This is a genomic window from Streptomyces sp. NPDC057854 (assembly GCF_042797055.1).
In the GTDB taxonomy this organism is placed as follows: domain Bacteria; phylum Actinomycetota; class Actinomycetes; order Streptomycetales; family Streptomycetaceae; genus Streptomyces.
Genome location: NZ_JBHVMF010000037.1, coordinates 1 through 56314 on the forward strand (window position 1 = coordinate 1; position 56314 = coordinate 56314).

Here is a 56314-nt window from a genome sequence, read left to right on the forward strand (position 1 = left end):
CCCGCCGCCCCGCCCCGGCCGGCCGCCGCGCCCGCCGTGCTCGGGCCCGCGCCATGGGAGGCGCCCGTCAGCGGGCCCCGTACCTTCCCGTCACCGCCCGCGCCGCCCGCGCCGCCCGCGCCCCCCGCGTCCGCGCCCGGGCCCGCGCCCGAGCCGGAGCCGCGCGGCGGGGACGTCACCGTGCTGGTGGAGGCGCCCGGGGGTAACGAGCCGACCGTGCAGGTGTCCATGCCCCGGCCCCGCGCCGGGTTCGTCGGCAGCCGGCCGCCCACGTACGAGGCCGAGCCCACCGCCCTGCCCGCCGCGCGCCCCGGCGAGCTCGGCGACCTGGTCGCCGACACCGTCCTGGACGGCGCCCGCTACGGCACCGCCACCCTCCGCGCCGCGTCCGTGCGCGGCGACTCCGCCCGCTACCGGGGCGAACCCCGCCGGGACGCCCTGCTGACCGCCCGCTTCGGACACGAGGAGACCGCCCTCGTGCTGGTCGCCGTCGCCGCCGGCTCCCGCGCCGCCGACGACGCCCACCTCGCCGCCGCCGACGCCTGCCGCTGGATCGGCGAGGCCGTCGGCCGCAGCCACGCCCGGCTCTCCGAGGACATCCGCACCGGCCGCCGCGGCGACCTCAAGTCGGGGCTGCACCGGCTCACCGACCGCACCTACGGCCGGCTCCGGGCCCGCGCCGCCGACCGGGGCCTGGCACCCGACGCGTACACCGCGACCCTCCGCTGCCTGCTGATCCCCGCCGACCCCGACTGCCGCACCCGGGTCTTCTTCGGGATCGGCGGCGGCGGTCTCTTCCGGCTCCGCGACGGCGCCTGGCAGGACATCGAGCCGCTGCTGCCCGACCCCGCCTCCGTCACCGGAGCGCCCGTCGTCGGCTTCGGCTCGACCCCGCCGCACGGCACCCCCGAGGCCACCGAGGAGGGCGACAGGCTCACCATGGACCTCGGCATCACCACCGCGCCCGGGCCGCTCGTCGAGGAACCCGTCCCGCCGCCCGCCGAACCCTTCCGGTTCCGCGCCTCCGTGGCCCGTCCCGGCGACACCCTGCTGCTCGCCTCGCCCGGGCTCGCCGAGCCGATGCGCGGCGAACCCGAGCTGGCCCGCGAGCTGGCGGCCCGCTGGGGCGGCACCGAACCGCCCGGCCTCGCCGCCTTCCTGGCCGACACCCAGCTGAGGGTGACGGGGTACGCCGATGACCGTACGGCGGCGGCCGTCTGGGAGGCGTGAGACGCCGCGCCGTGTGTTGATGGACCCATGGCCAAACAGAACGTAGCGGAGCAGTTCGTCGACGTCCTCGTCCGCGCCGGGGTCCAGCGGCTCTACGGCGTGGTCGGCGACAGCCTGAACCCGGTCGTCGACGCCATCCGGCGCAACCCCGCCATCGACTGGATCCAGGTGCGGCACGAGGAGACCGCCGCCTTCGCCGCGGGCGCCGAGGCGCAGATCACCGGCCGCCTCGCCGCCTGCGCCGGCTCCTGCGGGCCCGGCAACCTCCACCTCATCAACGGCCTGTACGACGCCCACCGCTCGATGGCCCCCGTCCTCGCGCTCGCCTCCCACATCCCGTCGAGCGAGATCGGCCTCGGCTACTTCCAGGAGACCCACCCCGACCAGCTGTTCCGCGAGTGCAGCCACTACAGCGAGCTGATCTCCAGCCCGCAGCAGATGCCCCGGCTGCTGCACACCGCCGTCCAGCACGCCGTCGGCCGCGGCGGCGTCTCGGTCGTCGCCCTCCCCGGCGACATCGCCGACCAGCCCGCGCCGGAGAAGGTGTCGAGCAGCGCCCTCGTCACCTCCCGCCCCACCGTCCGCCCCGGCGACACGGAGATCGACGCCCTGGTCCGGATGATCGACGCGGCCGAACGGGTGACGCTCTTCTGCGGCAGCGGCACCGCCGGCGCGCACGCCGAGGTGATGCAGTTCGCCGAGCGGCTCAAGGCCCCCGTCGGCCACGCCCTGCGCGGCAAGGAGTGGATCCAGTACGACAATCCCTTCGACGTCGGCATGAGTGGCCTGCTCGGCTATGGCGCCGCCTACGAGGCCACCCACGAGTGCGACCTGCTGATCCTGCTCGGCACCGACTTCCCGTACAACGCCTTCCTCCCCGACGACGTCCGGATCGTGCAGGTCGACGTGCGCCCCGAACACCTCGGCCGCCGCTCCCGGCTCGACCTCGCCGTGTGGGGCGACGTCCGGGAGACCCTGCGCTGCGTCACGCCCCGGATCCGGCCCCGCACCGACCGGCGCTTCCTGGACAAGATGCTGAAGAAGCACGCCGACGCCCTGGAGGGCGTGGTGAAGGCGTACACCCGCAAGGTGGAGAAGCACGTCCCGATCCACCCCGAGTACGTCGCCTCCGTCCTGGACGAACTCGCCGACGACGACGCCGTCTTCACCGTCGACACCGGCATGTGCAACGTCTGGGCGGCCCGCTACCTCACCCCCAACGGACGCCGCAGGATCATCGGTTCCTTCAGTCACGGCTCGATGGCCAACGCGCTGCCGCAGGCGATCGGCGCCCAGTTCACCGACCGGGGCCGGCAGGTCGTCACGCTCTCCGGCGACGGCGGCTTCAGCATGCTCATGGGCGACTTCCTCACCCTCGTTCAGTACGAACTGCCGGTGAAGATCGTGCTGTTCAACAACTCCTCGCTCGGCATGGTCGAACTGGAGATGCTGGTCGCCGGACTGCCGTCGTACGGCACGGGCAACCGCAACCCGGACTTCGCGGCCGTCGCCCGCGCGGCCGGCGCCTACGGCGTCCGCGTGGAGAAGCCCAAGCACCTGGCGGGCGCCCTCAAGGACGCCTTCAAGCACAAGGGCCCCGCCCTCGTCGACGTCGTCACCGACCCCAACGCCCTCTCCATCCCGCCGAAGATCAGCGCCGAGATGGTCACCGGCTTCGCCCTCTCCGCCAGCAAGATCGTCCTGGACGGGGGAGTGGGCCGGATGCTCCAGATGGCCCGTTCCAACCTGCGGAACGTGCCCCGCCCCTGAGCCGCCGGAGCCCGGCGCATGCCGGCGGGCTCGCGGGGCAGCATTCCCCGTGAGTCCGTTCGACCGCGACCGTGGGTGGGGGCTATGGCCGGGAACGCACGACAGCCGACTCGACTGCTCAGAAAGGTGGGGGGAGCCGACCTGACCGCGGTGCCGGAGGTCCGCCACGCCTTACGCGAACTCCTCGGCGGCTGGGGCGGACCCGGCGCCGGGGACGTGGCCGAACTGCTCACCAGCGAACTCGTCACCAACGCGCTGGTGCACACCGCCCACGGGGCGATCGTCTCCGCAGAGGTCGACCCGGACCGGCTCCGGGTCGAGGTCCGCGACTACGAGCCCGGGCTCGCGGCGCCGCCCGTACCGCCCGCCGACGACGGTACGCACGGCCGGGGGCTCCTCCTCGTCAGGGAACTCGCCGACTCCTGGGGCGTCGCCGCGCGTGACTCCGGCAAGGTCGTCTGGTTCGAACTGCACGGCGGGGCCGCCTGAGAGGCGGCCCCGCCGTGCGGTGACGCGGTCCGTCAGCCGAGCTTCCGCTCCATCTCGGAGATCTTCGCCTCCAGATCGTCGAGCAGCAGCCCCTGGGTGTCGTCCTCGGCGGTGAGGTCCACCCGCCGGGGCTCATCGTGGCGGACGGCTTGCAGGGAGGGCCGGGGGCGCAGCGGCAGTTGTCCCGGGTCCGCTATGGCGGGTTCCGCGACGGCGGCGGACACCGCGGCCGTCGCGGAACCCGGCCCGGACCCCGGGGCCTGACCCCCGGAGGTCCCGGCGGTGGCGGACAGCGCCGCCACCTCCACCTGCCGCCCGCCGCGCCCGAAGGCCCGGTGCTGGCGGTTGAGCGCCTTGATCCGCGCCCGGTCGAGCTTGGCCTGCTCCCGCCGGCGGATCCGGTTCTGCTCCTTCTCCCGCCGGTCCTCCCGGACCTCGTCCACGGCCTCGTCCAGGGTCCGTACGCCCTCCAGCAGCATCAGCGACCAGGCGGCGAAGGTCTCCCGGGGGGCCCGGAGCCAGCGCACGATCCGGATCTGCGGCAGCGGGCGGGGCACCAGGCCCTGCTCGCGCAGCGCCGCCCGGCGGGTCTGCTTCAGCGCCCGGTCGAAGAGGACCGCCGCCGACAGGGACATCCCCGCGAAGAACTGCGGGGCCCCGTCGTGGCCGAGGCCGCGCGGCGCGTGCACCCAGTTGAACCAGGCCGCCGCGCCCGCGAAGAGCCACACCAGGAGGCGCGAGCCGAGGGCCGCGTCACCGTGGCTGGCCTCGCGGACGGCGAGCACCGAGCAGAACATCGCGGCCCCGTCGAGGCCGAACGGCACCAGGTACTCCCAGCCGCCGGTCAGGTTGAGGTTCTGCCGGCCGAAGCCGACCAGGCCGTGGAAGGAGAGCGCCGCCGCGACGGCGGCACAGCAGAACAGCAGCCCGTACGAGGCGAATCCGTAGATGGCCTCCTTGCGTCTGCGCCGCTCCTCGCTGCGCTCCCAGGAGTCCTCGGCCGCGGCCTGGTCACCGGCGCGCCTGCCGCGCGCGAGCACCGCCACCGCCGTCAGGATGCCGGCCACCATCACGCCGCCCGGAAGCAGCCAGTCCAGCGATATGTCGGTCAGTCTCATGCGGTGTCCCTCGCATCGCAGTGGGGCGTTTGGCCGCCCATACTGTCCGACCGACCGGCGGGCTCACGGGGTTTCGGGGCAAGAGCACGCCAACGGGGGCTCAGGGCATACGAATAGGTACCTTCTGCTCGAACGGACCTCGGTGGAACAGGAGTTGCGTTCGATTCGCGTCACTCGTACGGGTGGTGTGAGGCGGGTGGGATGGCGGACGGCTCAGGCGGTCGCCGCGAGCCGCCGGACCCGCTCGGCGTCACAGGTGCGCGGACAGGTGAGACAGGTGTCCTCGGGACGCAGCGTGTAGAAGAAGCAGCAGGCGACCCGGTCCCGGGTGGGGCGCGGCGCGCCGTCCGGCCCCTCGGCGCCCGGCAGCGGACGGAACCCGGCGCCGCCCGCGTACGGCTTCTCCGGCCTGCCGCCCGACCCCGGCAGCAGCGCCTCCAGCTCGGCCATCGCCCGCTCCTCCTCGCCGAGCAGGGCGCCGATGTACCAGAGGCTCTCCACGATCTCGTCCGTCACCATGCCCCACAGGGCGCGCCGGCCGCGCCGCATCCGCGGGCCGAAGCCGGCGAGCAGGGCCTCGAAGTGCTCGGCGAGCGAGGCGCGCACCTCGGCGCGCAGGGCGTCCTCGTCCGCGACCACCCGGGCGCCGGGCAGTGCGGCGGCGGGGTCGCCGGGGAGGCAGGCGAACTCGTCGACGCGGACCGCCATCCGGCCCCGGGTCCGCTGGAAGGAGACGGCGCCGGCGGGCAGCCGGGGGACCCGGCGGTGCAGGAACCAGGGGACGGTCACCAGGAGGCAGGCGGGCCAGGCGTACCGGTGCAGTCCGAAGCTCGCGACGACGTCGGGGCGGGCCTGCTGGCCGTAGTCCCGCAGCACCTGCGCGTTGTCCCAGGCGAGGAAGGCGTCCAGGGCGGCCCCGCCGGCGGCGAGGTCTCCGGCCCGGACCCAGCCGGCGCCGCTCGGCAGCGGCGCGTCCCCGGTGGTCTCGTCCACGCACAGGCCGGGGAACGCCTCGGTGAGCCGGGCGTACGCCGCCGCGACGGGCGAGACGGGCGGGGAAGGCAGCAGGGCGGGGACGGTCATGCGGACCACCGAATCGCGATCGTTAGCAGGTAAGCCTTACCTTACCCGAAACGGCATCGCGTCTCACCACCTGGCGACCCCTTCCCACCTGCGCCTCCGGGCGCGGCGCCGCGGAACGGTCCGTTCGCCTATGGTGCACAGGGGACCCCGGTATCGCGAGCCGGGCCCGGCACGAGGCCGCAGGAGGACCCGGGTGGAGCAGGGCGCAGCGCGCGAGCGGGCGACGGACGGGTCGTCCGTGCCATTCGGCGACCCCGGGGACCCCGGCGACGGGCGGCGGGACGACGCGTACGGGACCGCCGGCACCGCCCGCGTCCCCGGCCAGGCCCGCGGCGAGCAGCCCCGCCCCGCCCGCGGCCCCGGGGCCGAGCAGGCCCGCGGCGAGCACACCCACGGCGAGGCCCCGTACCCCTTCCCCGGCGACGGCCCGCGCACCGTGCGGCGCCACTCCGTCCGGGGCCAGATCCTCGACGCCCTGCGGACCGCCCTGGTCGCCGGCGAGCTGCGCCCCGGCGAGGTGTACTCCGCGCCCGTCCTCGGCGAGCGGTTCGGCGTGTCCGCGACCCCGGTCCGGGAGGCCATGCAGCGGCTCGCCGTCGAGGGCGCCGTCGAGGTCGTCCCCAACCGCGGCTTCCGGGTTATCGTCCGCACCGCCCGCGAGCTGGCCGAGCTGGCCGAGGTGCGGGCGCTGATCGAGGTCCCCGTCATGCTCCGGCTGGCCCGCACCGTCCCGGCCGGCCGCTGGGCGGAGCTCCGCCCGCTCGCCGAGGCCACCGGCGCCGCCGCGGCCCGCGGCGACCGCGCCCACTACGCCGAGACCGACCGCGCCTTCCACCGCGCGGTCCTCGCCCTCGCCGGCAACGGCCAGCTCCTGGCCATCGCCGACGACCTGCACCGGCGCTCCCAGTGGCCGCTCCTGAGCGCCCCGGTCCCGCGCCACGCGGACCTCGTCGCGGACGCCGCCGAGCACTCCGCGCTCCTCGACGCCCTCACGTCCCAGGACCTGCCGGTCGTCGAGCGACTGGTACGTGAACACTTCACCGGCTCCGACGGCTGAGGCGCCGCCCCCGGTTAGGGTGGATCGATCATGTCAATCCCACGGGACCCAGGGGGAATTCGGATGACTCCGATGACGCGGACGACGAGGACAGGTTTACGGGGCGCGGCCGTCGCGGCGGCGCTGCTGACCGGCCTGACGGGCTGCGGAGCGGGCGACGCGCTCGACGCGCTCGACGAGGCCACGGGAGAGGGCGCGAACATCTCCCTCGACGCCACCGGACTGCTCCGCGCGCTGCCGCGGAACTCCGACATCGGTGACGTCTACGTGGGCGGCGAACCGGTCACCGCCCAGGGCGCCGACGCCGCCGAGCTGTGCGCCAAGCGGACGGACGCGACCTGCGACGGCGTGACCGTCGCCGGACTGAAGGAGAGCGTGGTCCGCGGCTCCTCGTCCGAGGACCGGATCGACTTCACGCTCCTCGTCTTCGGCACCCAGGAGCAGGCCACCGCCCACGTCGAGAAGATGACCGCCGGCTGGAAGAAGCCCGACGTCGAGAAGCGCCGCTCCGTGAAGCCGGTCTCCTTCGACAGCGGCGCCGACACCACCGACGCCTTCACCTACGCCGACCCGGCCGGTACGAACGTCTACATGCGCGTCGGCTCCGTCGTCTCCGCCGTCACCGGCAGCGGCGTCACCGCCGAGAACGTCCAGACCGCCGCCCGGATGCAGGCCGACCGGATCAGGACCATCGCGGCCGGCCACGACCCGAAGAAGTGACACCCCCCGGGGAGACCGGTCCCGCGACGGGCGGTCTCCCCGGGCCCCGCGCCCACTAAGGTCAGGGGCGTCAGCCCGCTCGCCCGCGCCGCCCGTGAGGTCGCCCCATGCCGTCCGCGATCCCGTCCCCGCCGGACGGACGCCGACCCTCCGGTACGCGCCCCGAGGCCGCCGCCCTGCTCGGCTGGCTCACCGACCCCGACGCGCCCCGCCTGTGCCTGGTCACCGGCGCCCCCGGCAGCGGCAAGACCGCCCTGCTCGGCTGGCTCGCGGCGCACGAGACCCGGGCCCGGCGCGGCCGGGCCAGGACCGACCGGATCCTGGTGCCGCTCGCCGGACAGAGCGCCCTCGGCGTCGCCTGGACCCTCGCCGACCGGCTCGGCGTGGTCGCCCGGACCCCCGCCGACCTCGCCCCCACCCTCGCCACCAGCGAGGCCCGCCGCACCGGCCGGACCGTGCTCCTCCTCACCGACCTGCACGCCGCCGCCGAACCGGACGCCGTCGCCGACCTGCTCGCCGGGCTCGCCGAACTCGGCCGGCTGCGGCTCGTGGTGGAGGCCCGCACCGGCACCCGGCAGCCCCGGGCCGCCCGCACCACCGTCGTCGACCTCGACCTCGACGGCGACGCCGCCGCCCCGTCCGCCCCGCCCGCGCCGCCGCTCCCGGACCTCTCCGACCCGGCCGCCGTCTGCGCCGCCGACCCGCTCCTCGTCACCACCGGATACGCGACCGCCTCCGCCGACGACCACGGCGGACTGCGGGACGCCTGGCTGCGGGCCGGACAGGCGCTGTGCGCGGCGGACGGACCGGCCGGCCGGGCGCTGGTGCTGCTCACCGCGCTCGGCGACGGCGCCGACCCCCGGCTGCGGCCGGCCCTCGCGGAGCGGGCGGCCCCGGCGCCGTGGCGGGTCCGGTGGGCCCGGCACCGGGGCGACGTCACCCCGCCGTGGCCGGGCCCGGTCGCCGTCCTCGGCGCCACCGCCGGCGGGCCCTCCGCCGAGCTGGTGCTGGTCGGCGACCGCACCGGCACCGTCCGGCTGCTGCGGGAGGCCGACGCCTCCGCCGCCGGACGGCTCGCGCACCGGGCCGGCGGCGGGATCACCGCGCTCGCGCCCACCGCCGACGGCACGGTCCTGCTGCTCGACGAGCGCGGCCGGCTGCACACCGTACGCGGCACGGCGCCCCGCCCGCCCTATCTGGAACGGCTCACCGAGGCCGTCTCCACCACCCTGTCCCGGCACCCCGGCACCGCGCTCGCGGCCATCGCCGGCTCGGTCGTGGTGGGGGACCGGCTCGGCTCGGTGCACGCGTTCGGCGTCAACGGCCTCCACCAGGCCGCCTCGCACAGCGGCCGGGTCACCGCCGTGACCGCCGTCGACTCCGAGACGCCGTTCGTCTGCTCGGGCGGTGCCGACGGCACCGTACGGCTCTGGACGCCCGGGCGCCCGCCGGTCCCCGAACCGCTCGCCGAGCGCCGGTCACCGGTCGTCGCCCTGCACGCCGCCCCCGCCCCCGGCGGCCCGCTCGTCGCGGCGGCCTGGGCGGACGGCCGGGTCGAGCTGATCCCCGCCGAGGGCGGCCGGCGGCGCGCCTTCCGGCCGGGCCCGGCGGTCCGCGCCGTCGCCGTCACGGCCACCGGCGCCCTGCTCGTCGGCACCGACGAAAGCCTCATCTGCCTGGAGCCGCAAGGAAAGTGAGGCCCCCTCAGGTGGCTCTCACAGGGCGGTACGGGGCGTGAGCTGGGACGCCAGCCAGGTGGGGACGCCGCCCAGCAGCCGGAAGAGCCGGCGGGCCTCGGCGCGCAGCCGGCCCGCCTCCGGTTCCGTCTCCGTCTCGGCCAGCGCCGTCAGCGCCGGAGCCGTCCCCACGAGGTAGCCCAACTCCTCGCGGATCCGCAGCGATTCGGCGAAGCCGTGCCGCGCCTCGGCCAGCTCGCCCTCGCGCAGCGCGAGGCCCGCGAGATGGCGCCAGGTCGAGGAGAGCAGCAGCGAGTCGCCCTGCGCGGCGGCCCCCGCGTGCGCGCGCCGGTACGCCGCCCGGGCCGCCTGCGGGGAGTCGCCCAGGTTCTGCGCCATCAGCCCGCGCCGGTAGTCGAGCAGCGGCCGGCCCGGCTCCGAGGGGGCGATCAGCGCCGCCGCCCGGCCCAGCGCCATCCGGGCCTCGTCGGCCCGGTCCCGGACCCCCAACAGCGTGGAGGCGTAGGCGAGATGGCCACGCTCGCAGGCCGCCGCCCCGCGTTCCTCGTCGCTGCTCGCGACCGCCTCGGCGGCGCGCAGCGCCTCCTCGGCCTCGGCCCAGCCCTGTTCGGTGTAGAGGCAGCGCTCGATCAGCAGCGCGGCCCGTTCGAGCGCGGCGGCCGGTTCGTGGGCGCGGGGGGCGAGCAGCGCCGCCGCGTCGGCCCAGCAGCCGCGGGAGCGGAGCCGCCACACGGCGGTCTCCACCGGAGTCTCCTTGCCGTGGGCGGGGGACGGAACTGCGCCGCCCCCTGATTCGGAACCAGACATGGCGGTGTCCGCCACATTGCCCTCCCCGAGCGCGCCATCGAGCTGTTGAGTAGGACGGCATCTCAGCACGAACGGACGTACCCGGCCAAGGGGTCGGGTGAAAGATTTCACAAAGCCGTGGGAGCGCCGTGACGCCCCGCCGGAACCGGGTCCGACGGGGCGTCAGGGGCCGCCGATGCCCGTGATCACGGCGGTGATCAGGGAGGGCGGTGGTGCGGCGGACCGCACGGCGGAGGCCGCCGCGGGGCCCGTCCGCCACTCCTCCGGACTCAACCGAAGGAGTGAATTCCGGATCGCCCGCGGGCGGGCGGTCAGCTCATCCGCAGGGCCAGGAAGAAGTCCAGCTTGTCCTCCAGGCGGGACAGGTCGCGCCCGGTCAGCTGCTCGATCCGGCCCACCCGGTAGCGCAGCGTGTTCACGTGCAGGTGCAGCCGGGTCGCGCACCGCGTCCAGGAGCCGTCGCAGTCCAGGAACGCCTCCAGGGTCGGGATCAGCTCCGCCCGGTGGCGCCGGTCGTAGTCCCGCAGCGGGTCCAGCAGCCGGGCCGTGAAGGCGCGCCGCACGTCGTCCGGGACGAACGGCAGCAGCAGCACGTGCGAGGCCAGCTCGTGGTGGCCGGCGGCGGCCACCCGGCCGGGGCGGGCGGCGGCCACCCGGCGGGCGTGCCGGGCCTCCTCCAGGGCGCCGCGCAGCCCCTCCGCCGAGTGCACGGCGGCCGAGACGCCCAGCGTCAGCCGCCCGTCGTCGGCGAGGCCGGCCGACAGCGGAGCCCGTACCGCCGCCAGCAGGGCGTCGGCGTGCAGGCCCAGGGCGGGCGCCGGGCCGTCGTCCTCGCTCTCCGGGATCGGCCCGGCGGCCAGCGGCACCAGCGCGATCGCCTCGTCGCCGGTGTGGGCGACCGCGATCCGGTCGGCGGAGTCGGCGCCCACCGTCGCCGGGTCGACCAGGATCTCCTCCAGCAGCGCCTGGGTGACCGGGCCGGGCTCCACCGGCGGCTGGCCGCCCTCCTGGTCCCACTCGACGCGGGCCACGACGACCTGCCAGTGCGGGGCCGCGCCGAGGCCCGGCAGCAGCACCGGGGCGGCGACCCGCAGCCGGGCGGCGATCTCGGCGGGCGCGGCGCCCGTCTGCACCAGCTCCAGCACCTCCTGGGCGAGCCGGCGGCGCACCGTCCGGGCCGCGTCGCGCCGGTCCCGCTCCACCGAGATCAGCTGGGTGACGCCCTGGAGCAGGTCGAGCCGGGCGGCCGGCCAGTCCCCGGCGTCCGCCTCGACGGCGAGCAGCCAGTCCGACAGCACCGTCTCGCGGACGTCCCGGGAGGCGGGCGCGGCGGCCCGGGAGGTGTTCCGGATCGGGAAGAGCGAGTACGCCGTCCCCTGCACGCTCAGCCGGTGCGGGCCGCGCCGGCCGGTCCGGGTGGCCGCCAGGTGCTCGCCCGCCAGGGACGCCGCGAGCGCCGGGTCCAGCGGCTCGCCGGCGCCGGCGATCTGCCGCCCGGTGGGGGAGAGGACCCACGCGCGCAGGTCCAGGTCCGAGCCGAGCAGGTCCAGGACGGCCTCCGGGCCGCCGCCCGTCGGGCCCGAGGTCATCAGGCGCCGGTGCCGGTCCACCACGGCCGCCAGGTCGCCGGCCCGCTCGCCGGAGACCTGTCGAACAACGTGTTCGGTGATCGTCGCGAACGCAACGGATTCGTTGACCGCGAACAGCGGCAGCCGGTGGCGCGAACACGCCTGTACGAGATCGTCGGGGATGTCGCCCAGCTCGGCCTCGCCGGCCGCGAGCGCGGCCACCCCGGCCTGCCCGAGGATCCGGACGAAGGGCTCGGCGTCGGCCGGCTCCCGCAGCCAGGCCAGGCCGGTGAGGACCAGCTCGCCGCCGGACAGGTACCTGCTGGGATCCTTGAGGTCCGTGGTCATCACGCCGCGGACGGAGCGGTCCAGCTCGTCCTCGCCGCCCAGCAGGCGCAGCCCGAGCGCGTCGTTCTCCAGCAGTGCGCGCAGCCGCATCGTGTCGCCGCCGTTCCTTCGAGTGGGGAGTGGGTGGTGGGTGTCGAGTATTCGACGGGTGGGACGGGGACGGTGGTGCCGCCGTTTCCGGGGGGAAACAGCGAGGTGACCGATCCCCGTCTTTCGTTCGAATCTACAAGACGTGCCGGGGCACCGGCCAACTCCTTCATGGTTTCGGTGGCTGCACACGGGCCCGGACGGGCTTGTGTACTAGGCCACACACCGCGTGAACAGGACATGAACACCGAAGTCGAGGGCCGAACGCCCCCCGGGAACCAGTCGTCCGTCCCCCGATCACCAGAATCACTAGAAGAGAGCCACCATGGACTTCCTTCGCCCCGCCAGCTGGGAGGAGGCGCTCGCCGCCAAGGCCGAGCACCCCACGGCCGTGCCCATCTCCGGCGGCACCGACGTCATGGTCGAGATCAACTTCGACCACCGGCGGCCCGCGTACCTCCTGGACCTGAACCGCATCGAGCTGCTGCGCGAGTGGGAGGTCGGCGAGGAGAACGTCCGGCTCGGCGCTTCCGTTCCGTACACGCAGATCATGGAGAACCTGCGGGCCGAACTGCCCGGCCTGGCGCTCGCCTCGCACACGGTCGCCTCCCCGCAGATCCGCAACCGAGGCGGCGTCGGCGGCAACCTCGGCACCGCCTCCCCGGCCGGTGACGCCCACCCCGCCCTCCTCGCCGCCGGCGCCGAGGTCGAGGTCGAGTCGCAGGCCCGCGGCAGCCGGTTCATCCCCATCGACGAGTTCTACACCGGCGTGAAGCGCAACGCGCTCCAGCCCGACGAGCTCATCAAGACCGTCCACATCAAGAAGGCGGACGGCCCCCAGCAGTACTCCAAGGTCGGCACCCGCAACGCGATGGTCATCGCCGTCTGCGCCTTCGGCCTGGCGCTGCACCCGGAGACCCGCACCGTGCGCACCGGCATCGGCTCGGCCGCGCCGACCCCGATCCGCGCCAAGGAGGCCGAGAACTTCCTGAACGCGGCCCTGGAGGAGGGCGGCTTCTGGGACAGCGGAAAGATCATCACCCCGTCGATCGCGAAGCAGTTCGCCGACCTGTGCTCGGGCGCCGCCAACCCGATCGACGACGTCCGTGGCACCGCGAAGTACCGCCGCCACGCCGTCGGAATCATGGCCCGCCGCCAGCTCGGCTGGACCTGGGAGCAGTACCGCGGCTCCGGCCGCACGCTTGAGGGAGCTGCCTGATCATGCGCGTCAACTTCACCGTCAACGGCCGCCCGCAGGAAGCGGACGACGTCTGGGAGGGCGAGTCCCTCCTCTACGTGCTCCGCGAGCGGCTGGGCCTGCCCGGCTCCAAGAACGCCTGCGAGCAGGGCGAATGCGGCTCCTGCACCGTCCGCCTCGACGGCGTGCCGGTCTGCTCCTGTCTGGTCGCCGCCGGCCAGGTCGAGGGCCGCGAGGTCGTCACCGTCGAGGGCCTGGCCGACTTCGCCAAGGAGCGCGCCCAGCACGCCGGTTGCGGCACGGGCGCCTGCGGCACCTCGCTCGACGAGGCCAAGCGGTGGGAGGCCAAGCCCGGTCAGGACTCCCAGACCGGCGAGGGCGTCGAACTCTCCCCGATCCAGCAGGCGTTCATCGACGCCGGCGCCGTGCAGTGCGGCTTCTGCACCCCCGGCCTGCTCGTCGCGGCCGACGAGATGCTGGAGCGCAACCCGTCCCCGACGGACGCGGACATCCGCGAGGCGCTCTCCGGCAACCTCTGCCGCTGCACCGGTTACGAGAAGATCCTCGACGCGGTCCGCCTCGCGGCCGCCCGTCAGGGAGAGGCGGTCTGACCATGGCTGGCACCACCACGGGCATCCCCCGCGACGTCACCCAGAACCACGTCAAGGGCGGCGTCGGCGAGTCCACCCTCCGCCCCGACGGCACCCTGAAGGTCACCGGCGAGTTCGCGTACTCCTCGGACATGTGGCACGAGGACATGCTGTGGGGCCAGGTCCTGCGCTCCACCGTCGCGCACGCCGAGATCGTGTCCATCGACACCTCCGAGGCCCTCACCATGGACGGCGTCTACGCCGTCCTCACCCACGAGGACCTGCCGGCCGCCAAGAACTACGGCCTGGAGTTCCGCGACACCCCCGTCCTCGCCTACGGCAAGGTCCGCCACCACGGCGAGCCGGTGGCCCTCGTGGCAGCCGACCACCCGGAGACCGCGCGCCGCGCCGCCGCCAAGATCAAGGTCGAGTACCGCGAACTCCCGGTCATCACGGACGAGGCGTCGGCCACCGCCCCGGACGCGGTCCTCGTCCACGAGAACCGCGACGACCACCACGCGCACCACGTCCCGCACCCCAACATCGTGCACCGCCAGCCGATCATCCGCGGCAACGCCGACGAGGCCGCCAAGCGCGCCGACGTCATCGTCAAGGGCGAGTACACCTTCGGCATGCAGGACCAGGCGTTCCTCGGCCCGGAGTCCGGCCTCGCCGTACCCGCCGAGGACGGCGGCGTCGACCTGTACGTCGCCACCCAGTGGCTGCACGCGGACCGCGAGCAGATCGCCCCCTGCCTCGGCCTGCCCCTGGACAAGGTCCGGATGACCATGGCCGGCATCGGCGGCGCCTTCGGCGGCCGCGAGGACATCTCCATGCAGATCCTCGCCTCGCTGCTCGCGCTGCGCACCGGCAAGCCCGTCAAGATGGTCTACAACCGGTACGAGTCCTTCTTCGGGCACGTCCACCGGCACCCGGCGAAGCTCTACTACGAGCACGGCGCCACCAAGGACGGCAAGCTCACGCACATGAAGTGCAAGATCGTCCTGGACGGCGGCGCCTACGCCTCCTCCACGGTCTCGGTCGTCGGCAACGCCTCCTCCCTCTCGGTCGGCCCGTACGTCATCGACGACGTCGAGATCGAGGCGATCGGCCTCTACACCAACAACCCGCCCTGCGGCGCCATGCGCGGCTTCGGCGCGGTCCAGGCGTGCTTCGCCTACGAGGCCCAGATGGACAAGCTGGCCGCGAAGCTGGGCATGGACCCGGTGGAGTTCCGCCAGATCAACGCCATGGAGCAGGGCGCGCTCATGCCGACCGGCCAGGTCGTCGACTCCCCGGCCCCGGTCGCCGAACTGCTCCGCATGGTCAAGGCCCGCCCGATGCCGCCGGAGCGCCAGTGGGAGGCGGCCGGCGAGGGCGCGGACGTCCGCGCGCTGCCGGGCGGCCTCTCCAACACCACGCACGGCGAGGGCGTCGTCCGCGGCGTCGGCTACGCGGTCGGCATCAAGAACGTCGGCTTCTCCGAGGGCTTCGACGACTACTCGACCGCCAGGGTCCGCCTCGAGGTCATCAACGGCGAGGCCGTCGCCACGGTCCACACCGCGGCGGCCGAGGTCGGCCAGGGCGGCGTCACCATCCACGCCCAGATCGCCCGCACCGAGCTCGGCGTCCAGCAGGTCACCATCCACCCCGCCGACACCCAGGTGGGCTCGGCCGGTTCGACCTCCGCGGGCCGCCAGACGTACATGACCGGCGGCGCCATCAAGAACTCCTGCGAGCTCGTCCGCGAGAGGGTCCTGGAGATCGGCCGGCGCAAGTTCGGCTCGTACCACCCGGCGTGGGCCAACGCCGAACTCCTCCTGGAGGGCGGCAAGGTCGTCACCGACGGCGGCGAGGCCCTCGCCACCATCGCCGACGTCCTGGAGGACCAGGCCGTGGAGGTCGAGGAGGAGTGGCGGCACCGTCCGACCCAGGCCTTCGACCTCGTCACCGGCCAGGGCGACGGCCACGTCCAGTACGCCTTCGCCGCGCACCGCGCGGTGGTTGAGGTCGACACCGAGCTCGGCCTGGTCAAGGTCATCGAACTGGCCTGCGCCCAGGACGTCGGCAAGGCCGTCAACCCGCTCTCCGTGGTCGGCCAGATCCAGGGCGGCACCACCCAGGGCCTGGGCGTCGCGGTGATGGAGGAGATCATCGTCGACCCGAAGACCGCGAAGGTGCGCAACCCCTCCTTCACGGACTACCTGATCCCGACGATCCTCGACACCCCGACCATCCCGGTCGAGTACCTCGAACTGGCCGACCCCAACGCGCCGTACGGCGTCCGGGGCATCGGCGAGGCCCCGACCCTGTCGTCCACGCCGGCCGTCCTCGCGGCGATCCGGAACGCGACGGGCCTGGAGCTGAACAAGACGCCGGTCCGCCCCGAAGCGCTCACCGGCACCCTGTAGGACCCTCCGGGCGGTGCGTGCCTCCCAGGAACGTCACACTTCCCTCCCCGCCCGCACCGCCCGGAGCAGCAGGACCCCGCAGTACCCGCAGGACCAGCAGGACCGCAGTACCGAAGGATCCGCAGCACCCGCAGTACCCCGTTCGTCTCGGGCCGTCCCCCGGGTCGTGCAGCCAACAGCGTTTCCCAAATCCCGCCGATACGAGTCCCCCTCGGGCGGGTGCCCCTTTGAACCTTGGGAGTAGGCCCCATGACCCAGTCGTCTGTGGAGCCGAAGACCGCCGCGGAGGACGCGGGCTCCGGCTCGCGCAACCCCGCCGGGCGGTCTTGGCTCGACCGGTACTTTCACATCTCGGAGAGAGGATCCTCCGTCGGCACGGAGATCCGCGGTGGCGTCACCACCTTCATGGCGATGGCGTACATCCTCCTGCTCAACCCGATCCTCCTCGGAGGCCCGGACGTCGACAAGAACGTCCTCGCCGCCTCCGCCGTCATCACGGCGACCGCGTTCGCGGCGGCGGTGACCACCCTGCTGATGGGCTTCGTCGGCAAGGTGCCGCTCGTCCTCGCGGCGGGCCTCAGCGTCTCCGGTGTGCTCGCCACCCAGGTCGTGCCGCAGATGACCTGGCCGCAGGCGATGGGCATGTGCGTCGTCTACGGTGTCGTGATCTGTCTCCTGGTCGTCACCGGCCTCCGCGAGATGATCATGAACGCCATCCCGCTGCCGCTCAAGCACGGCATCACCATCGGGATCGGCCTCTTCATCGCCCTGATCGGCTTCAACAAGGCCGGCTTCGTCGGCGCCGGCCCGCAGTTCGGCCCGCCCGTCACCCTTGGCGCCGGCGGCGAACTGGTCGGCTGGCCCGTCCTGATCTTCGCCGTCACCCTGCTCGCGATCTTCGCCCTCCAGGCCCGCAAGGTGCCGGGCGCCATCCTCATCGGCATCGTCGCCGGCACCGTCATCGCGCTGATCGTCAACGCGATCGCCGACATCCCGGCCAAGGGCCCCGGCTCCTGGGCCAACGGCTCCCCGGAACTCAAGGGCAGCGCGGTCTCCACCCCGGACTTCTCGCTCTTCGGCGACGTCGACTTCGGCGGCTGGGGCGACGTCGGCTACATCACCGTCGGCGTCATCGTCTTCACCCTGGTCCTCGCCGGCTTCTTCGACGCCATGGCCACCATCATCGGCGTCGGCACCGAGGCCAACCTCGCCGACGACAAGGGCCGGATGCCCGGCCTGTCCAAGGCGCTGTTCATCGACGGCGCGGGCGGCGCGATCGGCGGCGTCTCCGGCGCCTCCGGCCAGACCGTCTTCGTGGAGTCCGCCACCGGCGTCGGCGAGGGCGCCCGCACCGGCTTCTCCTCGGTGATCACCGGCCTGTTCTTCGCGGCCTGCCTCTTCTTCACCCCGATCACCCAGATCGTGCCCCGCGAGGTCGGCTCCGCCGCCCTGGTCGTCATCGGCGCGATGATGATGATGAACGCCAAGCACGTGAACTGGGGCGACAGCTCCGTCGCCACCCCGGTCTTCCTGACCGTGGTGCTGATGCCGTTCACGTACAGCATCACCCCGGGCGTCGCGGCCGGCGTCATCGCCTACACCGTCATCAAGGTGGCGCAGGGCAAGGCGCGCGAGGTCGGCGCGTTCATGTGGTGCCTGACCGCGATCTTCATCGTGTTCTTCGCCCTTCACCCCATCGAGGGCTGGCTGGGCGTCAGCTGACGCCCCCCGCCCTCCCCACACCGCCAAGGAGACCGACATGCTGGACATCGCCGAAGAGCTGCACCGGTGGGTCGAGCAGGGACGCGACTTCGCCGTGGCCACCGTGGTGGCCGTCGGCGGCAGCGCGCCCCGCCAGCCCGGCGCCGCCCTCGCCGTCGACAGCGAGGGCACGGCGATCGGCTCGGTCTCCGGCGGGTGCGTGGAGGGCGCGGTGTACGAGCTGTGCCAGGCGGCGCTCGACGACGGCGAGGTCGTCGTGGAGCGCTTCGGCTACAGCGACGAGGACGCCTTCGCGGTCGGCCTGACCTGCGGCGGCGTCATCGACATCCTCGTCACCCCGGTCCGCGGCGGGGTCTTCCCCGCCGCGCTGGCCGCCGCCGTCTCGGGAGAGGCGGCGGCCCTCGCCCGGATCGTCTCCGGCCCCGGGGACCTGCTCGGCCAGGCGCTCCTGGTCCGCCCGGACGGCTCGTACGAGGGGAAGCTCGGCGGCCACCCCGAGCTGGACCGCACCGCCGCCGCCGAGGCCCGCGCCCTGCTCGACGCCGGCCGCACCGGCACGGTGGAGATCGGCGAGGACGGCAGCCGCTGCGGGCAGCCGCTGACGCTGCTCGTCGAGTCCTCCGTCCCCGCCCCCCGCATGATCGTCTTCGGGGCGATCGACTTCGCCTCCGCCCTCGTCCGGGTCGGCAAGTTCCTCGGCTACCACGTCACCGTCTGCGACGCCCGCCCGGTCTTCGCGACGAAGGCCCGCTTCCCCGACGCCGACGAGGTCGTCGTCGAGTGGCCCCATCGCTACCTGGAGTCGACCGAGGTCGACGGCCGGACCGTGCTGTGCGTGCTCACGCACGACGCCAAGTTCGACGTCCCGCTCCTCCGGGCCGCCCTCAGACTTCCCGTCGCCTACGTCGGCGCGATGGGCTCCCGCCGCACCCACGAGGACCGCAACCGGCGGCTCCGCGAGGTCGGCGTCACCGAGCTCGAACTGGCCCGGCTTCGCTCCCCGATCGGCCTCGACCTCGGCGCCCGCACCCCCGAGGAGACGGCCCTGTCGATCGCCGCGGAGATCGTCGCCGACCGGCGCGGCGGCAGCGGCGCCTCGCTCACCGGCGCGCACACCCCCATCCACCACGACGGCCCCGACGCGCCCGTCGCGGGCCGCATCGGCTCCGTCGCCTAGGGCGCCCCAGGAGAGTTCGTACCGGCGGCGCCCGTCAGGGCCGGGCCGTGCGCTCCCGTACGGTCTCCGCCCAGGCCGGGGCCGCCTCCGCCGGGCCGGGCTCCTCGCGGCGCCCGCCGCGCGCGAAGAAGTCCGCCAGCGGCAGCAGCGCCGCGCCGACCGTGACCGCGTCCGGGCCCAGCGTGCCCATCCCGAGACTCACCCGCGCCGCCGGGTACGCCAGCGCGTACGCGCGCGCGTGCTCCTCCACCTCGGCCAGGAAGCGCGGGCCGAGCAGCAGCCCGGCCCAGCCGCCGACGAGGATCCGCTCCGGCTGGAAGAGGTTGACCAGGTCGGCGAAGCCGGCGCCCAGGTACTCGGCGGTCTCCGCCAGCACGGCGACCGCCGCCGGGTCCGGCGTCCCGCCGTCCGCCGGGCGGGCCGCGGCCACCAGCGCCGCGAGCGCGGCCTCCTCGCCCGCGCCGGCCGGCGGCTCGCCGCCCGCCTCCCGCCACCGCTCGACGAGCGCCCCGGCACCGGCGTACGCCTCCAGGCAGCCGCGGGCGCCGCAGCGGCACCGCCGGCCCCGGACCCGCACCTTCAGATGGCCCCACTCCAGGGCCCGGCCGGGCCCGGACGGGTCGGTGGTGACGCAGGCGCCGACGCCGGAGCCGAACAGGGCCACGACCGCGCTGCCCGCGCCCCGGCCCGCGCCGAACCACATCTCGGCCTGGCCCAGCGTCCGGGCGCCGTTGTCGATCCGGTACGGCACCCCGGCCGGCAGGTCGACCCGCTCGCGGAGCAGCCGCTCCAGCGGGACCGCGTCCCAGCCGATCGTCTGCCCGTGCACGACGGCGCCGCCCCCGGCGGGGTGCTCGACGATCCCGGGGACGCCGATGCCGACGCCCAGCAGTGACTCGGCGGGGACGGCCGCCGCGCGCAGCACCTCGGCGACGCCGTCGCGGATGAGGTCGACGACGGCCTCGACCTCGTACCGCGCGGCGCCCCGCCCGTCCGGGTCCAAGGGCCGCTCGGCGCGGGCGAGTTCGGTGAGGGTGAGGTCGAAGAGCTCGACCCGGACCCGGGTCTCGCCCACGTCCACGCCGATCATGCGCCCGCTGCCCGGGGCGATCCGCAGCAGGATCCGGGGCCGGCCGCCGGCCGAGTCGACGCTGCCGGCCTCCTCGACGAGCCCCTCGGCGACCAGCTCCGCCACCACGTTGCTGACGGAGCCGGAGCTGAGCCCGGTGGCGGGGCCGAGCGAGAAGCGGCTCAGCGGGCCGTCGAAGTACAGCCGCCGGAGGACCGCGGTGCGGTTCTCGCGCCGCAGGTCCCGGACGGTCCGGCCGGTCGGTCTGGTCACTGGCGTCCCTCGCGGTGAGTGGGCGGATCGGGCGGGTCGGGCGGTGCGTCCGGGGCGGGCTCAGGCCCGGCGCAGCCCGCTGAGCAGCAGCTCGGCCAGCTGGTCGTACGCCTCGGCGTCCGCGAGGCCGGTGGCGGCGGCCACCTGCCGCCGCTGGATGCGGACCATCACGGAGGCGATGACGTCGGCGGCGAAGGCCACGTGGACCTCCCGGAAGACGCCGGCGGCGACGCCCTCCTCGATGAGCTGCTGCACCCGGCCGGCGGCGGCCCGGGTGTTCCGCTCGTACACCTCCGCGGCCGGTTCGAACGCGGCCACGTCGTCGAAGAACTGCGGGGACACGGGGGCCAGTTCGGCGGAGACGGCCCGCAGATAGGCGGAGAGCCGTTCGGCGGGCCCGCTCGCGGCGGCGAGGCCCGCCTCGACGCGGGCGGTGGCGCGCCGGAAGAAGTGCACCACGGCGGCCCGGACCAGCTGCTCCTTGCTGCCGGCCAGGCCGTACAGGGTGCGCTTGGAGCAGTGCAGCCGGGCGGCGAGGTCGTCCAGCGTCAGCCGGGCGAAGCCCTCGCCCACGAGCAGGGCGACCAGGTCCTCGAAGAGGGCGGAACGGCGCGCCGCTCCGCGCCCCGTGAGCTTCGGGGTGTCGGTGGCGGAGGTCTCGATCACCCGAACAGTATGCCGGGCCACCCGGCCGGAGGGGTTCCTTCCACTCACGGATGCGCTATTTTTAGCGGTACTGGAGTACCAGTCCTAGTACCACTTTGCGCGCCGATGGAGTCGCCATGGATGTCGACCGCCTGCTCCCCACCCCCGAGGCGGCGGACCTCATCGCCCTCACCCGCGAGATCGCCGACCGCGAGCTCGCGCCCCGGGTGGACGCACACGAGGCAGCCGAGACCTATCCCGACGGGCTCTTCGCCACCCTCGGCCGGGCCGGGCTGCTCGGCCTCGCCTATCCCGAGGAGTACGGCGGCGGCGGCCAGCCGTACGAGGTCTACCTCCAGGTCCTGGAGGAGCTGGCGGCCCGCTGGGCGGCCGTCGCCGTCGCGACCAGCGTCCACACCCTCGCCTGCCACCCGCTGTACGCCTTCGGCACCGACGCCCAGAAGGAGCGCTGGCTCCCGTCGATGCTGGAGGGCCGGCTCGTCGGCGGCTACAGCCTCTCCGAGCCGCAGGCCGGCTCGGACGCCGCCGCCCTCGCCTGCAAGGCGGAGCGCCAGGAGGACGGCCGGTACCGGATCACCGGCACCAAGGCGTGGATCACCCACGGCGGCAGGGCCGGCTTCTACGCCCTCTTCGCCCGCACCGCGCCCGGCGGCCACGGCGTCTCCTGCTTCCTCGCCCCCGGCGAGACCGAGGGCCTGTCCTTCGGGGCCCCCGAGCGCAAGATGGGCCTCCAGGCGGTCCCCACCACCTCCGCCTACTGGGACGGCGCCCTCATCGACGGGGACCGGCTCATCGGCGCCGAGGGCCAGGGCCTCCCGATCGCCTTCAGCGCCCTCGACAACGGCCGCCTCGGCATCGCCGCCTGCGCCACCGGCCTCGCCCAGGCCGCCCTGAACGCGGCCGTCGACTACGCCAACGAGCGCACCACCTTCGGCCGCCGCATCGTCGACCACCAGGGCCTCGGCTTCCTCCTCGCCGACATGGCCGCCGCCGTCGACGCCGCCCGCGCCACCTACCTCGACGCGGCCCGCCGCCGCGACCTCGGCCGCCCCTTCAGCCGCCAGGCCAGCGCGGCCAAGCTGATCGCCACGGACACGGCGATGAAGGTGACCACGGACGCGGTCCAGGTCCTCGGCGGCTACGGCTACACCCGCGACTTCCCGGTCGAGCGCTACATGCGCGAGGCCAAGATCATGCAGATCTTCGAGGGGACGAACCAGATCCAGCGCCTGGTCATCAGCCGGGGACTGGCGCGCGCGGAGAAGTAGCCGTCCGGATCCGCGTGCCCCTCCGGCGTTGATTTCGTGTTGAACCAATTCGGGCGTATGCTCGGATCCGCCACCCCGGTACGCCTGTGTTCCCCCGTTTCAGGCGCACCGGGGTCCGGCTTTTTCCGGGGCCGGGGCCGGGGCCGGGGCCGGGGCCGTGCCGGGCGGGGCTAGCGCGCCAGGGCCGCCGCGCCCGCGCGGGCGTACTTCTCGTCCAGGTCGCCCGAGGGGGCGCCCGCCACGCCGATGCCCGCGACCGGGGCGCCCTGCGCGGTGACCGGGGTGCCGCCGCCGAGGAAGAGGGTGCCGGGGATGTCCTTCAGCCGCGGCGCCCGGGCCAGGCGGCCGGCGAGGACCGAGGTCGGGGCGTTCCAGGACACCGCCGTGTACGCCTTCCGCTCCGCCGAGACGGCGGACTGCGGGCCCGCGCCGTCGCCGCGCAGGGTGACGAGGGTGGTGCCGTTCCGGTCCACGACGGCGACCGTCACCCGCTGGTTCTCCGCCTCGGCCGCCGCCAGCGCCGCCCGGGCCGCCTCCGTCGCCGCCGCGACCGTCAGGTGCTGCGTGGTCGTCGTGCGCGCGCTCGCGGCCTCGGTGACGGCCGCGGGGGCGGCGGCCTCGCCGCCGGCGCTCGCGGAGTAGGCGCCGACGCCCGCCAGGCCGACGGCGACGATCGCGCCCCCGGTCATCAGACGGGTCCGGTGGGACTTCTTCACGTGCTTCACAGGGCTTCCGCTCCAGGGGGGTCGGGGACGAAGATCGACTGACGCTTCATCCTGGGTGCCGATCCCGGCCCCGCCCGTCGGCGCACCGGCTGCCGGCCGCGCCCGGATCGGTGGACCCCCGGGTCCACCGATCGGATGACCCCCGTCCCGTCCGCTCCGCGCACGGGGTTCTATGGTGGCGGCGCAGATCGCGCAGACCGCGCGGTCCCCCGCGGGGACGCGCCCCCGGTCCGGCGGCCAACCCGCCGGCAGGGTCACCCGCACGACACGAACGAGGAGTTCCATGGACATCGCCGGCTCCGCCGCTCTCGTCACCGGTGCCGCCTCCGGGCTCGGCGCCGCCACCGCCGCCGCGCTCGCCGCGCGCGGCGCCACGGTCTACGGGCTCGACCTGGAGAAGGCCGTCGCCGCCGCCGGCGCCCTGCCGGAGGGCGTCCGGCTGCTCGCCGCCGACGTGACCGACGAGGAGCAGGTCCGCGCCGCGCTCGCGGAGATCGACGCCGACGGCGCCGAACTGCGGCTCGCGGTCAACTGCGCCGGCATCGCCCCCTCGGCCCGCGTGCTGGGCCGCAAGGGCCCGCACGACCTCGACCTGTTCCGTACCGTCGTGAACGTCAACCTGGTCGGCACCTTCAACGTGATGCGGCTCGCCGCCGAGTCCATCGCCCGGCACGAGCCCGACGCGCACGGCCAGCGCGGCCTCGTCGTCAACACCGCCTCGATCGCCGCCTTCGAGGGCCAGGTCGGCCAGATCGCGTACGCCGCGTCCAAGGCGGGCGTCGCCGGCATGACCATCACGGCCGCCCGCGACCTCGCCCAGTTCGGCATCCGGGTCGTCACGGTCGCCCCCGGCATCGTGGACACCCCGATGATGGCGGGCTTCAGCGAGGAGATCCGGGCCGGACTGGCGGCGAGCGTCACCTTCCCGCAGCGCCTCGCCCAGCCGGAGGAGTACGCCCGCCTGATCACCATGATCGCCGAGCACGACTACCTCAACGGCGAGACGATCCGGATGGACGGCGCGCTGCGGATGTCCGCCCGCTGACGCACCCCCTGCCGAAGGGGCCAGAGCACTCGGTGCCGGAATATTCCGGCACCGAGTGCCGCACGGAGGCGGCCGCGATGTTAGGTTCGTGCCATGGCAGCAGCGGCGACGAACCCCCGGACCACCCCGAAGCCCGCGATGCGGGACTCCCTCATCGCCGCGGCCTTCCAGCTCTTCCTGGAGCGGGGCTACGAGCAGACCACCGTCGACGACATCGTCACGCTCGCCGGCGTCGGACGGCGCTCCTTCTTCCGCTACTTCCCGTCGAAGGAGGACGTGGTCTTCCCCGACCACGAGCAGTGCCTCGACGACATGACCCGCTTCCTCGCCGCCAGCGCCGACACCGACGACCCCGTCGTCCGGGTCTGCGACGCCGCCCGCCTGGTCATGCGGATGTACGCCGAGAACCCCACCTTCTCCGTCCAGCGCTACCGGCTGACCCGGGAGGTCGCCGGGCTGCGCGCGTACGAACTCTCGGTCGTCTGGCGGTACGAGAAGACCCTCGGCGACTACCTGAGGACCCGCTGGGCCGACCGCAGGGACGGCACCCTGCGGGCCAACGTGGCCGCCGCGGCCGTCGTCGCCGCCCACAACCACGCCCTGCGGCACTGGCTGCGCTCGGGCGGCGAGGGCGACCCCCTCGAAGAGGTGGACCGGGCCCTGGAGTTCGTCCGCGCCACCTGGAGCCCGGACGCGCCCGGCGGCGCCCCGGGCGAGACCCCGGCCGGCGGCGACGAGGACGTGGTGGTCGTCATCACCAAGCGGTCCACCCCGATGTGGCGCGTGGTGCGCGAGGTGGAGTCGAGCCTCGGCGAGAACTGAGAGGGGCCGCAGTATCTCAGATTGAGGGAACTGAGGTCTTTCTTTGCTGGCACTGAGTGCCATATCTTGGGCTCCATGCACGGTCGAGCCGCCGAGTGCGAGGAGAAGGCATCGTGTTCCACACGGGACTGAGGACCCCCGGCGCCGCCCGGACCGAGGAATCGGCCGCCGGCACCGATCTCTACTTCCAGCGCTGCGCCTGGTGCCGCACCACCACCTTCCAGCGCCTGCTCTGCCCGACCTGCGGGTCGACCGACCTCTCGCCCCAACTCAGCGAGGGGGAGGGCGTGATCACCGTCCGCAGGGCGCACACCGCCGCCGAGGCCGACCTCTGGCCGGTCCACATGGCCGAGGGCTTCGTGGTCCGCTGCCGGGTCGACGGGCCCCCGCACGCGGTGCGCCCGGGCGTCCGGGTCAAGCTCGCGAGCGCCGCGGACACCGGGCGCCGGCCGGTCGTCCGGCTCTGCGAGGAGGTCCCGCTGGACGGCTGGATCTGAGCCTTCCGGGCAGCCGGAAAGGGGGTGGCACAGAGTGCCACCCCCTTCGTCGTGACCGACGGCGTCAGCGCGCGCCGATCTCCTCGGTCAGCTGCGGCAGCACCTCGAAGAGGTCGCCGACCACGCCGTAGTCGACCAGGTCGAAGATCGGGGCCTCCGGGTCCTTGTTGACCGCGACGATCGTCTTGGACGTCTGCATGCCGGCCCGGTGCTGGATCGCGCCGGAGATGCCGGCGGCGACGTACAGCTGCGGCGAGACCTGCTTGCCGGTCTGGCCGACCTGGTTGGAGTGCGGGTACCAGCCGGCGTCCACGGCGGCGCGGGAGGCGCCGACGGCCGCGCCGAGCGAGTCGGCCAGCTTCTCGACGACCTCGAAGCCCTCGGCGGCGCCGACCCCGCGTCCGCCGGAGACCACGATGGCGGACTCGGTCAGCTCCGGGCGGCCGGTGGAGACACGGGCGGTGCGGGAGACGACCGTGGCCGCGTTGCCGGTGAAGGCGACGGTGACGTTCTCGACCGTGCCGGCGGCCGGGGCGGCCTCCGGGGCGGCGGAGTTCGGCTTGACGGTGATGACCGGGACGCCGTGCGAGACACGGGACTTGACCGTGTACGAGGCGGCGAAGACCGACTGCGTGGCGACCGGGCCCTCCGGGCCGGCCTCCAGCTCCACGGCGTCGGTGATCAGGCCGGAGCCGAGGCGGAGCGCGACGCGGGCCGCGACCTCCTTGCCCTCGCCGGAAGAGGTCACCAGGACGGCGGCCACCTCCTTCTCCCGGGCGATCTGGGCCAGCGCGTCGACCTTGGGGACGACCAGCTGGTCGGCGAACTCGGCGCCGTCCGCCACGTAGACGGTGGCAGCGCCGTACTCGGCGGCGGTGGCGGCCACGGAGGCGGCGGCCTCGCCGGCGCCGAGGACGACCGCGGACGGCTCGCCCAGGCGGCGGGCGAGGGTGAGCAGTTCGAGGGCCGGCTTGCGGACCGCACCGTCGGCGTGGTCCACGAGAACCAGGATCTCAGCCATGTTTCCTTGCTCCTGAGGTGGGGTGACGGGCGATCAGATGAACTTCTGGGCGGCGAGGAACGCGGCCAGCTGCTTGCCGCCGTCACCGTCCTCGTTCGTGACGATCGTGCCCTGGGTGCGGGCCGGGCGGGCGTCCGCCGACTCGACCAGCGTCCAGGAGCCGGCCAGACCGACCTCGTCCTCGTCGATCTCCAGGTCGTCGAGCTCCAGCTCCTCGACCGGCTTCTTCTTGGCGGCCATGATCCCCTTGAAGGAGGGGTAACGGGCCTCGCCCGACTGGTCGGTGACCGACACGACGGCCGGCAGCGGGGCCTCGACCAGCTCGGTGGCGGCGTCGCCGTCCCGGCGGCCCTTCACCACGGCGCCGTCCACCGAGACCTCGGAGAGCAGCGTCGCCTGGGGCAGGCCCAGCCGCTCGGCGAGCAGCGCCGGCAGCACGCCCATGGTGCCGTCGGTCGAGGCCATGCCGCAGACGACCAGGTCGAAACCGGTCTTCTCCAGGGCCTTCGCGAGGATCGCGGAGGTGGCGATCACGTCGGAGCCGTGGATGGCCTCGTCGTTGACGTGGACGGCCTTGTCGGCGCCCATCGACAGCGCCTTGCGCAGGGCGTCCTTGGCGTCGTCCGGGCCGACCGTCACCACGGTCACCTCGGCGTCGTCGGCCTCCTCGGAGATCCGCAGGGCCTGCTCGACCGCGTACTCGTCCAGCTCCGAGAGGAGGCCGTCGACCTCGTCGCGGTCGACGGTCAGGTCGTCCGCGAAACCGCGGTCGCCGGTGGCGTCGGGAACGTACTTCACACAGACAGCGATCCTCAGGGTCACGGCCTGGCTCCTTTCAACGAGCGGATGGTTACGGGAGGTTGCGGGCCATGACGATGCGCTGGACCTGGTTGGTGCCCTCGTAGATCTGGGTGATCTTGGCGTCGCGCATCATGCGCTCGACTGGGTAGTCGCGGGTGTAGCCGTAGCCGCCGAGGAGCTGGACGGCGTCGGTGGTGACCTCCATGGCGACGTCGGAGGCGAAGCACTTGGCGGCGGCGCCGAAGAAGGTCAGGTCGCCGTCGACCCGCTCGGACTTGGCGGCGGCGGCGTAGGTGAGCTGGCGGGCGGCCTCCAGCTTCATCGCCATGTCGGCGAGCATGAACTGCACGCCCTGGAAGTCGGCGATCGGCTTGCCGAACTGCTTGCGCTCCTTGACGTAGCCCTTGGCGTAGTCCAGGGCGCCCTGGGCGATGCCGAGGGCCTGGGCGGCGATGGTGATGCGGGTGTGGTCGAGGGTCTTCATCGCGGTGGCGAAGCCGGTGCCCTCGGCGCCGATCATGCGGTCGGCGGGGATGCGGACGTTGTCGAAGTAGACCTCGCGGGTCGGGGAGCCCTTGATGCCGAGCTTCTTCTCCGGCGCGCCGAACGACACGCCCTCGTCGCCCTTCTCCACCACGAACGCGGAGATGCCCTTCGAGCGCTTCTCCGGGTCGGTGACCGCCATCACCGTGTAGTACTCCGACACGCCGGCGTTGGTGATCCACCGCTTCACACCGTTGAGCACCCAGAAGTCGCCGTCACGGACCGCGCGGGTCTTCATGCCCGCCGCGTCCGAGCCCGCGTCCGGCTCCGACAGGCAGTACGAGAACATCGCGTCACCCTTGGCGAGCGGCGCGAGGTACTTGTGCTTCAGCTCCTCCGAGCCGGACAGGATCACCGGCAGCGAGCCCAGCTTGTTCACCGCCGGGATCAGCGAGGACGAACCGCAGGCGCGGGCGACCTCCTCGATCACGATCACCGTCGCCAGCGCGTCCGCGCCCGCGCCGCCGTAGGTCTCCGGGACATGCACCGCGTGCAGGTCGTTGGCGACCAGCGCGTCCAGGGCCTCCTGCGGGAACCGCCCCTCCTCGTCCACCGCCGCCGCGAACGGAGCGATCTTCGCGTCCGCCAGCGCACGCACCGACTCCCGGAGCATCTCGTGCTCCTCGGAGGTCCGGTACAGGTCGAAGTCCTTGCCCATGCTCTCGAGCTCCCTGGAAATGCTTGTGGCACCTGGTCTGTGGCACCCGGGGAACACCCGCGGCACCGCGTATGGCACTGAGTACCCTCAGCAAAACACACTCAGTGCCATGACGCCAGAGCGCCCCGACAGCGGAGTGCCGTCGGGGCGCTGTATGAGACCGCTCGGTTTGTTTCCCGCTAACTCTCCGCATCCGCCAGGTCGGTCTCCTCGCGCAGGCGCCGGGACTCCTCGTACGCCGACGCGAGGTACTTCGCACGCTCCGGCGACAGATCGAGGCCGGTCAGCACCGCGGGGGTGCTGATGCTCGGCAGCACGTGCTGGAGCAGGACGACGACACGGTGCGTCAGGTCGTCGCGTCCGCAAACCACCTGCGACATGGTCTGGATGCCGGCGAACGCGCCGGAGAAGAGTTCCGCCGTGTCCACCACGTTGACGTGGGGCAGGATCTCGCCCCGCGCCTTGGCGACGGTGAGGGCCTCGGCCACCTGGTCCACCCACGCCTGGAACGGCGCCGCGCGGTCCACGCCCGTGGCGCCGCTGTCGAGGGCGAGCGCCACGCTCGCCTGGACCAGCGGATCGGTCTGCAGCCGGTGGGCCAGGAGGAAGCCCTGGTCCACCAGCTCCTGGAGCTTCACGTCCTGCGGTGTCAGGGGCTCGTCGAGCAGCTGCGCGTTCAGCACCCCGACGGCGAGGTCTTCCTTGGAAGCAAAGTGGAAATACAGCGCTCCCTTGGTCACTCCGGCGCGCGTCAGGATTTCCCCGATCGTCGCCCGCTCGTAACCGCGCTCGGCGAAGACGGCCGCCGCCGAATCGAGGATGATCCGGCGGGTCCTGATCGCGCGCGCTTGCTGCGCCAAGGTGCCTCCTGCTGTCTCGCTGTCCGTGCTCACCCTGTGACGTGAAGCATTGAAAAGAAAACCGTACTGTACGTATTCTACGCGCGACCTAACTCGGCGGACCTCGACGGGAAATGCAAGGGGAGTCATGGACCAGAACCTTCAAGGACTGTCAACTCCCGTACCCGCAGAGTTCGTTCACCGAGCCAATCCCGCCGACATCTTGCCGACGGGATGGACGCGCAGTGCGGAGAACCGATTCTCCATAACCGCACGCTGGCCCGCGGAGCACCCCTTCTTCGTACCGCATGCCGGAGACCACCACGACCCGCTCCTGGTCGCCGAGACCATGAGACAGGCAACGATGCTGGTCAGCCACGCGGAATTCGGTGTTCCGGAGGACGATCAGTTCGTCATGTGGGACCTCTCCTACGACGCCGTCGCCGAGGAGATGACCCGTGATGGCGGCCCGGCGGAGATATCCGTCGACCTGCTCTGCTCGGACGTCAAGACCCGGGGCCGGGGACTGCGCGAGATGCGCACCACCCTCGTCCTCAGCCGCGACGGCCGCCGCCTCGCCTCCGGCGGCGGCGGCATCACCTGCACCTCCGCCGCCGCGTACCGCAGGATGCGCGGCGACCGCATGGCCGCCGCGAGCCGCCCGGTGCCGCTGCTGCCCGCCGTGGACCCGCGGACCGTCGGCCGCGACCGCGAGAAGGACGTCGTGCTCGCCCCCGGCGGCACCGAGGGCCGCTGGCGGCTGCGGGTGGACACCACCCACCCCACCCTCTTCCGGCGCGCCAACGACCACGTGCCCGGGATGTTGCTCCTCGAAGCCGCCCGCCAGGCCGCCGCGGCGGCCACCGGCGACCCGGGCCTGCTGCCCGTCGGCCTCGACGCCCGCTTCCACCGCTACGTGGAGCTGGACGAGCCCTGCTGGATCGAGGCCGAGGTCCTGACCGGCCTCCACCGCGCCGGCGTCACGGTCCAGGTCCTCGCCCACCAGGGCGGCACGGCGGTCCTCGACTGCACCCTCACCTCCCCGCAGCGGATTCCGGCGGCCCCCCGCGTCCCCGCCCTCCAGGCCGGCTGACCGCCCGCCGCCGCACCCCGCTCCACCCGCACCGACCGGAAGATCCCATGGGAACCCGCATCCTCGTCACCGGCGCCACCGGCTTCATCGGCGGCCGGGTCGCCGCCGCCGCGGCGGCGCACCCGGACCTCGCCCAGGTGCGCCTGCTCGTCCGGGACGCGGACGCCGCGGCCGCCGCCCTCCCGGACGCACCGCCGGCCGGCGGACCCGTCGTCGAGACCGTCCAGGGCGACCTCCGGGACCCCGCGAGCCTGCGCCGCGCCTGCGACGGGATCGACGCCGTCGTCCACTGCGCCTCCGCGATCGGCGGCCCCGAGGACCTGCTGCGCGCCGTCAACGAGCACGGCGCCCGCGACCTCGCCGACGCCGCCGCCCGCGCCGGCGCCGGCCGGATCGTCTCCCTCAGCACCGCCTCCGTGCACGGCCGCGGCCCCTTCCGCGCCGCCGCCCCCGACACCCTCCCGCTCGCGCCCGGCTCGGCGACCAGCCGGACCCGGGCCGCCGGCGAGCGGTACGTCCTCGACGCCGGCGGCACCGTGCTCCGGCCGCACCTCGTCTACGGCACCGGCGACCGGCAGGTCGTCCCCGGCCTCCTGACGCTGCTCGCCGCCCTGCCCGGGCCGCTCGCCGACGCCGGTTCGCTGCACTCGATGGTCGAGGTGGACAGCCTGGCGGGCGCCCTGCTGGGCGCGGCCCTCTCCCCGGCGACCCGACCCGGCGCGTACCTCGTCTCCCACCCCGACCCGGTCTCCGAGGCCGAACTCCTCGCCGCCGTCACCCCCCTGCTGCCGGAGCGGGTGCGCGACGCGTGGGGCCCGGCCGTGGACCCCGCCGAGGCCCGCGCGCTCCTCGCCGGGAACCCGCTCGCCGCCCACCACCTGGAGCTGTTCGCCGCCGACCACTGGTTCGCCGACGAACGCCCCTGGACCGACTTCGGCCGCGGCCCGGGCCCCGCCTTCACCGCCGCGTTCCCCCGCCACCTGCCCTGGTACCGGCGGCTGCTCGCCGCCCGCGGCTGACCCGGCACGACCCTGCCCGCGCGGGGCCCGTACAGTCGCACCGCACACGACCCACCGCACGAGGCAGGACCCCTCCCCATGGCCCGACTGGCAGGCAGGACCGCGATCGTCACCGGAGCGAGCCGGGGCATCGGGCGCGGCATCGCCGAGCGGCTCGGCCGCGACGGCGCCCTCGTCGCGGTCCACTACGGCAGCGACGAGACCGCCGCCGCCGCGACCGTGGCGGCCGTCGCCGCGGAGGGCGGCCGGGCCTTCTCCTTCCGCGCCGCACTGGACCGCCCCGACGCCGTCGACACCTTCTACGCGGAGCTCGACCGGGGTCTCGCCGCCGCCGGCGCGGGACCGGAGATCGACATCCTGGTCAACAACGCCGGCGCGAGCGGCTCCGGCCGGCTCCACCAGCTCAGCCCCGAGGTCTTCGACCGGCTCTTCGCGGTGAACGTGAAGGCCCCGCTCTTCCTCGTCCAGCGCGGCCTCGACCGCTTCCGCGACGGCGGCCGGATCGTGAACATCTCCTCGCTCACCTCCCGGCACGCCTACCCGGAGTCCGTCACCTACGCCATGACCAAGGGCGCCCTCGACACCATGACCCTGGCCCTCGCCAAGGAACTGGGCCCGCGCGGCATCACCGTCAACACGGTCGCCCCCGGCTTCGTCGCCACCGACATGAACGCCCGCCTCCGCGCCACCCCCGAGGCCGCCGCCGCGCTCGCCGCGCACGCGGCCCTCGGCCGGATCGGGACCCCGGAGGACATCGCGGACGTCGTCGCCTTCCTCGTCTCCGACGACGCCCGCTGGGTCACCGGCCAGTACCTGGCGGCCGGGGGAGGATCCGGGCTCTGAGGCGGGGCCCCGCGTCTAGGCGGCGGGCAGGGGGACGGACGCGGAGAGGACCGTGCCCTCGCCGGGGGCCGATTCGACGGTGAGGGTGCCGCCGAGCTGGTCGGTGCGGGTGCGGATGGCCGGCAGGCCGTGGCCGCGGACGCCGTCGCCGGTGCCGACGGCCGCCGGGTCGAAGCCGCGGCCGTCGTCGGCCACGTCGAGGACCACCTGGTCGTCGAGGTACGTGAGGGTGAGCGCGGCGGTACGGGCGTCCGCGTGCTCCCGTACGTTCGCCAGCGCGCCCTGCGCGATCCGCAGCAGCGCCGACTGGACCCGGTCGGGCAGCCGGCGCGGCGGCACGCCCTCGATGTGGCAGCGGACCGCGAGCCCCGCCGTGGACTCGCGGCGCGCCAGGGCGCGCAGCGCCTCGTCGAGGCCGCCGCCTCCGGCGAGGTCGGCGGGGGCCAGGTCGTGGACGAAGCGGCGGGCCTCGGTCAGGTTGTGCTCGGCGATCTCGCCGGCCGCCCGCACGTGCCGGTGCGCCGTGTCGGGGTCGGTGTGCCAGGTGCGGTCGGCGGCCTGGAGCAGCATCCGCTGGCTGGACAGGCCCTGCGCGAGGGTGTCGTGGATCTCCATGGAGAGCCGCTGCCGTTCGGCGAGGGTGCCCTCGCGGCGTTCGGTCGCGGCGAGTTCGCGCCGGGTGCGGACGAGGTCCGCGATCAGTTCACGCTGCCGCCGGGTCTGCTCGTCCAGGCGGACGAAGACCGCGACGCAGATGGCGGCGATGGCGGGCGGGGCCAGCAGGATGTCGAACTCGAAGCGGCCCGCGAGCCGCAGCTGGGCGGTGACCGAGACGACGGTGAGCAGCCCGATGAGCACCGCGGCGGCGGGCGGGCGCAGGTTCCGCAGCCCGAGGTAGAAGAGCGGGATCGAGCACCAGGCGAAGCTGGGGGCGAGCAGCACCAGCGCGATCCAGACGGCGGTGCACGCGCCGAGCCAGAGGAGCCGGCGCCGCCGCTCGTGGCCGATCGCGGGTTCGGCGACGTACAGCGCGGCGAGCGCGGCGGCGAGGGCGACGACCCAGGGCGCGATCCCGTCGCCGGTGTGCCGCATCAGGAAGCGGGTCAGCGAGGAGCCGAGCAGCAGGAAGAAGCCCACGTGGAGCAGGACCCGGAACCAGCGCGCCTCCTCGTCGGCCTCCGGATCCGCCACCGCCCCCCGGCCGCCGGCCGGACCCGCGGTCCGCGGGCCGCCTGCCGGGCCCGTCGCCGTTCGCGGGCCGCCGGCGGCTCCCGCGCCTCCGGCCGGTCCCGTCGCCGGCTCCGTACCGCCGTCCCACCGCGCCATGCCGTGCCGTACCTCTCCGCCCGCTGATCGGATGAACGGAGCAAACCTCTCATATCCGCGGGTCCGGGAGGCGCTACAGCCAGCCGTTGCGCCGGAAGCCGCGGTGGATCGCGTAGCACGCCACCGCGATCACGCCGAGGACCAGCGGATAGCCGTAGGTCCAGCGCAGTTCCGGCATGTGGTCGAAGTTCATGCCGTACACCCCGCACACCATGGTCGGCACGGCGACGATCGCCGCCCACGCGGTGATCTTCCGCACGTCCTCGTTCTGCGCCACCGTGACCTGCGCCAGATGGGCCTGGAGCACCGAGTCGAGCAGGGTGTCGTACGAGCCGATCTGCTCGGTCACCCGGGCGAGGTGGTCGCTGACGTCGCGGAAGTACGCCCGGATGTCGGGGTCGACCAGCGGCATCGGCCGGGTGGCGAGCGCCGTCAGCGGGCGGGCGAGCGGGGCGACCGCCCGGCGCAGCTCCAGCAGCTCGCGCTTGAGCTGGTAGATCCGGCCGGCGTCGCCGCGGTCCGCCTGGGCGGAGAAGACGGTGTTCTCGATCGCGTCGAGGTCGGTCTGGACGGCGTCCGCGACCGCCAGGTAGTCGTCGACGACGTGGTCCGCCATCGCGTGCAGGACGGCCGAGGGCCCCTTGGCGAGCTGTTCGGGCACCGCCTCCAGCGCCTCGCGCAGCGGGCCGAGGGACCCGTGCCCGCCGTGCCGGATGGTGAGGACGAAGTCGGGCCCGACGAAGGCCATCAGCTCGCCGGTGTCCACCACCTCGCTGGTGGCGGTCAGTTCCTCGTGCTCCACGTACCGGACCGTCTTCAGGACGGCGAACAGCACCCCGTCGTACTCCTCGACCTTGGGCCGCTGGTGCGCGTGGACGGCGTCCTCCACGGCCAGCGGGTGCAGACCGAACAGTTCGGCGAGGCCGGCCAGTTCCTTCTCCTCCGGCTCGTGCAGGCCGATCCACACGAAGCCGTCGCCGCCCCGGCGCACGTACCGGAGCGCGTCCTCGGCGCTCGCGCCCCGCACCGTGCGCCGCACCCCGTCGACGTACACCACGCAGTTGACGACCGAGCTGCCGAGCGGCGAGCGGGCGGGGTGGCTGAGGTCCACCCGGCGGCGGTACGTCCGGCGGACGGCGGTGCGCAGGCGCTGCATGACGGACACGGCGGTACTCCTTCGGCGGGCCGTGGCCCAGTGTGCCACCGGACGGCGCGGAGGATCAGCCCGCCGCCGGGGGTGTGCCGAGGACGCGGTCGAGGTACGGGTTGCGGAAGACGCCGGACGGGTCGAGCCGGTCCCGGAGGGCCGTGAAGGCGTCGAACCGCTCGTAGCGGGGACGCAGCTCCGCCGCGCCGAGGTCGTGCATCTTGCCCCAGTGCGGCCTGCCGCCGTACGACCCGAGGATCTTCTGGCAGGCGTCGAAGTACCGGCGGTACGGCATCCGGTGGTACTGGTGGAAGGCGATGTAGCAGCTCTCCCGGCCCTGCGCGGTGGAGAGCCAGATGTCGTCGGCGGCCGTGAAGCGGACCTCCAGCGGGAACGACACCGGCTCGCCGTGCGCGTCGATCCAGGCCCGCAGCTCCCGCAGCGCGTCCGCCGCGTGGGCGCGCGGGATCGCGAACTCGCCCTCGTGGAAACGGACGTCGCGCACCGAGGCGAAGACCTTGTACGCGTGGTCGGTCCAGCTCCGCGACGACATCGCGCGCGCGGCGAAGCGGGTGATCGGCGGCACCAGGCGCGGCACGCGGGTGCCGAGCCGGTTCAGGGCCTCGAAGCCGGGGCCGCTGACCGCCTCGTCGAGCCGCCGGGAGAAGGAGCCGATGGGGGAGAGGGGCGTGTCGCCGGGCAGCCGGCGGAAGCGGCGGGTGAGGGCCGTCTCGCTGTGCGGGAACCAGAAGAACTCGAAGTGGGCGTTCTCCGCGACGAGTTCGTCGATCCGCTCCAGGGTCTCGGCGACCGGCAGGGCGGTGTCCCGGGCGTGCAGGGCGTACAGCGGGACGGTCTGGAGGGTGACCTTGGTGAGGACGCCGAGCGCCCCGAGGCCGACCCGGGCGGCGGCGAACAGCTCGGGCCGCTCGTCCGCCGAACAGACCGTCACCGAGCCGTCCGCCAGGACGAGTTCGAGCTCCCGCACCTGGGTGGCGATGCCGCCGAAGCGGACGCCGGAGCCGTGGGTGCCGGTGGAGATCGCGCCGGAGACCGTCTGCCGGTCGATGTCGCCCATGTTCTCCAGGGCGAGGCCGTACGAGGCGAGCAGCGGGTTCAGCTTCCACAGCGGCATGCCCGCGCCGACGGTGACGAGCCCGGTCTCCGGGTCGACCGCGTGCACGGCGTCGAGCCGGTCCAGCCGGAGCTGGACGTCCGGGGCGACCGCGACGCCGCTGAAGGAGTGCCCGGAACCGACCGCCTTGACCCGCAGCCCGTCCCGTACCGCGTCCTTCACCGCCGCGGCGACCTCCTCGGTGCGGGCCGGGTGCAGGACCCGCCGGGGGTGGGCCTCCTCGTTGCCGGCCCAGTTGCGCCAGACGCCGCCGTTCTCGCTGCTGCTCATGCCGGGCGTTCCCTTCGGGCCGGGGCGCGTCGCGCCAGGCGGGTTACCGCCGGTTCTCTCGTGACCGGAAGCGTGGACTTGGACGCCTGTCCAAGTCAAGGGTCCTGGAGTCTTGACTTGGACGCACGACCAAGAGACCGTGACGGCGTCGCCTCCCGGTCCACGAAAGGCCGCCCGCCATGGCAAGCGCCCGCCCCGCCGCCGACGCCGAGCCCGGAGGAGCCGTGCCCGCAGGGACGGGGCCGGCCCCTCGCCCCGCCGGGTTCGCCGACCTGGAGAAGGCGACCGCCGGGCTCCAGCCGCCGTTCGCCGTCGTCGACCTCGGCGCCCTCCGCGCCAACGCCGCCCAGATGACCCGCCGCGCCGCCGGGAAGCCGATCCGCCTGGCCAGCAAGTCGCTCCGCTGCCGCGCCCTCATCGACACCGTCCTGGCCGGCCCCGGCTTCTCCGGCGTCCTCGCCTTCACCCTCCCCGAGGCGCTGTGGCTCGCCGCCCACGACCCCGGCCTCGACGTCCTCGTCGGCTATCCGACCGCCGACACCGACGCGCTCGCCCGGCTCGCCGCCGACGCCGACGCCGCCGCCCGGATCACCGTGATGGTCGACTCCGCCGAACAGCTCGACCCGCTCACCGCCGCCGCCGGCCCCTCCGGCCCCCCGATCCGGGTCTGCCTCGACCTCGACGCCTCGCTCCGCCTGCTCGGCGGCCGGGTCCACCTCGGCATGCGCCGCTCGCCGCTGCACGCCCCCGCGCAGGCGGCGGCGCTGGCCCGCGCCGTCGTCGCCCGCCCCCGCCTGCGGCTCGTCGGCGTGATGGCGTACGAGGGGCAGATCGCCGGCGTCGGCGACGACCAGCCGACCCAGGGCCGCCCGATGCGCACCGCCGTCCGCGCGGTCCAGCGGCTCTCCGCCCGCGAGCTGCGCGCCCGCCGCGCGGCCGTCGTCCGGGCGGTCCGCGAGGTGGCCCCGCTGGAGTTCGTCAACGGCGGCGGCACCGGCAGCCTGGAGACCACCGCCGCCGAGCCCGCCGTCACCGAACTCGGCGCCGGTTCGGGGCTGTACGCTCCCGCCCTCTTCGACCACTACCGGGGCTTCAGCCCGCTGCCCGCCGCCTTCTTCGCGCTCGCGGTCGTCCGCCGTCCCGCACCCGGGCACGTCACCGTCCTCGGCGGCGGCTGGACCGCCTCCGGCGCCCCCGGCCGGGACCGGCTGCCGGTGCCGGTCCATCCGGCGGGGCTGCGGATGCTCGGCACCGAGGGCGCCGGCGAGGTGCAGACCCCGCTCACCGGGCCCGCCGCCGACACCCTCCGGTTCGGCGACCGCGTCTGGTTCCGGCACGCCAAGGCGGGCGAGCTGTGCGAGCGCGTCGACACCCTCCACCTCGTGGAGCACGACCGGGTGGTCGACGAGGTCCCCACCTACCGCGGCGAGGGCAGGGCGTTCCTCTGAACGAGGCCCCGGCCGCCGCGCGGTACGGTGACCCTCCCGCGCGGCTTCCCGGCCACCCGTCCCGCCCCGCCGGCCCCCGTCCCGAGGAGACCGCCCCATGCCCCGACTCTCCGCCGCCGAGCGCCGCGAGCAGCTGGCGGAGGCGGCGATCCGGGTCATGATCCGGGACGGGGTCGCCGAGACCACCACCCGCGCGGTGGTCGCCGAGGCCGGGGTGCCGCTCGGCGCCTTCCACTACTGCTTCCGCTCCAAGGAGGAGCTGTTCCAGACCGTCATCGAACGGATCATGGAGCGGAACCTCCCGCCCGCGGACCTCGCGCACCCCGCGGGCGCCACACCCTTCGAGAAGGTCCGCGCGATCCTCCGGGCCTACTGGGAGGGCGTCCGGGCCCGCCCGGACGAGCACCTGGTGACGTACGAGGTCACCCAGTACGCGCTCCGCCGGCCCGGCCTCGCCGACCTGGCCCGCCGCCAGTACCGGCACTACCTCGACGTCAACCGCGCCCACCTGGAGTCGATGGCCCGCGCGGCCCGCCTCGCCTGGACCGTCGACCTCGCGGTCCTCGCCCGCCACGGCCTCGGCGTCCTCGACGGCCTCACCCTCACCTGGCTCGTCGACCGCGACGACGCCGAGGCGCTGGCCGCGCTGGACGAGTACGCCCGCTACCTCGCCTCGGTCGCCGTACCGCTGCCCGCGCCGGACGCACCGAACGCGTCTGACATCGAACGCACCTGACGCACCGGACGCACCGAAGCAGCCTGACGCACCGGACGCGCCCCGTCCGTGACGCGGCAGGGGGTCAGCGCTCCTCGGCGCCCGGAACCCGGGTCGTCTCCTTGACCGTGTACGTGGCCGCCGGCTCCCGGGGCGCGTCGCCCGCCTTCATCTCGCGCGTCTCGGCCTTGAGGATGCGGGCCGCCTTGCCGGCGTTGCGGGCCAGCTCGGGGAGCTTCCGCGCGCCGACCACCAGGGCGACGACGATCAGCAGGATCGCGATCTCGCTCAAACCGAACACGCGGGCACTCCTGGCGGGGGACGGGACGGGGACACCGGTCGGCCGGTCGGACCCGCGTCAATCTACAGGTGCGTAGAAGAACCGGGTAGGGTCGCCCCCCGAACGCTGCACGACGCCCGGGTGACCTGGGCGAGCGGCCGGGAACGGCGAGGGGGACGACGGATGAAGAAGCGGGACGCCGGAGCGGTGGAGCCCGGCGGCGGGCGGCGGCGCGGCCAGGGCGAGCTGGAGGCCCAGGTCCTCGCGGCGGTCCGCGCCGCCGGCGGGCCGGTCACCGCGGGCGGCGTCCGGGAACGGCTCGGCGGGGGACTCGCGTACACCACCGTCATCACCATCCTCACCCGCCTCCACGCCAAGGGCGCCGTGGCCCGGGAGCGCGCGGGCCGTTCCTTCCAGTGGACCGCCGTCGCCGACGAGGCCGGGCTCGCGGCCCTCCGCATGCGCCGGCTGCTCGACGGCGAGGGCGACCGGCAGGCCGTCCTCACCCGCTTCGTCACCACCCTCCCCGCCTCCGACGAACAGCTCCTCAGGGAACTGCTGGCCCGCGCCGAGGACGAGGGCGAAGACGGGGAGCCTCCCGTGCCGGGCGGCGGCGGGGGGAGGGGCTGACACCGTGGGACTGCTCGTGTTCCTGCCGCTCGTGCTGCCGCTGACCGCCTGGCCCGTCGCCCGCCTCGCCGAGCACCACCTGCACCCGCGCACCGCGACCCGGCTGCTCACCGCCGTCGCCGCGCTGCTCGCCGTGTGCAGCACGCTCTGCCTCGCGCTCCTCATGGTCGTCGGCACTGCCCAGCTGCCCGGCAACCCGCTCCCCGACGCCTGGTCCGACCCCGAGGTGCGGGCGGCCCTGCCGTACGACGAGATCGCGGGCCGCGCGGCGATCCCCGCGCTCCTCGCGGTGGTCCTGGCCTGCGGGCGGACGCTGCTGCGCCACGGGGCCGTCCGGCGGCGGGCCGCCCGCGCGCTCGCCGGACTGCCGGAGCGCACCGTCGCGGTGCTGCCGGACCCGGTCCCGTACGCGTACGCCCTCCCGGCCCGGGCGCGCCGGTCACCGGGCCGGGTCGTGGTCAGCCGGGGCATGCTCGCGCGGCTCGCCCCGGCCGAGCGGCGGGCGCTCTTCGCCCACGAGCGGGCCCATCTGGCGGGGCGTCACGACCGGCTGCTGCTGGTGGCCCGGCTGGCCGCCGCCGCCCACCCCTTCCTCCGTCCGCTGCGCACGGCCGTCACGTACTCGGCCGAGCGGTGGGCGGACGAGGAGGCGGCGGTACGGGTCGGCAGCCGGCGCGTGGTGGCCCGGGCCATCGGGCGGGCGGCGCTGGCGTCCGGCGGCGCGGGGCCGGCCGTCCTGCCGGCCTTCGCGGTGGCCGGGCCGGTGCCGCGCCGGGTGGCCGCGCTCCTGGCGCCGCCGCCCCCGGCCGCGCGCGCCTGGCCGCCGGTCTGCACCGCCGTCGGCCTCGCCCTGTGGGGCGCCGTCGCCGGTGCCGCCGTCTCGGCGCTCGCCTCGGCGAACTCGGCGGTGACGCTCTACGCGGTGCTGCGGGCGGCCACCCCGCTCTAGGTGATGAGCCGTCCATCTCCGGCCAGGCGGGCGTACTTCAGAGGTCGAACTCGTGCGGGGGCAGGCCGAGCGCGAAGCACGCCTCGCGGACGACGGCCCGCTCGGCCGGGTCGAAGTGTCCGTCGGCGCCGCCGATGACGATGCCGATCTGGACGACCGCCCGCGCCTCGGCCGGCTTCTTCGCCGCCTTCGCGACCTCCTGGAGCACGGCGACCTTCCCGAAATCGAAGTCGGCCGCCAGGCGGTCGAGCTGGGCCTCGAACCGCCGCTGGAGGTCGCCCGCGTCGAAGTTCCGCAGCACCTCGTTGGCGGCGATCAGCTGGGCCACCCGCTGCCGTTCGGCCGGGTCCACGGTCCCGTCGGCGGCGGCCACGAGCGCGCACATCGCCATGCTCGCGTCCCGGAAGGCGCCGCTGGTCAGCTCGTTCTTCCGCGCGGTCAGCTGGGTCTGCATGGTCGAGGCGGACTCCTTGATCCGGTCCCACAGCGCCATGGTCGGCTCACACTCCCTCGGTCGGACGTCCCATCGAACTTCTACAACGCTGTAGAAGTTAGCAGCCCGTCATTCCCCGGCGGTCACCAGGGGCGTTCGGCGGGGTCACCCGATGGTGTGCACTCTCCCCGTGCGCCGGGGGCGTACGCCTCGGCAGCGGTCCGGAGCGGGTGCGCCGGCTCCCTACACTCCGCGCACATGTCGCTCTGGCTGCTCAACCACCTCAGCTCCCTGACCCTCGCCGTCATCCTCGTCGGCGGCACCGTCGCCCTCGCCGTCACGGGCAGCGTGCTGCTCCGCCGCCGCCATCCGTCGCTCGCCGAGGGGGAGCACAACGACATGGTCGGCGTGACCCTGGGGATGTTCGGCGCGATCTACGGGATCATCCTCGCCTTCGTCATCGTCACCCTCTGGACCCAGCTGGAGAGCACCCAGACGATCGTCGCCTCCGAGGCCACCGACGTCGCCCTCATCGCCCGCGACGCCGCCGCCTTCCCGCCGCACGTCCGCGCCGGCCTCGACGCCGCCCTCCACGACTACGTGCACGCGGTCGTCGAGAAGCAGTGGCCGCTGATGCGCGACGGCGTGCCGGAGTACGGCGCCACCGAGCGCAGCCTCGTCGCCGCCTTCGACGTCCTCCAGGCGTACGACCCCGCGAGCGCGCGCGAGGAGGTCTTCTACGAGGAGGCCGTCGCCCGCCTCAACGACGTCGCGGCGCAGCGCCGCGCCCGCATCACCATGGCCGAGCAGGAACTCCCGCCGCTGCTCCAGGTGCTGGCCTTCGGCGGCGCCCTCGTCCTCGTCCCGCTGACCTTCCTCTACGGGATGCGGCGGCTGCGGATCCAGGTGCTGTTCGTCGCCTCCGTCGCCGCCCTGATCGGCTTCAGCCTGCTGCTCGTCCTCGTCCTCGACCGGCCCTTCGCCGGCGAGCTGAGCGTGAGCCCCGCCCCGTACAAGGAGGGCGCGCTGGCCCGCTACTGGACCGACTGACCCCCACCCGTCCGGCCGCCGCCGGGTGGCCGGCCCGCCCGCCGCGGCGTCTCATGGCGGGGACCGTCCGCGCGGGCGGCGGCCCGGCCGGACGCGGCGGGGGAGACCGGCGAGGCGGGGCGGGAGGCGCGATGGCGTGGGCGGACCGGGTGCGGGACCTCCGTGCCGGCGCCGAACGGCGCTTCCCCGTCCTCACCGAGGTCACCGAACGGCTCGTCGGCGGCCAGCTCCTCGACGCCGGCACCCGGCTCGCCGCCCAGGCGTTCCTCGCGGCCGTCCCGCTCCTCTTCGCCCTCGCCGCCTTCGCGCCCGCCTCGGTGCGCGACCAGCTCCGCGAGTCGCTGCGCGCCATGTTCGGCCTCAGCGGCGCCTCCGACCAGCAGCTCCAGCAGGTCTTCGACCGGAGCGCCGACGACGCCGTGCGGGAGACCACCGGCGTGGTCGGCGCGCTGATCGCGCTCGTCTCCGCCACCAGCTTCAGCCGCGCCATGGCCCGCGTCTGCGAACGCGCCTGGGGACTGCCCCGGGCCGGCACCCGGATCGCCGCCTGGCGGTGGGCGGTCTGGCTGCTCGCGCTGGTGCTCGTCGTCCTCCTCCAGGCGCCGATCCGGGACGGCTTCGGCGCCGGCGCCTGGCTCGGCGTCCCGCTCTTCTTCGTCCTCGCCACCGGCGTCTGGCTGTGGACCCAGCACCTGCTCCTCGCCAAGCGCGTCCCCTGGCTGCCGCTGCTGCCCGGCGCGCTGCTGGGCGCCGCCTCCTCCACGGCCCTCGGCGTCACCGCCCGCTTCTACATGCCGGGGGCGCTCAACCGGGCCCTCGCCGAGTACGGCTCCCTCGGGCTCGTCCTCACCCTGCTGTCCTGGCTCATCGTCGTCTGCGCGGCGCTCACCTTCGCGTTCACCATCGGCGCCGTCCTCGCCCGCGAACCGGCCCTCGCCCGGCTCCTCGGCACCGACCGGATCCGTCCGACGGCCCCCGCCGCCCCCGGGCCGACGGCCCCGCCCGCGCGCGAGACATGAGCCCACCCCCGACCGAGGAACCCGCCCCGCCCGGACGGCGGTCCCCGGCACGCCTGACGGGTGAGCGTGCGCCCCGGCCGGCCCAACCGGGGGGCGCGCGAGTGGTGGGGTGTCCGTACCGCTCCGAGACTCCCCGCATGACCAACCACACGACGCGCCCCCCGGCGCGCCCCCGGCGACGCGCCGGATCGACGGGACTCGCGTGCGCGCTCGCGCTCGCGTCCGTCCCCGCCCTGATGCTCGGCCCGGCGGCGGTGCCCGCGGCGGCGGCCGGCCTGCCGGGCGGGCTCGGCCCGTGCGTGGCGGGCGATCCGCCCGGCTGCCCGACCCCCTTCCCGCCGATCGACAACGACCCGGTCAAGGGCCGGGACGACGCCATCAACGTCTTCGTCGGCGACGACTTCCTGGTCCGCGGCCGGGCCGCCGAGGCCGAGGGCCGGGTCGTCGTCCTCGACACCTTCGACATGAACAAGGCCGAGGGCGGCGTCTACAACGTCGGCGAGGTCGGCGTCGGCTCGAAGGTGCCGCCCTCCGTCGGCGCGGACTGGCTCACCACCGGCGGGGACATCACCGTCGCCGCCGGCCAGCGGCTGCTGGCCGAGGCCGGGACGGTACGCCACGCCGGCACCGTCACCGGCGAGGTCCGGGCGACGCTCACCGAGGACGCCCGGGCCGTCGAGCCGTACGCCGGACTGCGCGACCGGCTGACCGCGGCGAGCCAGTGCTACGCGCGCGTGGACGGCGCCCCGCGCACCCCCACCGGCACCGCCGTCAACCAGGGCGGCCAGACGCTCTTCACCGGCGACGGCAGCTCCGCCCTCCAGATCTTCCACGTCGACTTCGACATGGTCGCCGCCGACGGCGGCCAGCAGGGCGTCGTCTTCACCGGCATCCCCGACGGCGCGACGATCCTGGTGAACGTCCTGGGCGCCGCCCGCACGATCAACACCTACAGCGGCGGCATCGCCGACACCGACGACCCGCTCAACGCCCACCGCGAGCGGCTGCTGTGGAACTTCCCCGACGCCACCACGGTCGGCCTGAACGGCACCGGCCAGTTCCAGGGCAGCTTCCTCGTCGGCAACCAGGCGTCCACCACGACCGTCACCCTGCCCGGTGTCAACGGCCGCTTCTTCACCACCGGTTCGCTCACCCACACCAGCGCCGCGTCGGGCGGCGGCGGCCAGGAGTTCCACGCCTACCCGTTCACCCCGACGAACCTCCCCGACTGCGACGACACGCCGAACACCGTCACCGGCCAGGTCCGGGTGGTGAAGAGGGACGCCGAGAGCGGCGAACCGCTGCCCGGCGCCACGTTCCGGCTGTGGGAGGAGACCAACGGCGTCGCCGGCCTCCAGACCGAGGGCGCCGACCCGGACACGGCCGTCGGCGAGCCGTGCGTGACCGGCGCGGACGGCCTGTGCGCGCGGACCGTGGAGCCGGGGACGTACTACTGGCAGGAGACCGCGGCCCCGGCCGGGTACGACCCGCCGGCGAACCCGGTGGCCGGACCGCTGGTGCTGACCGCGGCGAACGCGCCGGCGGGCGTCACCGCGGAGGCCGTCAACTCCCGTACGCCGGTGCCGCCGGGAACCGGCGCGGTGCGGCTGCTGAAGACCGACGCCGACAGCGGGATGCCGCTGCGCGGGGCGACCTTCGAGCTGTGGGAGGAGACCAACGGCGTCGCCGGCCTCCAGACCGCCGGGGCCGTCCCCGACACGCGCGTCGGCGCCCCCTGCACCACCGGCTTCGCCGGCATGTGCGACTTCGGCGACCTCGACCACGGCACGTACTACCTGCGGGAGACCGCCGTCCCCGACGGGTACGCGCTGCCGGTGGACCCGGTCACCGGACCGTACGTGGTCGGCGCCGAGCAGGAGGTCGTCGTCGTCACCCTGGACAACCGGCGCGGCGACGACCCGGGCCCCGGCCCCGACCCGTGCGAGCCGAAGGGCTACGGCGACGAGGGGTACGGCGACGAGGGGTACGGCGACGAGTGCCCCGGCGGCGAGCCGCGCGGCACCGCCGTCTGACCCGGAAACACCCTCCGGGGGCGGGCGGCGACGGCCGCCCGCCCCCGCGGCCGTGTCAGGGGGAGCGCGGGGCGGCGGTGCTGTCGCCGGGAACCAGCGCGGGCAGCAGGGCGGGGAGCGGCGGCCCGGGGCGCGGGTCGCGCGCCGCGCCGGACGCGGCGCCGAGGGCGAGGGCGACGGCCTGCCGGGCCATCTCCCGCTGGGGGAGGACCACGCTGGTGAGCGTCCGGCCGGAGAGCACGCCCGCCGGGGTGTCGTCGTGGGCGACCACGGACAGGTCGCCGGGGACGCTACGGCCCAGGGCGCGGGCGGCCTCCACGGCGGCGACGGCCAGGACGTCGTGGGTGGCGAACAGCGCCGTCGCCTCCGGGTGCGCCCGCAGCGCGTCGAGGGCCGCGGCCAGGCCGCCCCGGAAGGTGGGGTCGGCGGCGGTCCGCACGGCGCCGGGCGGAAGCGGGAGGCCGTCCTCCGCGAAGACGCGCAGGAAGCCGGCGGCACGGACGGTGTGCGCGGGGCTGGCGAGGACGAGGGCCCGCTCGTGGCCGAGCTCCCGCAGATGCCGGCCGGCGAGCCGGCCGCCGTGCCCGTAGTCGACCGTGACCACCGGGAAGCCGTCCGGCAGCGCGGCCTCCCAGGCGCACAGCACCACCGGGAAACGGGCGTCGGCGAGGAGCGGCAGATGGCCGGTGAGCCCCTGGTCGCCGGCGATCAGCAGGGCGTCGACGGACCGGGCGGCGAGCGCGGTGAGGTGGCGCCGGGCCCGCTCGCCGTCGAGGCGGGTGGTGCAGAGCAGCAGCCGGTGGCCGCGCTCCTCCAGCGCGTCCTCGACCTCCTCGACCAGGCCGGCGTAGAAGGGCGCGGAGACGGTCGGCACGAAGAGGCCGACGGTACGGCTGCTGCCGGTGGCCAGCGAACGGGCCACCAGATTGGGCACGTACCCGAGTTCGGCGATCGCGGCGCGGACCCGGGCCTCCGTCGCGGGGCGGACCGCGACGCGTCCGGTGACCACGTTGGAGACGGTCTGCTTGGTGACGCCGGCCCGCTCCGCCACGTCCTGCATGGTGACCATGACGCCCCCGCCGCCCCCCGCCCCGCTGTCCCGGTCCCGCCAGGCTCGCAACGTAACCGGGCCCCCACCTGCGGTCAAGGCGCCCACGGCCCCGCCCGGCGCTCCAACTCCCTTGCGGCAGAAGGAAGAAGGCCGACGCACGAGGTCTTGTTTTACCGGTCAAATGCGCCCTAGGGTCCGTGCCACCAGCGGCTCGACTCTCCTCCACCCCAGGGAGTTCTCGTGCACCTTCCGCGCAGCGGCTTCGTCAGCGCGCTCGCCGCGGCGGCCCTCGCCGTCACCGCCCTCGCCACCGCCCCGCCGGCCGGCGCCGGCCCCGCGCCGGCCGCCCCCGCGTCCGCCACCGCCACGTACACGGTCACCGTCGGCGCCAAGGGCGCCTGGAACCGGCCCGACGACACCCCGGCCAGCCCCTACATCGACAAGGACGGCACCTTCTACTACCAGCAGGCCCACGCCCTGTACGGCGCGAACGACCCCCGCAAGTGGAGCTTCTACACCGGCACCGACTTCGACTCCGCCACCCGCTCGTCCGCGATCAGCGACGCCGTGAACCCGGCGAACCCCGCCGACCGCAACGACGACACCACCTGGCGCTGCAACAACAGCGTCACCGGCGTCGAGTCCACCCCCGCCCCCGCCGGCAGCGGCTACGCCCACCGCAACTACTGCGACCTGACCGGCATGTGGGTCGACCCGGACACCGGCGACTGGTACGGCCTCGTGCACAACGAGTTCACCCCGCAGCCCTTCGCCGACGGCGTCCACTACGACGGCATCGACTACGCCGTCTCGAAGGACCAGGGCCGGACCTGGACCGTCAAGGACCACGTCATCACCTCGCCGTACAGCACGAAGCGCGGCGACACCGCCGCCTTCCCGCAGCAGACGTACCACTACGGCACCGGCGACCCGCGCCTCTTCGTCGACACCGCCTCCGGCTACTTCTACGCCTTCTACGGCTCCCGGATCGTCAACAAGGGCGGCGGCTGGGCCGCCTTCTACGGGCACGTCGCCCGCGCCCCCATCTCCGGGAAGATGGCGCCCGGTTCGTGGCGCAAGTGGTACGACGGCGCCTGGAGCCAGCCGGGCGTCGGCGGCCGGGAGTCCACCATGGTCCCGGTCGGCGCGGGCAGCACCACCGGCTACGTGCCGAAGGAGAAGGAGTACGACCCCGCCCGCGCCGGCACGGTGAGCCAGCAGGTCGCCGCCGGGCTCACCCCCGCCACCTCCCCGCTCTTCGTCATGGACATCACCTACAACGCCTACCTCGGCCTGTACATCGGCGAACCGCAGGCCGTCGACCAGAGCGGCAACGCCCCGCAGGAGATCTACGCAACCCGCGACCTGACCACCCAGAAGTGGTTCCGGCTCGGCGACACCGGGAGCTACCGCACCGCCTCCTGGTACCGCTGGTTCCTCGACGCCGGCAACCGCACCGCCTCCGGCATCGTCGGCAAGGACTTCCGCGCCTACTGCTCCTTCGGCTGCTCCGGCGGCGCGAGCGCCGAGTACGTCAACCTCAGCATCGGGACGAACGAGCCCGCCGCGCCCGTCGACACCGGCCGCGCCTACCGGATCGCCGCCGCGGACGGCCGGGTCCTGGCCCAGGTCGCCGGCGGCTCCGCCACCACGTCCACCGCGACCGCCACCGGCTCCGCCCTGGAGCACTGGACCTTCACCGCGAAGGGCGACGGCGCGTACCGCATCGCCAACACCGCCACCGGCGGCCTGCTCGGCGTCGCCTCCACCGGGCCCGCCACGCGCGCGTGGGGCACGCGCCCGACGGTCGCGCCGGCGGCCTCCGGCACCGGACAGGACTGGTTCGTGATCCGCGGCGCCTCCGCCGCCGACAACACCCCCACCGGCACCGTCAAGCTGGTCAACCGCTACAGCGGCCTCGTCCTCGGCCTCTCCGCCGCCACCGCGCGCGCCGCCGAGACCGTGCCCGCCCGCAGCTGGACCGACACCACCGGCTCCCCGGTCGGCGCCGGCCGCACCGCCGCCGAACAGACCCTCACCCTCACCCCGGTCGGCGACGCCCCGCGGACCGTCACCCTCACCGCCGGCGGCAAGGCCCTCGACAACCCCGACAGCAGCACCGCCGACGGCACCGGCCTCGTCACCTGGACGCCGAACGGCGGCGCCAACCAGAAGTGGACCCTCGTCCCGCACGCCGACGGCGGCTACACCCTCCGCAACCACGCCTCCGGCAAGTGCGCCGACGTCGAGAGCGGATCCACCGCACCCGGCGCCCGGATCATCCAGTGGACCTGCCACGGCGGCCCCCACCAGCGCTGGACGCTCAAGGGCCTCCCCGACGGCACCTCCACCCTCACGTCCGTCCGCAGCGGCCTCCTGCTGACCACCGCCTCGACGGCGAACGGCGCCCGCGTCACCCAGCAACCGGACACCGGCGCCGCCCTCCAGCACTGGACGACGACCGGCTGACCGGGCACGGCCCCCAGGCCCGGCGCGGAGAGCCGTCCGCGCCGGGCCCGGGTCCCTGGACCGCGCAGGGTCGTGGCGATGCCGGACGGCCCTCCTTCACGAGGGCCGTGCGTCCGGGCCGGCGGTCAGCGGTTGAGGACGTCCTCGATCGTGGCGGCCACGTGCTGGGCCTGGAGGTCGCGGCCCTTCTCGTTGGGGTGCGCGTACCAGGGAATCTTCGTGCCGAAGAGGTCGAGCTTCGAGTCCTCCAGCAGGCCGCCGATGCCCCGGGCGGCGCCGTCGCACGCCGTGTTGCCGCCGGTGCGGGCGTAGAGGTCCACGAAATCGGCGCCCTCGTTCGCGGCGGTCTTCTTCATGACGTCGTCCAGCCGCTTCTGCACCTGGTCGAGGAGCGGCAGCGCGTCCTCGGGCACGTCGACGAACGGCAGTTGCGACTGTCCGGGGGCCGCCTTCAGGCACTTGGTGGTGTCCTGGGGCACGAGCCTGGGGTAGCCGACCAGGACGCGCTCGGCGTCCGGGGCGAAGTAGCCCGCGCGCATGAGCAGTTGCTCCAGGTCCGCCTCGACCTGGTCGAACTTGTGGTCCAGCCACGCCTTTCCGTCTTCCGACTCGAAGAAGTCCTTGCACTCGGCGGCGGGCTTGTCGCGGTCCACCGGTTCTCCCGGCAGCAGGGGGTGCTTGCGGAGTTCGTCGGAGCACTGCTTGAGGATGCTGGTGAAGCCCAGCGTGTTGCCGCCCATGCCGCCCACGACCAGCTGGGTGTCGTCCTTGAGCGCTTCCTGCTGGGCCGGCAGCGTCCCGGCGCCGAACGGCAGTTCCTGCTCCTGCCAGAAGTGCTCGACGAGCGCGCCTCCGCAGGAGACGTCCGCCTGGACCTGGAGGGTGATGTTCTTGTCCTTGAAGGTCCGGGTGGCGACGGCGGGATAGTTCTCCGTCGCCTGGAAACACCAACCCCTTTCGCTGTCCGTGTCGTTCACGGGGGAGATGCCGAAGCCGGCGGTGTAGGAGTCGCCGAAGAAGACGGTCGGCACCGGGTCGGCGGGCGCCGCGGCGGTGGCCCCCGCCGGGACGGCGAGCGCCAGGCAGCTGCCCAGCGCGAGGGCGACGGCGGCCGGCCGCCGCGTCTTGGGAGTGGTGGTCGTCTTGCGCGTGGCCGAAGACATGGATGTGCCCTTCTGGTGAGCCCGCGAGGCAGAGCGAGCGGAAAGCAACGCTCCGTATTCACGCACATGCGGACGGTGAGACTCCAGTTGGCTCGCGCCGCAACAGCGCGTTCTCGGACGCGGCACTCGGGTGCGCCGAACGTGCCTGGTCCTGAGCGGTGTCGACGCGGACGGGCGAGGTGCTGGCAGGTGTACGCCACATCTGTCGTCCTCTTGACCGAGGTGAGGTCGCTCGTTCGAAGGCGAGTGATCGTTTCTGCGGTGGGACGGCGGCGGCGCCCCCGCGATGCTCTCGGCGTCCGGCCCGCGCCCGCAGGCCGGAAGACGCCTGCTCGACCGCTTCCTGGAGGTGGCCCCTCGTGGTCCTCGTCATCGTCGTCGCCGTCCTGGCCCTGCTCGCCGGCCTGGCGGCCAACCGCTGGCTGCGGCCCCGGCTGGTCGGGGACGACGACGACACGGGCATGGGCGTGAAGGACCTCGTCGGACCGCTCCTGACGATGACCGTCCTGCTGCTGTCGTTCGTCCTGGTCACCGCCAACGGCTCCTTCGGCAAGGCCGAGGTGGCCTCGCGCGGCGAGGCCCGCGCCCTCGACCAGCTGGTCGAGACCGCCGAGTACGCCCCCGTGGCCCAGCGGTCCCGCATCCAGGCCGACGCCGTCTGCTACGCCCGCGCCGTCCGCGAGCAGGAGTGGCCGGCCATGGGCGACGGCAAGGGCTCGCCGGCGCCGAGCGTGTGGTCGACGGACTTCCGGAAGACCTTCCGCGCCCTGGAGGGCAAGCCCGTCTTCGGCATGCTGGTCGCCGCCGACAGCAAGCGCTCCGACGAGCGCGAGGAGCGCCTCACCCAGGCCACCGCGAGCATCCCCAGCGCCATCATGTGGTTCCTGCTCGCTACCCTGCTCATCACCGTGACCGCGCTCGGGATCTGCCTGCCCCGCCGCAACAACCGCGGACAGATCATCACCCTCGTCGTCATCACCGCCCTCCTCACGACGGCGCTGTGCATCATCCGCGACGTCGACCGGCCCTTCGGCGGCATCATCGACGTCCGGCCCACCGCCATCACCGAGGCCGAACGCCAGGCCACCCGCGACTTCACCACGAACCACCCGGCCGCCGACCTCCCCTGCGACGAGAAGGGCAACCGCCGCGCCGTCTGAGGCGGTGGTGCTACAACCAGTCCTTCCGCTTGAAGACCACGTACAGGCTCGTGCACACCACGGCCATCAGCAGCACCGCGAACGGATAGCCGCCCGCCCAGTGCAGCTCGGGCATGTGGTCGAAGTTCATGCCGTAGATGGTGCCGACGAGGGTGGGGGCGAAGAGGATGGCGGCCCACGAGGAGATCTTCTTGATCTCCTCGTTCTGCTCGAAGCCCGCCTCCGCCAGCGCCCGCATCTCCGCGTTCTGCTGCTGGGTCACCAGGGTCGCGTTGACGGTGAGGATCTCCGTGAGGGCCTGGCGGAAGCCGTCGACGCGCTCGCTGGTGTGGGTGACGTGGTCGGCGACGTCGCGGAGGTAGCGCTGGAGCTCCTCGTCGGTGCCGTACTTGGCGAAGCCGGCCATCAGGCCGTGCAGCATGCCGACGAGGGGGCGGGTGGCGCGCTGGAACTCGACCATCTCGCGCGAGAGTTCGTAGATGCGGCGGGAGACGGCGGGGTCGCCGCCGAAGACCTCGGTCTCGATCTCGTCCACGTCGTTCTGCACGCCCGCCACGACCGGCGCGTAGCCGTCGACCACCGCGTCCAGGATGGCGTACAGCACCGCCTCCGGGCCGAGCGCCAGCAGGTCCGGGTTGCCCTCCATGCGGCGGCGGACTGCCGACAGGTCGGGGGCGGCGCCGTGCCGGACCGTGATGAGGAAGTCGGGGCCGACGAAGATGTGCAGCTCGCCGAAGTCGACCTCCTCCTGGGCGTCGAGATAGCGGGCCGCGCGCAGCACCACGAAGAGCGTGTCGCCGTACCGTTCCAGCTTCGGGCGCTGATGGGCTTCGAGGGCGTCCTCGACGGCCAGCTCGTGCAGGTCGAACTCGGCGGCCAGCGAGTGGAGTTCCTCCTCGGTCGGGCGGTGCAGCCCGATCCACGCCATGCCGTCCGGGTGCTCGCGCAGCTGCCGGTACGTCTCCGCCAGCGTCGCCGGCGACGACACCTTGCGGCCCTCGCGGTACAGCGTCGCCTGGATGACGCTCGGCCCGCCGGACGGCTCCGGGGGCGCGGCGGCCGGGGACGGTTCCGGGCGGCGGCGCCAGGCCGCGCGGGGTCGGCGGTCGGACACGTACGTACCTCCGTCGGCTGCTTCGCGGGACGCCCGGCGGAGGTCCGCCCGGCGGAGAGAAAGGGTATATGGGTGCGAATGGGAGGGGAGGGTCCGGGGTGGGGGACCCCGCCGCGCCCGCCCCGCGCCCTCCGGACCCGCCCGCCGCGCCGCCGAAGAGGACAGGAACCGTCCTATACGGCTTGTACCGTCCCGGCATGGACACCCTCCCGCCGCTCTCGCGCCGCGCGCTCGGCCGCGCGACCCTCGCCCGCCAGCTGCTGCTCCGGCCCGCGCCGCTCGGCCCCGAGGAGGCCGTGCACCACCTCGTGGGGCTCCAGGCGCAGAACACCAAGCCGCCGTACTACGCCCTCGCCGCCCGCCTCGACGGCTTCCGGCCCGAGGACCTGTCCGCCCTGATGGAGTCCCGGGCCGTCGCCCGGATCGTCAGCCTGCGCTCCACCGTCCACACCCACACCGCCCGCGACGCCGTCGCCCTGCGCGCCCTCGTCCAGCCCGGCGCGGTCGACCGCGAGCTGGGCGTCTTCCGCAAGGGGCTCGCCGGCGTCGACCTCGGCCGGCTCGCCGGCCTCGTCCGCGAGCTCGTGGAGGCGGAGCCGCGTACCCCCAAGCAGCTCCGGGCCCACCTCCTCGCGGAGTGGCCCGACGCCGACCCGCTCGCCCTGACCGTGGCCGCCCGCTGCCTGTTGCCGCTCGTCCAGGTCACCCCGCGCGGGCTGTGGGGCCGCGGCGGGCAGGTCGCGCTCACCACCGCCGACGCGTGGTTCGGGCGCGGGGGAGCGGCGTACGAGCCCGCCGACCTCGACGAGACGGTGCTGCGCTACCTCGGCGCCTTCGGGCCCGCCTCCGTACGCGACATGCAGACCTGGTGCGGGCTGACCCGGCTGCGGCCGGCGTTCGAGCGGCTGCGGCCCCGGCTGCTCGCATTCCGGGACGAGGACGGCACCGAGCTGTTCGACCTGCCCGACGCGCCCCGCCCCGACGAGGACACCCCGGCCCCGCCCCGCTTCCTGCCCGAGTTCGACAACCTGCTGCTCTCCCACGCCGACCGGCGCCGCGTCGTCCCCGAGGCGCACCGGACCCGCACGTGGACCGGCAACCAGGCCCACCGGGTCTTCCTCCTCGACGGGCTCCTCGCCGGACTGTGGCACCTGGAGGAGACCAGGGCGCGGGTGACCCTCACCGTCGAGCCCTTCGCCCGGCTCACCCGCGCCGACCGGGCCGCGCTCACCACCGAAGCCGAACGCACCCTGCGTCTGACGGTGCCCGCGGACGGCGCGTACGACCTCGTCTTCCGCCCGGCGGACTGAGCATCCGGCGGACTGAGCACCCGGCGGACTGTGCACGACCGGACTGTGCACCGGGCGGACTGCGCACGCGCCCGGCCGCTACGGCAGCGCCCCCGCCCGGCGGGCCGCCACCACCGCCTCCAGGCGGGTGTGCGCGCCCAGCTTCCGCATCGCCGAGCGCAGATAGCCCTTGACCGTCTCCGGGCGGAGCCCCAGCCGCTGGGCCGCCGCCGCGTTCGTCGCGCCCGACGCGACCGCCGCGAGGACGTCCGTCTCGCGCGGGGTCAGCGCCACCCCGGGGAGCGGGCCGGGCCGGCCGGCGGCCGACTCCAGGCGCCCGCAGACCGCCAGCAGCCGGGCCCGCAGCTCCTCGTCCAGGACCTGCGGGGCGAGCGCCCGCAGTTCGCCGTACGCGTGCCGGACCTCCTCCCAGGACGGGCCGGGCGCCTCGGCGGGCGCCGCGAGGCGGCTCACCTCGTCCCGTACCGCCAGCGCCTGCTCCACGTCCCGGGCCGCCGCCACCGCCGCGTCGAAGACCCGCTCGCCGATCGGCAGCGCGTCGCGCAGCGCCCCGTACAGCACCCCGCGCACCTGCCGCCGGACGACGACCGGCACCGCGATCACCGACCGCAGGCCCTCCGCCGAGACCGGCAGGTCGTACTCGTGGGTGATGTGCCGGGCCACCGGATAGTCGGTGACCGCGCAGGGGCGGGCCAGCGCCAGGCACTTCCCGCCGAGGCCGTTGCCGGGGGAGACCGCCAGGCCCTGGAGCGCGGGGGTCACCGTCCCGTGCAGCTCGGCGATCCGCAGCGGCCGGCCGCCGTCCCGGACGAGGCCGCCGAAGACCACGGGCAGCCCGCTGCCGCGCCGCAGCCGCAGCAGCGCGGCCCGCAGCTCCACCGCCTCGATCCGCTCCGACACCGGAGAACCCTCCTTCGCTCCCACTCCTCACCCCCGAACGGGGGTAGTGAGACCTGGGTCACCGATTACACGATGGGCGGGACCGGTCCCGCAACGAGGAGGACACATGACGGCTACCAGCGCGACCGAGGAGTTCCGGGCCGCCCGGGACTTCCTGCTCCGGCACCGCGAGGACTACGCGGCGGCGTACGGCGGCTTCGCCTGGCCCCGCCCCGACCGGTTCAACTGGGCGCTGGAGTGGTTCGACGTCATCGCCGAGGGCAACGACCGCACGGCTCTGCACCTCGTCGAGGAGGACGGCTCCGAGACGAAGGTGAGCTTCGCGGAGATGTCCGCCCGCTCGAACCGGGTCGCGAACTGGCTGCGCGCCCAGGGCGTCCGCGCCGGGGACCGGATCATCGTGATGCTGGGCAACCAGGCCGAGCTGTGGGAGACCATGCTCGCCGCGATGAAGCTGCGCGCCGTCGTCATCCCCGCCACCCCGCTCCTCGGCCCCGCCGACCTGCGCGACCGGGTCGAGCGCGGCCGGGCCCGGCACGTGATCGCGCGCGCCGAGGACACCGCCAAGTTCGACGACGTCCCCGGCGACTACACGCGCATCGCCGTCGGCGGCGACGGGGTGAACTGGCTGGGGTACGAGCACGCCGACCGCGCGTCCGACGTCTTCGAGCCCGACGGCGTCACCCTCGCCCACGACACCCTGATGCTCTACTTCACCTCCGGCACCACGGCCCGCCCCAAGCTCGTCGAGCACACCCACACCTCGTACCCGGTGGGGCACCTGGCGACCATGTACTGGATCGGGCTCCGGCCCGGCGACGTGCACCTCAACATCTCCTCGCCCGGCTGGGCCAAGCACGCCTGGTCCAACCTCTTCGCCCCCTGGAACGCCGAGGCGACCGTCTTCATCCACAACTACGCGCGCTTCGACGCGGGCCGGCTCATGGACGAGATGCAGCGCCACGGCGTCACGTCCTTCTGCGCCCCGCCGACCGTGTGGCGGATGCTCATCCAGTCCGACCTGAGCCGGCTGACCGCCCCGCCGCGCGAGGTCGTCGCCGCCGGCGAGCCGCTGAACCCCGAGGTCATCGAGGCGGTCCGGCGCGGCTGGGGCGTCACCATCCGGGACGGCTTCGGGCAGACGGAGACCGCCGTCCAGGTCTCCAACAGCCCCGGCCAGCCCCTCAAGGAGGGCTCCATGGGCCGCCCCGGCCCCGGGTACGCGGTGACCCTGGTCGACCCGGTGACCGGTCGCCCGGACGCGGAGGAGGGCGAGATCTGCCTCGACCTGTCCGCCCACCCGGTGGGCCTGATGACGGGCTACCACGGCGACCCGGACAAGACGGCGGAGGCGATGGCCGGCGGCTACTACCGCACCGGCGACATCGCCCGCCGCGACGAGGACGGCTACCTCTTCTACGTGGGCCGCGGGGACGACGTCTTCAAGGCCTCCGACTACAAGATCAGCCCCTTCGAGCTGGAGAGCGCGCTCCTGGAGCACGAGGCGGTCGCCGAGGCCGCCGTCGTCCCCGCCCCGGACCCGGTGCGGCTCGCCGTCCCGAAGGCGTACGTCGTCCTCGCCGACGGCTTCAAGCCGGACGCGGAGACCGCCCGGTCCCTCTTCGCCCACTCGCGGGCCGTCCTCGCCCCGTACAAGCGGGTCCGCCGCATCGAGTTCGCCGACCTGCCGAAGACCGTCTCCGGCAAGATCCGGCGGGTCGAGCTGCGCCGCCTCACCGCCGAAGGCGCCCCCGCGGGCCCGGAGTTCACCGAGGGGGACCTGGCATGACGACCGGTACGGAACTCTCCTACGCGCACGGCACCTCCGGCACCCCGCTGCTCGGCGACACCATCGGCGCCAACCTCGACCGGGCCGTCGCCGCCTGGCCCGCCCGCGAGGCGCTGGTCGACGTGGCCGGCGGACGGCGCTGGACCTACGCCGAGTTCGGCGCCGACGTCGACCGGATCGCCGGGGCGCTGCTCGGCAGCGGCGTCCGCAAGGGCGACCGGGTCGGAGTGTGGGCGGTCAACTGCCCCGAGTGGGTGCTCGTCCAGTACGCCACCGCCCGCGTCGGCGCCGTCATGGTCACCATCAACCCGGCCTACCGCGCCCACGAACTCGCCTATGTGCTGGGCCAGTCGGGGATCTCAATGCTCTTCGCCTCGCTCGCGCACAAGACGAGCGACTACCGGGCGATGGTCGACGAGGTCCGCGGCGAATGCCCGGAGCTGCGGGAGGCGGTGTACTTCGGCGACGCGAGCTGGGACGAGTTCGCGGCCCGCCCGTCCGGCGGTCTCGTGCCGGAACCGCTCGCCGCCGACGAGCCGGTCAACATCCAGTACACCTCGGGCACCACCGGCTTCCCGAAGGGCGCCACCCTCTCCCACCACAACATCCTCAACAACGGTTATTTCGTCGGGGAGATGATCGCCTACACCGAGCAGGACCGGATCTGCG

General features: G+C 74.4%; 50 protein-coding genes (1 of these 50 cut by a window edge). 30 read left to right on the forward strand and 20 right to left on the reverse strand.

From position 1 onward, the window contains the following. The 3 genes from ACFVQZ_RS34590 to ACFVQZ_RS34600 form a co-directional block, all read left to right on the forward strand. Positions 1-1230 (forward strand): protein phosphatase 2C domain-containing protein (locus ACFVQZ_RS34590; RefSeq protein WP_383628778.1); only part of this gene is annotated, 1230 nt, incomplete at its 5' end. A gap of 27 nt (positions 1231-1257) precedes the next feature. Further along, positions 1258-3000, forward strand: a complete 1743-nt coding sequence (locus ACFVQZ_RS34595; protein WP_030497414.1) for a pyruvate dehydrogenase — start codon at positions 1258-1260, stop codon at positions 2998-3000. A gap of 126 nt (positions 3001-3126) precedes the next feature. Further along, positions 3127-3489, forward strand: a complete 363-nt coding sequence (locus ACFVQZ_RS34600; RefSeq protein ID WP_321193358.1) for an ATP-binding protein — start codon at positions 3127-3129, stop codon at positions 3487-3489. A 32-nt stretch (positions 3490-3521) separates the two neighbouring features. Here the strand turns inward: ACFVQZ_RS34600 and ACFVQZ_RS34605 are convergent, their stop codons facing one another. Further along, the gene (locus ACFVQZ_RS34605; protein ID WP_030497412.1) at positions 3522-4607 is read right to left on the reverse strand and encodes a DUF2637 domain-containing protein; all 1086 of its coding nucleotides are present in this window, start codon (positions 4605-4607) and stop codon (positions 3522-3524) included. A 213-nt stretch (positions 4608-4820) separates the two neighbouring features. After that, on the reverse strand, positions 4821-5690 hold the full coding sequence (locus tag ACFVQZ_RS34610) for a (2Fe-2S)-binding protein (RefSeq protein ID WP_383628781.1): 870 nt from the start codon (positions 5688-5690) through the stop codon (positions 4821-4823). 193 nt (positions 5691-5883) lie between these two features. On the opposite strand from ACFVQZ_RS34610, the gene ACFVQZ_RS34615 reads away from it, so the two are divergent. From ACFVQZ_RS34615 to ACFVQZ_RS34625, 3 genes are all read left to right on the forward strand, one after another. Beyond that, a complete protein-coding gene (locus ACFVQZ_RS34615; protein ID WP_383628783.1) occupies positions 5884-6747 on the forward strand; it encodes a GntR family transcriptional regulator in 864 nt (287 codons plus the stop codon). Positions 6748-6810: 63 nt separating this feature from the next. Next, a complete protein-coding gene (locus ACFVQZ_RS34620; RefSeq protein WP_383628785.1) occupies positions 6811-7467 on the forward strand; it encodes a hypothetical protein in 657 nt (218 codons plus the stop codon). Between the two features lie 107 nt (positions 7468-7574). After that, entirely contained in the window at positions 7575-9164 is a 1590-nt protein-coding gene (locus ACFVQZ_RS34625; RefSeq protein WP_383628787.1) for a hypothetical protein, read from the forward strand. Positions 9165-9182: 18 nt separating this feature from the next. Here ACFVQZ_RS34625 and ACFVQZ_RS34630 read toward each other — a convergent pair whose 3' ends face one another. Both ACFVQZ_RS34630 and ACFVQZ_RS34635 read right to left on the reverse strand, forming a co-directional pair. Then, the gene (locus ACFVQZ_RS34630) at positions 9183-9986 is read right to left on the reverse strand and encodes a hypothetical protein (protein ID WP_383628789.1); all 804 of its coding nucleotides are present in this window, start codon (positions 9984-9986) and stop codon (positions 9183-9185) included. 296 nt (positions 9987-10282) lie between these two features. After that, the gene (locus ACFVQZ_RS34635) at positions 10283-11977 is read right to left on the reverse strand and encodes a PucR family transcriptional regulator (protein WP_383628791.1); all 1695 of its coding nucleotides are present in this window, start codon (positions 11975-11977) and stop codon (positions 10283-10285) included. 322 nt (positions 11978-12299) lie between these two features. Here ACFVQZ_RS34635 and ACFVQZ_RS34640 point away from each other — a divergent pair, with 322 nt between their 5' ends. The 5 genes from ACFVQZ_RS34640 (at position 12300) to ACFVQZ_RS34660 (ending at position 19072) form a co-directional block, all read left to right on the forward strand. Continuing rightward, on the forward strand, positions 12300-13193 hold the full coding sequence (locus tag ACFVQZ_RS34640; RefSeq protein WP_030497405.1) for a xanthine dehydrogenase family protein subunit M: 894 nt from the start codon (positions 12300-12302) through the stop codon (positions 13191-13193). Between the two features lie 2 nt (positions 13194-13195). Further along, positions 13196-13783 carry a (2Fe-2S)-binding protein gene (locus ACFVQZ_RS34645; protein ID WP_383628793.1) on the forward strand — a complete coding sequence of 196 codons (588 nt, stop codon included), beginning with the start codon at positions 13196-13198 and terminating at the stop codon, positions 13781-13783. A gap of 2 nt (positions 13784-13785) precedes the next feature. Continuing rightward, on the forward strand, positions 13786-16173 hold the full coding sequence (gene pucD, locus ACFVQZ_RS34650) for a xanthine dehydrogenase subunit D (protein ID WP_383628795.1): 2388 nt from the start codon (positions 13786-13788) through the stop codon (positions 16171-16173). A gap of 249 nt (positions 16174-16422) precedes the next feature. Beyond that, positions 16423-17895 carry an NCS2 family permease gene (locus ACFVQZ_RS34655; RefSeq protein ID WP_383628797.1) on the forward strand — a complete coding sequence of 491 codons (1473 nt, stop codon included), beginning with the start codon at positions 16423-16425 and terminating at the stop codon, positions 17893-17895. Positions 17896-17932: 37 nt separating this feature from the next. After that, positions 17933-19072 carry an XdhC/CoxI family protein gene (locus ACFVQZ_RS34660; RefSeq protein WP_030497401.1) on the forward strand — a complete coding sequence of 380 codons (1140 nt, stop codon included), beginning with the start codon at positions 17933-17935 and terminating at the stop codon, positions 19070-19072. A 34-nt stretch (positions 19073-19106) separates the two neighbouring features. Here ACFVQZ_RS34660 and ACFVQZ_RS34665 read toward each other — a convergent pair whose 3' ends face one another. Together ACFVQZ_RS34665 and ACFVQZ_RS34670 are read right to left on the reverse strand one after the other, a co-directional pair. Continuing rightward, the gene (locus ACFVQZ_RS34665; protein WP_030497400.1) at positions 19107-20414 is read right to left on the reverse strand and encodes an ROK family transcriptional regulator; all 1308 of its coding nucleotides are present in this window, start codon (positions 20412-20414) and stop codon (positions 19107-19109) included. A 60-nt stretch (positions 20415-20474) separates the two neighbouring features. After that, entirely contained in the window at positions 20475-21080 is a 606-nt protein-coding gene (locus ACFVQZ_RS34670; protein WP_030497399.1) for a TetR/AcrR family transcriptional regulator, read from the reverse strand. Between the two features lie 116 nt (positions 21081-21196). Between ACFVQZ_RS34670 and ACFVQZ_RS34675 the strand changes: the two genes are divergently transcribed. After that, positions 21197-22348: an acyl-CoA dehydrogenase family protein gene (locus ACFVQZ_RS34675; protein WP_383628800.1), complete on the forward strand. Its 1152-nt coding sequence runs from the start codon at positions 21197-21199 to the stop codon at positions 22346-22348. Between the two features lie 170 nt (positions 22349-22518). Here the strand turns inward: ACFVQZ_RS34675 and ACFVQZ_RS34680 are convergent, their stop codons facing one another. After that, on the reverse strand, positions 22519-23037 hold the full coding sequence (locus ACFVQZ_RS34680; RefSeq protein ID WP_383628841.1) for a heme-binding protein: 519 nt from the start codon (positions 23035-23037) through the stop codon (positions 22519-22521). Positions 23038-23356: 319 nt separating this feature from the next. Here ACFVQZ_RS34680 and ACFVQZ_RS34685 point away from each other — a divergent pair, with 319 nt between their 5' ends. From ACFVQZ_RS34685 to ACFVQZ_RS34695, 3 genes are all read left to right on the forward strand, one after another. After that, complete coding sequence (locus ACFVQZ_RS34685; RefSeq protein WP_030497396.1) at positions 23357-24118, forward strand: SDR family NAD(P)-dependent oxidoreductase; 762 nt, start codon at positions 23357-23359, stop codon at positions 24116-24118. Between the two features lie 93 nt (positions 24119-24211). Continuing rightward, a complete protein-coding gene (locus ACFVQZ_RS34690; protein WP_030497395.1) occupies positions 24212-24940 on the forward strand; it encodes a TetR family transcriptional regulator in 729 nt (242 codons plus the stop codon). Positions 24941-25053: 113 nt separating this feature from the next. Beyond that, positions 25054-25437: a zinc ribbon domain-containing protein gene (locus tag ACFVQZ_RS34695; RefSeq protein ID WP_051788309.1), complete on the forward strand. Its 384-nt coding sequence runs from the start codon at positions 25054-25056 to the stop codon at positions 25435-25437. 64 nt (positions 25438-25501) lie between these two features. Here the strand turns inward: ACFVQZ_RS34695 and ACFVQZ_RS34700 are convergent, their stop codons facing one another. The 4 genes from ACFVQZ_RS34700 to ACFVQZ_RS34715 form a co-directional block, all read right to left on the reverse strand. Further along, positions 25502-26458, reverse strand: coding sequence for an electron transfer flavoprotein subunit alpha/FixB family protein (locus ACFVQZ_RS34700; RefSeq protein ID WP_383628803.1), 957 nt, complete (start codon positions 26456-26458; stop codon positions 25502-25504). A gap of 33 nt (positions 26459-26491) precedes the next feature. Continuing rightward, positions 26492-27280, reverse strand: a complete 789-nt coding sequence (locus ACFVQZ_RS34705; RefSeq protein WP_107645528.1) for an electron transfer flavoprotein subunit beta/FixA family protein — start codon at positions 27278-27280, stop codon at positions 26492-26494. A gap of 28 nt (positions 27281-27308) precedes the next feature. Continuing rightward, positions 27309-28460: an acyl-CoA dehydrogenase gene (locus tag ACFVQZ_RS34710; RefSeq protein WP_383619581.1), complete on the reverse strand. Its 1152-nt coding sequence runs from the start codon at positions 28458-28460 to the stop codon at positions 27309-27311. Positions 28461-28639: 179 nt separating this feature from the next. After that, positions 28640-29320, reverse strand: a complete 681-nt coding sequence (locus tag ACFVQZ_RS34715; RefSeq protein WP_383628805.1) for a ScbR family autoregulator-binding transcription factor — start codon at positions 29318-29320, stop codon at positions 28640-28642. Between the two features lie 127 nt (positions 29321-29447). Between ACFVQZ_RS34715 and ACFVQZ_RS34720 the strand changes: the two genes are divergently transcribed. The 3 genes from ACFVQZ_RS34720 (at position 29448) to ACFVQZ_RS34730 (ending at position 32254) form a co-directional block, all read left to right on the forward strand. Further along, positions 29448-30392: a ScbA/BarX family gamma-butyrolactone biosynthesis protein gene (locus ACFVQZ_RS34720; protein WP_036416504.1), complete on the forward strand. Its 945-nt coding sequence runs from the start codon at positions 29448-29450 to the stop codon at positions 30390-30392. A gap of 47 nt (positions 30393-30439) precedes the next feature. Continuing rightward, entirely contained in the window at positions 30440-31411 is a 972-nt protein-coding gene (locus ACFVQZ_RS34725) for an NAD-dependent epimerase/dehydratase family protein (protein WP_383628808.1), read from the forward strand. A 78-nt stretch (positions 31412-31489) separates the two neighbouring features. Beyond that, the gene (locus ACFVQZ_RS34730) at positions 31490-32254 is read left to right on the forward strand and encodes a glucose 1-dehydrogenase (RefSeq protein WP_030498060.1); all 765 of its coding nucleotides are present in this window, start codon (positions 31490-31492) and stop codon (positions 32252-32254) included. Between the two features lie 15 nt (positions 32255-32269). Here the strand turns inward: ACFVQZ_RS34730 and ACFVQZ_RS34735 are convergent, their stop codons facing one another. The 3 genes from ACFVQZ_RS34735 to ACFVQZ_RS34745 form a co-directional block, all read right to left on the reverse strand. Continuing rightward, the gene (locus ACFVQZ_RS34735) at positions 32270-33445 is read right to left on the reverse strand and encodes a sensor histidine kinase (RefSeq protein WP_383628810.1); all 1176 of its coding nucleotides are present in this window, start codon (positions 33443-33445) and stop codon (positions 32270-32272) included. A 208-nt stretch (positions 33446-33653) separates the two neighbouring features. After that, positions 33654-34736: a magnesium/cobalt transporter CorA gene (gene corA / locus ACFVQZ_RS34740; protein ID WP_383628843.1), complete on the reverse strand. Its 1083-nt coding sequence runs from the start codon at positions 34734-34736 to the stop codon at positions 33654-33656. A 64-nt stretch (positions 34737-34800) separates the two neighbouring features. Next, positions 34801-36132, reverse strand: a complete 1332-nt coding sequence (locus ACFVQZ_RS34745; protein WP_383628812.1) for a D-arabinono-1,4-lactone oxidase — start codon at positions 36130-36132, stop codon at positions 34801-34803. Between the two features lie 179 nt (positions 36133-36311). On the opposite strand from ACFVQZ_RS34745, the gene ACFVQZ_RS34750 reads away from it, so the two are divergent. Together ACFVQZ_RS34750 and ACFVQZ_RS34755 are read left to right on the forward strand one after the other, a co-directional pair. Next, positions 36312-37580 (forward strand): alanine racemase, encoded by a 1269-nt coding sequence (locus tag ACFVQZ_RS34750; RefSeq protein ID WP_081959681.1) that lies wholly within the window; start codon positions 36312-36314, stop codon positions 37578-37580. A 97-nt stretch (positions 37581-37677) separates the two neighbouring features. Next, positions 37678-38316, forward strand: a complete 639-nt coding sequence (locus ACFVQZ_RS34755) for a TetR/AcrR family transcriptional regulator (RefSeq protein WP_383628815.1) — start codon at positions 37678-37680, stop codon at positions 38314-38316. Between the two features lie 64 nt (positions 38317-38380). Here ACFVQZ_RS34755 and ACFVQZ_RS34760 read toward each other — a convergent pair whose 3' ends face one another. Then, positions 38381-38596, reverse strand: coding sequence for a twin-arginine translocase TatA/TatE family subunit (locus tag ACFVQZ_RS34760; protein WP_383628817.1), 216 nt, complete (start codon positions 38594-38596; stop codon positions 38381-38383). 162 nt (positions 38597-38758) lie between these two features. Between ACFVQZ_RS34760 and ACFVQZ_RS34765 the strand changes: the two genes are divergently transcribed. Further along, on the forward strand, positions 38759-39205 hold the full coding sequence (locus ACFVQZ_RS34765) for a BlaI/MecI/CopY family transcriptional regulator (RefSeq protein WP_383628819.1): 447 nt from the start codon (positions 38759-38761) through the stop codon (positions 39203-39205). A 4-nt stretch (positions 39206-39209) separates the two neighbouring features. After that, positions 39210-40154 (forward strand): M56 family metallopeptidase, encoded by a 945-nt coding sequence (locus tag ACFVQZ_RS34770; RefSeq protein WP_030498068.1) that lies wholly within the window; start codon positions 39210-39212, stop codon positions 40152-40154. Positions 40155-40191: 37 nt separating this feature from the next. Here ACFVQZ_RS34770 and ACFVQZ_RS34775 read toward each other — a convergent pair whose 3' ends face one another. Beyond that, positions 40192-40647 (reverse strand): tellurite resistance TerB family protein, encoded by a 456-nt coding sequence (locus tag ACFVQZ_RS34775; protein ID WP_030498069.1) that lies wholly within the window; start codon positions 40645-40647, stop codon positions 40192-40194. A gap of 198 nt (positions 40648-40845) precedes the next feature. On the opposite strand from ACFVQZ_RS34775, the gene ACFVQZ_RS34780 reads away from it, so the two are divergent. The 3 genes from ACFVQZ_RS34780 (at position 40846) to ACFVQZ_RS34790 (ending at position 44689) form a co-directional block, all read left to right on the forward strand. After that, on the forward strand, positions 40846-41637 hold the full coding sequence (locus ACFVQZ_RS34780; RefSeq protein ID WP_383628822.1) for a DUF4239 domain-containing protein: 792 nt from the start codon (positions 40846-40848) through the stop codon (positions 41635-41637). Between the two features lie 131 nt (positions 41638-41768). Next, the gene (locus tag ACFVQZ_RS34785; RefSeq protein WP_383628824.1) at positions 41769-42656 is read left to right on the forward strand and encodes a YhjD/YihY/BrkB family envelope integrity protein; all 888 of its coding nucleotides are present in this window, start codon (positions 41769-41771) and stop codon (positions 42654-42656) included. A 137-nt stretch (positions 42657-42793) separates the two neighbouring features. After that, on the forward strand, positions 42794-44689 hold the full coding sequence (locus ACFVQZ_RS34790; RefSeq protein ID WP_383628826.1) for a choice-of-anchor A family protein: 1896 nt from the start codon (positions 42794-42796) through the stop codon (positions 44687-44689). A 55-nt stretch (positions 44690-44744) separates the two neighbouring features. Here the strand turns inward: ACFVQZ_RS34790 and ACFVQZ_RS34795 are convergent, their stop codons facing one another. Beyond that, positions 44745-45758 (reverse strand): LacI family DNA-binding transcriptional regulator, encoded by a 1014-nt coding sequence (locus ACFVQZ_RS34795; protein WP_383628828.1) that lies wholly within the window; start codon positions 45756-45758, stop codon positions 44745-44747. Positions 45759-45980: 222 nt separating this feature from the next. Between ACFVQZ_RS34795 and ACFVQZ_RS34800 the strand changes: the two genes are divergently transcribed. Beyond that, complete coding sequence (locus ACFVQZ_RS34800) at positions 45981-48209, forward strand: RICIN domain-containing protein (protein WP_383628830.1); 2229 nt, start codon at positions 45981-45983, stop codon at positions 48207-48209. A 125-nt stretch (positions 48210-48334) separates the two neighbouring features. On the opposite strand, the gene ACFVQZ_RS34805 is transcribed toward ACFVQZ_RS34800, so the two are convergent. Continuing rightward, entirely contained in the window at positions 48335-49372 is a 1038-nt protein-coding gene (locus ACFVQZ_RS34805) for an SGNH/GDSL hydrolase family protein (protein WP_383628832.1), read from the reverse strand. 359 nt (positions 49373-49731) lie between these two features. Between ACFVQZ_RS34805 and ACFVQZ_RS34810 the strand changes: the two genes are divergently transcribed. Next, complete coding sequence (locus ACFVQZ_RS34810) at positions 49732-50532, forward strand: DUF4239 domain-containing protein (protein WP_030498076.1); 801 nt, start codon at positions 49732-49734, stop codon at positions 50530-50532. Positions 50533-50542: 10 nt separating this feature from the next. Here ACFVQZ_RS34810 and ACFVQZ_RS34815 read toward each other — a convergent pair whose 3' ends face one another. After that, positions 50543-51646: a magnesium and cobalt transport protein CorA gene (locus tag ACFVQZ_RS34815; RefSeq protein WP_030498077.1), complete on the reverse strand. Its 1104-nt coding sequence runs from the start codon at positions 51644-51646 to the stop codon at positions 50543-50545. Between the two features lie 197 nt (positions 51647-51843). Between ACFVQZ_RS34815 and ACFVQZ_RS34820 the strand changes: the two genes are divergently transcribed. After that, complete coding sequence (locus ACFVQZ_RS34820; RefSeq protein ID WP_383628835.1) at positions 51844-52956, forward strand: winged helix DNA-binding domain-containing protein; 1113 nt, start codon at positions 51844-51846, stop codon at positions 52954-52956. A gap of 78 nt (positions 52957-53034) precedes the next feature. Here the strand turns inward: ACFVQZ_RS34820 and ACFVQZ_RS34825 are convergent, their stop codons facing one another. Next, a complete protein-coding gene (locus ACFVQZ_RS34825; protein WP_030498079.1) occupies positions 53035-53856 on the reverse strand; it encodes a LuxR C-terminal-related transcriptional regulator in 822 nt (273 codons plus the stop codon). Between the two features lie 106 nt (positions 53857-53962). Here ACFVQZ_RS34825 and ACFVQZ_RS34830 point away from each other — a divergent pair, with 106 nt between their 5' ends. Further along, positions 53963-55645 carry an AMP-binding protein gene (locus ACFVQZ_RS34830; RefSeq protein WP_383628837.1) on the forward strand — a complete coding sequence of 561 codons (1683 nt, stop codon included), beginning with the start codon at positions 53963-53965 and terminating at the stop codon, positions 55643-55645. Beyond that, on the forward strand, positions 55642-56314 hold the beginning of the coding sequence (locus tag ACFVQZ_RS34835; RefSeq protein WP_383628839.1) for an AMP-binding protein. 926 nt of this gene lie beyond the right edge of the window; 673 of the gene's 1599 nt are visible here — the first part of the coding sequence; it begins with the start codon at positions 55642-55644; its stop codon lies beyond the right edge, outside the window. Before ACFVQZ_RS34830 ends, ACFVQZ_RS34835 begins: the two co-directional genes overlap by 4 nt.

Excerpts from the sequence above, each read along its gene's own strand:
- ACFVQZ_RS34595 (WP_030497414.1), top strand. The coding sequence starts at position 1,258 with ATGGCCAAACAGAACGTAGCGGAGCAGTTCGTCGACGTCCTCGTCCGC.
- ACFVQZ_RS34605 (WP_030497412.1), bottom strand. The coding sequence starts at position 4,607 with ATGAGACTGACCGACATATCGCTGGACTGGCTGCTTCCGGGCGGCGTG.
- ACFVQZ_RS34610 (WP_383628781.1), bottom strand. The coding sequence starts at position 5,690 with ATGACCGTCCCCGCCCTGCTGCCTTCCCCGCCCGTCTCGCCCGTCGCG.
- ACFVQZ_RS34620 (WP_383628785.1), top strand. The coding sequence starts at position 6,811 with ATGACTCCGATGACGCGGACGACGAGGACAGGTTTACGGGGCGCGGCC.
- ACFVQZ_RS34625 (WP_383628787.1), top strand. The coding sequence starts at position 7,575 with ATGCCGTCCGCGATCCCGTCCCCGCCGGACGGACGCCGACCCTCCGGT.
- ACFVQZ_RS34635 (WP_383628791.1), bottom strand. The coding sequence starts at position 11,977 with ATGCGGCTGCGCGCACTGCTGGAGAACGACGCGCTCGGGCTGCGCCTG.
- ACFVQZ_RS34640 (WP_030497405.1), top strand. The coding sequence starts at position 12,300 with ATGGACTTCCTTCGCCCCGCCAGCTGGGAGGAGGCGCTCGCCGCCAAG.
- ACFVQZ_RS34645 (WP_383628793.1), top strand. The coding sequence starts at position 13,196 with ATGCGCGTCAACTTCACCGTCAACGGCCGCCCGCAGGAAGCGGACGAC.
- pucD (WP_383628795.1), top strand. The coding sequence starts at position 13,786 with ATGGCTGGCACCACCACGGGCATCCCCCGCGACGTCACCCAGAACCAC.
- ACFVQZ_RS34655 (WP_383628797.1), top strand. The coding sequence starts at position 16,423 with ATGACCCAGTCGTCTGTGGAGCCGAAGACCGCCGCGGAGGACGCGGGC.
- ACFVQZ_RS34660 (WP_030497401.1), top strand. The coding sequence starts at position 17,933 with ATGCTGGACATCGCCGAAGAGCTGCACCGGTGGGTCGAGCAGGGACGC.
- ACFVQZ_RS34675 (WP_383628800.1), top strand. The coding sequence starts at position 21,197 with ATGGATGTCGACCGCCTGCTCCCCACCCCCGAGGCGGCGGACCTCATC.
- ACFVQZ_RS34680 (WP_383628841.1), bottom strand. The coding sequence starts at position 23,037 with ATGACCGGGGGCGCGATCGTCGCCGTCGGCCTGGCGGGCGTCGGCGCC.
- ACFVQZ_RS34685 (WP_030497396.1), top strand. The coding sequence starts at position 23,357 with ATGGACATCGCCGGCTCCGCCGCTCTCGTCACCGGTGCCGCCTCCGGG.
- ACFVQZ_RS34690 (WP_030497395.1), top strand. The coding sequence starts at position 24,212 with ATGGCAGCAGCGGCGACGAACCCCCGGACCACCCCGAAGCCCGCGATG.
- ACFVQZ_RS34700 (WP_383628803.1), bottom strand. The coding sequence starts at position 26,458 with ATGGCTGAGATCCTGGTTCTCGTGGACCACGCCGACGGTGCGGTCCGC.
- ACFVQZ_RS34710 (WP_383619581.1), bottom strand. The coding sequence starts at position 28,460 with ATGGGCAAGGACTTCGACCTGTACCGGACCTCCGAGGAGCACGAGATG.
- ACFVQZ_RS34720 (WP_036416504.1), top strand. The coding sequence starts at position 29,448 with ATGGACCAGAACCTTCAAGGACTGTCAACTCCCGTACCCGCAGAGTTC.
- ACFVQZ_RS34725 (WP_383628808.1), top strand. The coding sequence starts at position 30,440 with ATGGGAACCCGCATCCTCGTCACCGGCGCCACCGGCTTCATCGGCGGC.
- ACFVQZ_RS34730 (WP_030498060.1), top strand. The coding sequence starts at position 31,490 with ATGGCCCGACTGGCAGGCAGGACCGCGATCGTCACCGGAGCGAGCCGG.
- corA (WP_383628843.1), bottom strand. The coding sequence starts at position 34,736 with ATGCAGCGCCTGCGCACCGCCGTCCGCCGGACGTACCGCCGCCGGGTG.
- ACFVQZ_RS34745 (WP_383628812.1), bottom strand. The coding sequence starts at position 36,132 with ATGAGCAGCAGCGAGAACGGCGGCGTCTGGCGCAACTGGGCCGGCAAC.
- ACFVQZ_RS34750 (WP_081959681.1), top strand. The coding sequence starts at position 36,312 with ATGGCAAGCGCCCGCCCCGCCGCCGACGCCGAGCCCGGAGGAGCCGTG.
- ACFVQZ_RS34755 (WP_383628815.1), top strand. The coding sequence starts at position 37,678 with ATGCCCCGACTCTCCGCCGCCGAGCGCCGCGAGCAGCTGGCGGAGGCG.
- ACFVQZ_RS34765 (WP_383628819.1), top strand. The coding sequence starts at position 38,759 with ATGAAGAAGCGGGACGCCGGAGCGGTGGAGCCCGGCGGCGGGCGGCGG.
- ACFVQZ_RS34775 (WP_030498069.1), bottom strand. The coding sequence starts at position 40,647 with ATGGCGCTGTGGGACCGGATCAAGGAGTCCGCCTCGACCATGCAGACC.
- ACFVQZ_RS34780 (WP_383628822.1), top strand. The coding sequence starts at position 40,846 with ATGTCGCTCTGGCTGCTCAACCACCTCAGCTCCCTGACCCTCGCCGTC.
- ACFVQZ_RS34785 (WP_383628824.1), top strand. The coding sequence starts at position 41,769 with ATGGCGTGGGCGGACCGGGTGCGGGACCTCCGTGCCGGCGCCGAACGG.
- ACFVQZ_RS34790 (WP_383628826.1), top strand. The coding sequence starts at position 42,794 with ATGACCAACCACACGACGCGCCCCCCGGCGCGCCCCCGGCGACGCGCC.
- ACFVQZ_RS34795 (WP_383628828.1), bottom strand. The coding sequence starts at position 45,758 with ATGGTCACCATGCAGGACGTGGCGGAGCGGGCCGGCGTCACCAAGCAG.
- ACFVQZ_RS34805 (WP_383628832.1), bottom strand. The coding sequence starts at position 49,372 with ATGTCTTCGGCCACGCGCAAGACGACCACCACTCCCAAGACGCGGCGG.
- ACFVQZ_RS34820 (WP_383628835.1), top strand. The coding sequence starts at position 51,844 with ATGGACACCCTCCCGCCGCTCTCGCGCCGCGCGCTCGGCCGCGCGACC.
- ACFVQZ_RS34830 (WP_383628837.1), top strand. The coding sequence starts at position 53,963 with ATGACGGCTACCAGCGCGACCGAGGAGTTCCGGGCCGCCCGGGACTTC.